We start from the raw sequence: 56,721 nt of genomic DNA, 5'->3' as shown, positions 1-56,721 counted from the left end.
AATCTTTTTTTACTGAATCCTGTATGTGCCGCTCATTCTGGCTGCCGGGGGCGCTCATTTCGCGTGTTTCCAGCGGGGAGACCTGCGGGGTCTCTTCCGGCGTCCGGCTGGCAATTTCCGCGCGCAGGAGATCAGCCATTGCGGACAATTCGGTTTCGCAGGGCTTGCGGCGCAAGAGCTTGCGGGCGGCCTCCAGCAGTGTCTCTGCCGTCTCGTCCGCGATTTCCAGCAGCTCCTGCCGCAGCACGGCAACGCGGTCGCGCAGAACTGCCAGGCGCTCGGCGTGTTCCTTGGCGTCAAATGCGGCGCCGAAGATCTGCGCGGCATGGCGGGCGAGGGGGGAGAGGTCGAAGCCGAAAGCCACACCGGTGTCCTCGCCAACCCGGCGGGCGTAGCGCTTGCGGTTGGGGCTGTTCTTGCGGCTGACAATGCCGAGCCGGGTGAGGGCGGCCAGGTGGCGGCGCAGGGTGCTTTCGGGCATCCCGTTCAAGCGCTCCATCAGTTTGCGGTTCGACGGGAAGACGATGGCGCTGTCCGGGTCCGCAGGCAGCGCGCGTTCCGGGTAGAACGTCAGCAGCGCCTTCAAGACGCCAAGGGTGCGGTGGCTCAGTTCAAACTCCGCGGCGGCGTGCGTCAGCGCAGCCAGAAGATCCCACTTGTCGTGGGCACCCGCCAGCCGGCCGCACAGATCCTGCCGCCCAAATGCGATTTGGGACGCCTGTTCCATGATTTTTTCACGAAAGACAAAAAATACCCGCCCCTGTGCGGCGCACAGAGTTGACACTGACGAGTCTGAGAGGCTATTCCAAAGGTGCTAAATCTGAGAACGGCCTTCTGGGATGTAATGTCCTGGGGGGCTTTTCTTTTGCCTGCTTACGTGCCTCCTGTCCTGTTTTCTCTGCTCTTCTTCAGTCTTCCGGCTGCTCGGGCTGGTCTTGCTGCCAGCGGCCGTGAAGCTCTGCCATGATCTCTTCCGCATGGGTGTCGAACCAGGCGTCAAAGCCGGGCGCGTCCTTGCCGGAGATCGTCAGGGTGATGCCCTTGGCGGTCGTCTTGATGCCCGCCACCGCGGCGCCGTTGCAGCCGGGCAGGGGTCGCGGTTTTGCCGGCGCCGGGGCAGGGGCCGGTTTGGCGGCCGTATGCGCATCCTGCGCCCGCTTCAGAACCGCCTCGAACCGGCCATCGGAGTCATGCGTGAGGAAATCGGGCGTATTGGAATAGGCAACCGCCCGGCCCCGCGCGCCGGGGTCCTCGAACAGCTTGACCAGCGTCATCCAGCGGTCGCGGCCGATACCGGGGGCGGAGCCGATCAGCCGCAGGAAGGGCAGCGTGAACGCCGTGCCCACCTTGAGCATCCGCGACACCATCGGCAGGTCGATCGACAGCGCAGCGGCAATTGTCGGCCGGTCATAGCCGTCTTCCTGCAGCTGCGCCGCAAAAGACGCCTTCTCGATGAAGCTGAGATCCAGGCGCGAGGTGTTTTCCTGCCCCTGCGCCATCACCAGCGCGTGGTCGTCGAGCTGCCGCACCATTGCCTTGACCGGCAGGCCCAACTCGCGCAGCGCCTTGAGGCGGCGGCGGCCATAGACGATCTCGAACCGTCCCGGCGCCTTGGGGTGCGGGCGCAGCAGAACCGGCACCTGCTGGCCGTAGGTCTGCAGGCTTTCGATCAGCTGGTTCTGGGCGGCGCCGTCGATGCCGAGCCGGTCCTCGTATCCCGCGTCGTCGATCAGCGCCGGATCGATCTCCTGCACCGCGCTTTCCTGCAGCTTGCTGAGCGAGGATTGCAGTGCCCCGACCGCACCGCGCGGCATCATCTTGGGTTTCGGCCCCGGAGCGGATGCTGCGGGGCTGCTGAGTGCCGTGCTGAGAATGCCTTTGCGTGCCATCAACGCCTCCATGCTTGTTGAAGGAGCGATTCTATTTCATCGTTAACTTGATTCAGTGAATCGACCGCACGGTCATAGGTTGACCTGTGAAACTGGGATCTTTCGACCTCGTAGACCGTCTGCTGGGTCAGCCCCGCATCGGAAATCGCGGTGGATTTCAGCATTGGGGCGACCATGACTTCCTCGCCGAACAGCTGCCGCAGGAATGCAACCACCTGTTGCTGCGGACCGTCGTTCGGCTCGTACCGGTTGATCAGGAACCGCAGGAAATCGAACTCCAGCGCGGCCCCGGCGTTGGAGACCACATCCAGCAGTTCGGCGGACATCTGCAGGAACTGCGACATCGAGGCGATGTCGAGCATGTTCGGCACCACGGTGATGATCACGCCGGTCGAGGCGCAGAGCGCCGACATGGTGAGATACCCCAGCTGCGGCGGGCAGTCGAAGATGATCACGTCGTAATCCTTCTCGACCTCCTCCAACGCCGCCGCCATGCGCGAGAAGAACGCGGGCTGCACGTTGTTGATCAGCGCCTGCGGGGTCTCATGCTCGAACTCCTGCAGGATCAGCCCGCCGGGGGCCAGGTCCAGATTGGCGAAATAGGTCTGCTGGATGATCTGGCGCAAGGGCAGGGGGTCGTCATAGCGGATTGCGTCATAAATCGTCCCTGTTTCGAGGAAATCGACCTCTGGCCGGTAGCCGAAAAGCGTCGTCAGCGACGCCTGCGGGTCGATATCCACCGCCAGCACCCGGTAGCCCTTGAGCGCCAGCCGCTGCGCGGTGTGGATCGACGAGGTGGTCTTGCCCGAGCCGCCCTTGAAGTTCAGGAACGACAGCACCTGCACCTTGTCGCCCTCGCGGCGGCCGCGCAGGTAGGTGCCCGGGGTCTTGGCCGCGGCATCCAGGATCTTCCGCATTTCCAGCAGATCGGCAGCGGAATAGTGGCGGCGGCCGCCGGGCGTGGTGTGGACCTCTGGGAATTTGCCGTCAAAATGCAGCTTGCGCAGGAAGCTGGGAGAGATCCCCAGCATTTCCGCCGCCTCGCCGGCGCTGAACAGGCGCAATTCTTTCCTTGCATCCGGTGCGAAACTGGCCAGCATGTGGCTGTTGAGAGCCGCACTGAGGTTCTCCGCGTTCTCGCGGATACGCTGATTGATGTGGAGTGCTACTGCCACCTGCTGCCCTCTCGATAGTAACGCTGTTTTGCGTCAGCGCCTTATTTATCGTTTCTATACGCAATGCGAGCAGCGTTTTGCAATAGATTCCTTCATTTACAGGTTGCAGAAGGGCCGTGTGGCGGTCTGCCGGATTGCAAGGAAAACTGCAACTTTTCCGTTAACATGCTGAAATATATTCGTTTTCGCCGGGTTGCACCGCACGGGGCAGGGGCGGGCGCAAAACCCGGTGCGGCTTTGCATGATGCGCAGCCCATGGCTGCCGGGTGAGTCGCGCCGGGCGCGGAAAATCCTGTGTTTGCAGCAAAATCAGGCTCTAAACAGGGTCTGCGCCGGGCCGAAGGGGCAGGGCGTCCGGGCGGGGCAGGCCGGTTCCGCGGGCTGGAGTGTCGGTTTTTGCAACCGGATTTCGCAATCCTGCAGGTGAAACCCGATTCATTTGGTGAAACTCACAGTCAAAGGAGACCCCTGCGATGACTGAGCAAGCCACTGCCACCCGCGCCCGCTCCGGCGGCCGCAACGCCCGCCGCGCCCTGCGCACCGCCCCCAAGTTCGACATGCTGCCGGGCCTCACCCGCAATATTCCCTGGTGCGAGGTGATGGACGGCGCCCAGGTCGAGATGATCGACAACGCCTCGATGGATATTTTGGAAAACGTGGGCGTCCAGTTCCGCGACCCGATTGCACTGGAGGACTGGAAGCGCGCCGGCGCCAAGGTCGTCGGCGAACTGGTCTATCTGGACCGCGGCCTGGTGCGGGAACTGATCAAGACCATTCCCAGCGATTTCACCTATCACGCGCGCGACCCGAAAAAAAACGTGCGCCTGGGCGGCAAGCATTCGATCTTTGTGCCGATGACCGGCGCGCCGTTCCTGCGCGACCTCGATGACGTGCGCCGCAATCCGCTGCTGGACGACCTGGCGATGTTCCACAAGCTGGCGCATATGATGCCGGGCCTGCACTCCTCGGCGCATCACATCGTCGAACCTTATGACCATCCGATCAGCCAGCGGCACCTGCGGATCACCTATTCGTCGATGAAATACTCCGACAAGACGTTCATGGGCATGACCACCAGTCCCAAGAACGCCGAGGACGTGATGGACATGTGCGCGATTCTGTTCGGCGAGGAGTTCCTGGAGGATCACCCGGTCACCACCGGCAACTGCAACGGCAACTCGCCGCTGGTCTGGGATGAAACCATGCTGGGCGCCATGCGCGCCTTCTGCAAGCGCAAGCAGCCGGTGCTGTGCTCGCCCTTTGTTCTGGGAGGCGCCAACACCCCGGCCTCGGTCCCCGCCACCGTGGCACAGTTGAATGCCGAGGCGCTGTCGGCGCTGGCTTACACTCAGGTGATCCGCAAGGGCGCGCCGGCGATCTACGGCCATTACCTGTCGACCGTCAGCATGAAATCCGGCGCGCCGATGGCCGGCACGCCGGAGATCAGCCTGATGAACTTCATGATCGGCCAGATGGCGCGCTACTACAACGTGCCGTGGCGCACCTCCAACACCCTGGGCGGGGCCAAGACGTTCGACGCGCAGGCGGGGTACGAATCCGCCACCACCTTGTCAGCGGTGATCCATGCGGGCGCCAACTACATTTGGCACTCGGCAGGCTGGAACGAGGCGGGCATGCACTGTTCGGTCGCCAAGTTCATCGTCGATGCGGAGCAATGCGCGATGGCTTACCGGATGGCGGAAGGCCCCAAGTGGCACGACTTCGACCAGGCCATTGCCGCGGTGCCGGATGTCGGCCCCGGCGGCCACTACCTGGGCCACCCGCATACGCAGGAGAACTTCCAGGAGGCGTTCTTCATGCCGGAGCTGTTCGACAACAACTCGATCGAGCAATGGCAGGCGGAGGGCAGCGTCGAGATCACCGAACGCGCCCTGACCCGCGCCAAGAAGCTGCTGGCGGAGTATCAGGAGCCGAAGCTGGACGAGGCCAAGAACGAAGAACTGCTGGATTACATAGCCCGGCGCGAGCGGGAAATCCCCGCCGCGGATGAGCTGAACCAGAGCTACTAGGCTTCCTCCCCGACTGGCCCGCCCTGAACGATAGAGGGCGGGCCTTTTTTCCATCAGGGCAAAACACATGAAAATCGCGGAAATCCATATCTATCAGCATGATCTGCCGGTGAAAAACGGCCCCTACACCATGGCCAATGCCGAGGTCTGGGCGCTGGACACGACGCTGGTGAAACTGGTGGCCGACAATGGGCAGACCGGCTGGGGCGAAACCTGCCCGGTCGGCCCCACCTACGCCGAGGCACACGCCGGCGGCGCCCGGGCGGCGCTGATTGCGATGGCCGAAGGGCTGATCGGTGCCGAGGTGGCGCCCGTGACCCTGCACCGGCAGATGGACGGGCTGTTGAACGGCCACAACTACGCCAAGGCCGCCATCGACATCGCTGCGCATGATCTGCTGGGCAAGCACTTGGGTGTCAGCGTCTCAACCCTCTTGGGCGGCGCGGCCACGGACCGGGTGCCGTCCTATTATGCCACCGGCGTCGGCGCCCCGGACGACATTGCGCGCCTCGCGGCAGAGAAACTGGAAGAGGGCTATCCCCGCCTTCAGATCAAGGTCGGCGGCCGCCCGGTGGAGTTGGATATCGAGACCATCTGCAAGGTGTGGGAGAAGATCGGCGGTTCGGGGATGCGGCTGGCGGTCGATGGCAACCGCGGCTGGACCACGCGGGACGCGCTGCGCGTCAGCCGCGAATGTCCCGATGTGCCTTTCATCATGGAACAGCCCTGCAACACGCTGGAAGACTTGCAGAAAATCCGCCCGCAGATCAGCCACGGCCTCTATATGGATGAAAACAGCACTAGCCTGAACACGGTGATCACCGCGGTCGGCACCGGGCTGGTGGACGGCTTCGGCATGAAGGTCACCCGCATCGGCGGGCTGCATCCGATGCGCGCCTTCCGCGACATCTGCGAGGCCCGCAACCTGCCGCATACCTGCGATGACAGCTGGGGCGGCGACATCATTGCTGCCGCCTGCACCCACATCGGCGCCACCGTGAAGCCGGGGCTGCTGGAGGGCGTCTGGCTCGCCGCCCCCTATATCGAGGGCAACTACGACGCGGAAAACGGCATCCGCATCGAGGGCGGCCATATCGCGGCGCCGCAGGGGCCGGGCCTGGGCATCACCCCGGACGAGAGCCTGTTCGGCGCGCCGGTGGCATCCTTCTGATTGGAGAGCATGAATGGATTTTCAGGGAAAATGCGCGCTGGTTACTGGTGCGGCGGGCGGCATCGGGGCTGCCATTGTCCAGCGCCTGCGCGCGGCAGGCGCCAGGGTTGCCGCTGCTGACCGCGACACCGCGGGGATCGAGGCCGAGGCGCATCTGCCCGGCGATCTGCTCGACGCCGAATACGCCGGCGCGCTGCCGCAGGCCGCCCATCTGGCGCTTGGGCGTTTGGACATCGTCGTCAACAATGCAGGCGTCATCACCCGCGGCCCGGTCACTGAAACCTCGGACGCCGACTGGGCGCTGTCGATGGGGGTGAATGTCGAGGCGCCGTTCCGCATCTGCCGTGCTGCGATCCCAATCCTGGCGCGCAATGGCGGCGGCGCCATCGTCAACACGTCCTCCTGCTGGGGTGGCAAAAACCCGGGTCCGGACCATGCGCTCTACTGCACGACCAAGGCGGCCATTGCGTCGCTGACGCAATGCATGGGGATGGATCACGCGCATCAGGGCATCCGCATCAACGCGGTCTGCCCGAATGAGGTGAACACGCCGATGCTGCGCACAGGGTTCGAAAAGCGCGGCTTTGACCCGGACACCGCGGTGGCGGAGCTGGGCAGGACGGTGCCGCTGGGCCGGATTGCCGAGCCGGAGGATATCGCCGATGTGGTGCTGTTCCTGGCATCAGACGCGGCGCGCTACATGTGCGGCGCGCTGGTGGAGGTGAACGGCGGGAAACCGGTGTCATGATGCGGTTTCAGGGCAAGGTGGCGCTGGTCACCGGCGGCCGCAGCGGCATCGGCCAGGCAATCGCCCGGAGGCTGGCAGGCGAGGGCGCGCGGGTGTTCACCGCGCAGCGTGGCGCGGATGCGGAATTCGAGGCCGTCGCGGCCGATTTCACCGACCCGGACAGCCCGGCGCAGGCGGTGGCAGAGGCCGTGGACAGGGCAGGGGGCCTTGATGTGCTGGTCAACAATGCCGGCATGATGCAGGAGGCGAGGGTGGAAGACATGAGCCTCGCCGACTGGCAGCGCAATCTGACCGTGAACCTGACCGCGCCCTTCCTGATGATCCAGGCGGCGCTGCCCCACTTGCGCAAGTCCCGCGGCAGCATCGTCAACACCGGCTCTATCGAGGGGTTGGGCAGCAATCCCGGCCACGCCGCCTATTGCGCCTCCAAGGCCGGGCTGCACGGCCTCACCCGCGCGGTTGCGGTGGATCATGGGCACGAGGGTATCCGCTGCAACGCGGTGGCGCCGGGCTGGATCGATACCGAGCTGAACCTGGACTTCATCGAAGCGATGCCGGACCCGGAGGCCTTCCGCCGCGATATCGCCGGCATTCACCCGGTGGCGCGCACTGGCAGGCCTGAGGAAGTGGCGGCGCTGGTGGCCTTTCTGGCCTCTGAAGATGCGGGGTTCATCACCGGTCAGGTCTATACCGTTGATGGCGGCCGGATGGCCAAGTTGAGCCTGCCCTGAGCAGAAAAACGGGTCTCCAAGGCCCGGATCCTTCTTTATCTGGCTGAAAATATCCCGGGGGAGGCCGCAGGCCGGGGGCAGCGCCCCCTCAACCTGCTATTCCTTGCCGGACCGCCATTCCTTCCACCGCAGATAGGTATTCGCGCCAAGCGAGGCGAAGGGTTCCGGCGGCAGCCTGGGCGGCATCGGCTGGGCCAGGAAATGGCTGGCGACCGGAGAGCCTCCCTGCAGCAGCAGTTCGGCAATGCCCATCCCCTGCAGGGTGCCGCGGGCGATGCCGAGGCCGTTCTGGCAGCATGCGGAATAGACGCCCTGGTCCAGCTCTCCGAAGGCGGCGGAGCCGTTGCGGCTGAGGCAGAGCATACCGGCCCAGCGGTGCTCCATCCGCACGTCCCCCAGCTGCGGAAACCGCTCATTGAACTTGCGGTCCTGCACCCGCCCGGCGCGGCGCAGGCGCATCTCGCTGGTTTCAATCGTTGGGTGAAAGCTGGAGCAGGTCCGGACCAGGATCCTGTCGCCGTAGGAGCCGGAAATCCGCCGCACAGAGGTGCCCATCGGATCCGCGGGCGTGACCGACCAGCGGGGCGTGCCGCCCAGCCGTTTGATCTGCTCCGGCGTCAGACGTTCGGTCATCGAGGCATAAAGGCAGATGTGCATCAGGCGGCGCTGGTAGAAACCGAAGCTTTCCAGGTGGCCGTTGTTGGCCAGGATCACGCTGCCGGTGCTGATGCGGCCCTTTGGGGTGCTGACGCTCCAGCCGTTGCCCTGTTTCCGGAACCCGGTGGCAGGGGAGTTTTCAAACACGCGGATCTGCCCTGCCAGATGCGCCGACAGGGCGCGGATATAGGCGGCGGGCTGGATCATCACCGTTCCGGGCGCATAGAGGCCGGAGCTGTAATGCGGGCTGCCTGTGCGCTCCTGTATTTCCTGCTGGCTGAGCAGCTGATGCGGCTCGCCCAGCCGCTCCAGATGGGCGGCGAAATCACGGTTGTGCTGATCGCCGGCGCGGGTGGCGGCGGCGTTAATCTTGCCCGCGGGGTCGAACATCTCCTGCGGCAGGGCGCAGTCCTCCGCCACGCCCTTGGCGAACCCGATGGCCTTGCGGTTGAAGGCAATCGCGGCCTTGTCGGCCTCCAGCCCCGATCCCGCGTAATTGTCGGAGGCCAGATCATGCGGCAGGTCGATCATAAAGCCGGAATTGCGCCCGGCGGAGCTTTCGGCAAAGCGGCCGGCCTCCAGCAGCGCCACCTTCAAGGAGGGGTCCAGCTGGTGCAGGCGGCGGGCGGCAGACAGGCCCGCAAATCCGCCGCCAATGATGGTCACATCGGCGGTCAGGTTGGTGTCAAGCACCGGCAGCGCGGCCTGGGGCGGCAGGATGGCATTCCATCCCGCCGCGCCGGTCTGCCGGGGCAAGCGTTTTGCGGTGTAGGCGGTCAATCCACGGCCTCGTCGGCATCATCGGCCAGGTCGATCCAGATGGTTTTCAGCTGGGTGTACTGGTCGTGGGCATGGACGGAGTTGTCGCGGCCGCCAAAACCGGACTGCTTGTAGCCGCCGAAGGGGGTGGAGATGTCACCCTCGCCAAAGCTGTTCACCGTCACCGTGCCTGCGCGGATGGCGCGGGCGCCGCGGATGGCGCGCTTGGCGTTGGCGGTGAAGATCGAGGCGCAAAGGCCGTACTGGGTGTCATTGGCGATGCGGATCGCCTCGTCAAAGCCGGTGACCTCGATCACCGACAGCACGGGGCCGAAGATTTCCTCGCGCGCCAGCACCGCGTCGTTGCCCGGCACCTCGACGACCGTGGCCTCGACAAAGGCGCCGTCATGCGCCTTGCCGCCCAGCACCACGTTTTCGGCCTGTTCCAGATAGCCGCAGACCTTGTCGAAATGCGCAGATGAAACCAGAGCGCCCATGCGGGTTTCCGGGTCCAGCGGGTCGCCGACGTTCCAGGCTTTGGCGTGGTGGGCGATGCGCTCCAGCAGCTCTGCCTTGACGTCCTTGTGCACAATCAGGCGCGACGAAGCCGAGCAGTTTTCGCCCATGTTCCAGAAGGCGCCGTTCACGATATGCTGGGCCACCCGGTCCAGGTTCTCGGCGTCGTCCATCACGATGGCGGGGTTCTTGCCGCCCATCTCCAGCACCACTTCCTTGGCGTTGCTTTCCGCCGAATACGTCAGGAAGCGCTTGCCGGTCACGGTGGAGCCGGTGAAGGAGACCATGTCGATATCCATGTGGCGGCCGATGGGCTCGCCAACCTCGGCGCCGCCGCCGGGCACCACGTTCAGCACACCGCGCGGCAGGCCGGCTTCCATTGCCAGCTCGGCCACCCGCAGCGCGGTCAGGGTGGTCTCGGCGGCGGGTTTCACCACCACGGAGCAGCCAGCGGCCAGCGCCGGGCCGATCTTCCACGCCAGCATCAGCAGCGGGAAGTTCCAGGGCAGCACCAGGCCGACCACGCCAATGGGTTCACGCACCACCATGGCGATGTGATCGTCCGACGCTGGCGAAACCTGGTCATAGATCTTGTCGATGACTTCGGCGTGCCATTTCAGGCAGTGGATGGTCTCCGGCACATCGACGGTTTCGCAGTCATAGATGGTCTTGCCGCTGTCGAGGCTTTCCATCACCGCCAGTTCATGGGCGTTGCGGGTCATCAGCTTGGCAAGCCGGATCAGCACGTCCTTGCGTTCGGAGGGGTGCAGGCGCGACCAGCGGCCGTCGTCGAAGGCTTCGCGCGCCTTCTCAACCGCGACATCAACGTCCGCGGCACCGCATGCTGCGATGTCCGCCAGCTTCTCGCCGGTTGCCGGGTTCACGGTCTCGAAGGTCTTGCCTGAAGCCGCCGGGCAAAACTTGCCGTCAATGAACGCACCTGTGGGCAGGTCCAGGTTGGCGGCAATGGATTTGTATTCGTCCTGGGTCAGCAGCGTCATGGATCAGCCCTCCGCCTCGATATCTGCGATTTTCTGTTTCAGCACCCGCACGACCTGTTCCAGCGCGCGTTTGTCGTCCTTGTTCAGCCCCTTCAGCGGTGCGCGCATGGCACCGGCTTCGATGCCGTTCATGGTGACGCCGTGCTTGATGGTCTGGATGAATTTGCCGCCCTGTTCGAGGACGCGCATCAAGGGCATCATCGCCGACATGATGCGGCGGCCCTTGGCAAAGTTGCCCTCGATCACGCAGGCATTGTACAGCGCGACGTGCTCCTTCGGCAGGAAGTTCGAGCCGCCGCAGACCCAGAAGGGCGCGCCCCAGGCAAAGAATTCCAGCGCCTGGTCGTCCATGCCGCAGCCCAGCTGGATATGCGGGTAGTCGCGGGCCAGCAGGTGCACCCGGTTGATATCGCCGGAGCTTTCCTTGATGCCGCAGAAATTGCGGGAGCGGCCGACGCGGTCGAGGAACTCCTCTCCCATCATGGTGCCGGTGCGGTGCGGGTAGTTGTAGAGCATCACCGGCAGGTCAGCGGCCTTGTCGATCGCCAGCGCGTTCAGCGCGTTTTCGCGGTCGGTCGGGACCGAGTAGGGCGGCGAGGCCAGCAGGATCGAATCCGCGCCGATTTCCTTGGCCCCCTGCGCCAGCGCGATGGAATCGCTGGTCAGCATGGCGCCGGTGCCCACCACCAGCGGCAGGCGGCCCGCCAGCCGTTCATGGGTGAAGCGGGCCAGCGCGATACGCTCCTCCACGGTCTGGGCATAGTTTTCGCCGGTGGAGCCGCCGGAGATCAGCCCGTGCACGCCGTTCTCAACCAGGTATTCGATCACCTCGGCCAGCGCGTCCCAATTGACGCTGCCGTCCTCGAAATGGGGCGTCACCACGGGGGTGTATATCCCCTCAAACCGGAATATTGGGGTCATTTCGTCCTCATGCAGGGGTTTTGCGCGCCACCGTCCCCAGCGGCACGTCAAGCCCGGCGGGCATGACGAACAGCTCGATCTGGTCGCGCGACAGGTTCCAATGGTCAATCGCCAGCTGGCCCGCCGCCGCCTCGTCGCCTGCCTCGATGGCAGCGATGATGGCGTCGTGCTGGGCGCTGGCCTCGCCCAGGTTTTCCGCCATCTGGCGGTCCTGGGGGCGGTAGAAGGTCATGCCGATGCGGGCATGATCGATCAGCAGCCGCTGGAAGGACGGGGCGAGATAGATGTTGTCGGCCATCTCGCCGGTGATCTCGTGAAAGCGGTTGTTGGCCATCGCCCGGTCAGCGCCGGAGCCCGTGCGCAGCGCCGCCTTGAAATCCTCCTGCGCCGCCTTCAGCGCGGCGATCTGCATCTCGGTGGCGTTCTTGGCCGCCAGCTGCAGCACCGCGCCGTAGATCATCGGCGCCGCCAGGAAGAAATCCCGCAGGGTCATGTGCGACATCTCGCTGACCCGCGCGCCGCGGTTTTCCCGCAGATCGACATAGCCCTCGCCGGCCAGCTGGCGCAGCACCTCGCGCAGCGGGGTGCGGGACAGCTGGAATTCCTCCGACAGCTTCGATTCGTCGAGATCGGCGCCCGGCCGCAGGGCAAGCGTCATGATGGCCGTTTTCAGATGGCCATAAAGCTCTGCTTTCCTGTTTTTGGACGCGTCCTTCATCTCAGTCTCCATCGTTGCATCTGAACCTGTGCGGGCAGGATGGCCCGGCGGCACAGGCCTGTGCAACCTGATTGCTCATTTTGTGTTATGAGAAAATACAATTTGTGTACAGAGAAAAAATATGCTGTATGCCAGGAAAGTTTTCTGGAGGAGGGGAACAGGTGACGACGCAAGCAGACGAAGCCGTGATCGACTGCCGCAATCTGTGGAAGATCTTTGGCCGCCGCGCGGACGAGGCGATGAAAGCCGTTCAGGAACAGGGGCTTGGCAAGCTGGAAGTGCGCGACCGCTTCGACTGCGTGGTGGGGGTGCAGGATGCGACCTTCAGCGTCGGGCGGGGGGAGATCTTTTGCATCATGGGGCTGTCCGGCTCTGGCAAGTCGACGTTGATTCGCCATGTGAACCGGCTGATCGAGCCGACCTCGGGCCAGCTGTTCATCGAAGGCCAGGATGTGAATCAGCTATCCGCCAGGGAGCTGCGCGAGGTGCGGGCCGAAAAGATCGGCATGGTGTTCCAGAACATGGCGCTGATGCCGCACCGCACCGTGCTGGAAAATGTCTCCTTCAGCCAGGAGGTGCGCGGCCATGATGCGCGCGAACGCCGCGAGAACGCGATGCGCGCGATTGATGCGGTGGACCTCAATGGCTGGGACCAGAAGTACCCGGACGAGCTGTCGGGCGGCATGCAGCAGCGGGTCGGCCTGGCGCGCGCGATTGCTGCCGACCCGTCGATCCTCTTGATGGATGAACCCTTTTCGGCGCTGGACCCGCTGATCCGCCGCCAGCTGCAGGACAAGTTCATGTCGCTGTCGGCAGAGATGAAGAAGACCACCCTGTTCATCACCCATGACCTGGACGAGGCGATCCGCATCGGCGACCGCATCGCCATCATGAAGGATGGCGCGCTGGTGCAGGTCGGCACGCCGGAGGACATCGTGACCAGCCCGGCGGACGACTATGTCGCCGACTTCGTCGCGGGCATTTCCAAGCTGGAGCTGATTTCCGCGGGCAAGATCATGGAGCCGGTCGCCTCTTTCGAGCAGCGGCAGGGGCCGATCGACCTGGGCAGCTGGCCGGAGGCGCATCCCGATCATTCGCTCGACGATCTGGTCAACCTGTCCATCGCCACCCAGCACCCGGTGGTGGTCAAGGCGGACGGCAGGGCCATCGGCATCGTCACCAAGAACGCCCTGCTGCGCGGCATCCAGGGCCATGCCGACGACGCCGGCAGCCTGAAGCACTGAGGAGGCAAGACCATGGCAGAGAACACCTACAGCATCCTCGACCCGTTTTCGGCGGTTGATCTGGGGCTGGCGGAATCGGCGGACGGGGTCAAGCAGTGGGCAATTGCCAACCGCGCGCTGATCCAGCCGGTGAAGAAGTTTTTCAACGAGATGATCGTCGGCATCGACACCGCGCTGAATGCGGTGCCGCCGCTGGTGATGCTGGTAATGCTGGTGCTGATCGCCTGGCAGGCCGCGGGCCGCCGGGTGGCGATCCTGGTCGGCGTTTCGATGCTGGCGCTTGGCTTTTTGTCGCCCAATGCCTGGGGGCTGGCGATGACCACCCTGGCGATTGTGGTCTCGGCGGTGATCCTGTGCTTCATCATCGGCCTGCCCTTGGGCGTGCTGGCGGGCAAGAACGACCGGTTCGAGGCGGCGATGCGGCCGGTGCTGGACACCATGCAGACGATCCCGGCCTTTGTGTACCTGGTGCCCGTCGTGATGCTGATCGGCATCGGCAATGTCTCCGGCGTGATCGTGACGATCATCTTTGCGCTGCCGCCGCTGATCCGCCTGACCAGCCTGGGCATCCGCGGCGTCAATGCCTCTGTGGTGGAGGCCGCGCGCGCCTTTGGCGCCAGCCCGCGCCAGATCCTGTTCAAGGTGGAGCTGCCGCTGGCCACGCCCACCATTCTGGCCGGGGTCAACCAGACCATCATGCTGTCGCTGTCGATGGTGGTGATCGCCTCGATGATCTCGGTCAAGGGGCTGGGCAACGAGGTGCTGCGCGCCATGGGCCGGCTGGATGCGGGCAAGGCGCTGGTCGGCGGCCTCGGCATCGTGATCCTCGCCATCGTGCTGGACCGCATCACCCAGGGCATGGGCCAGTCTGGCCGCGACCGCGGCCACCGCCACTGGTGGCAGGGCGGCCCCGTCGGCGCGGTGCTGCGCCTGGCCGGAAAGACCTGACTTTCACTTTCATCTGAACACCCAAGGGAGGACTTATTCATGTTCAGAAAGACCGCACTGGCTGCGCTGGCAGCCTCCACCATGCTGGCGGGCGCTGCCGCGGCCGGCGAAAAACCCGGCGAAGGCGTTACCGTGCGCCCGGTGATCCAGTCCTATCTGGAGGAGTTCTTCCAGCACCGGATCCTGTTCCGCGCGCTGGAGGATCTGGGTTATGAGGTGGCCGAGCCGCAGGAGGTCGAAGCGCAGACCGTGCATCTGGCGCTGGGAACCGGCGACGCCGATTTCACCGCGGTGCATTGGAACACCCTGCACAACACCTTTTTTGAGGAATCCGGCGGCGACGCGGTGCTGGAGAAGGTCGGCACCCTGATCGAAGGCGCGCTGCAGGGCTATCTGGTCAACAAATCCGCCTATGATGCGGGCGTCCAGAACCTCGGCGACCTGAGCGATCCGGAAAAGGCCAAGCTGTTCGACGCCGATGGCGACGGCAAGGCGGATCTGGCCGGCTGCGTGCCGGGCTGGGGCTGCGAACGGGTGATCGAGCATCAGCTGAGCGAATTCGGCCTGCGCGATACCGTGAACCACAACCAGGGCGCCTATAACGCCATCATCGCCGACACCATCGCCCGCAACGAAGCCGGCGAGAACGTGCTCTACTACACCTGGACGCCCTATTGGGTCTCTGGCGCGCTGGTGCCGGGCAAGGATGTGGAATTCCTGGCGGTGCCTTACTCGTCGCTGCCTGACGGCGCCACCGCCGACACCACATTCGACGGCAAGGACCTGGGCTTTGCGGTCGACAGCATCCGGGTTGTTGCCACTGACGAGTTTCTGGCGGCAAACCCGGCCGCGGCCAAGCTGTTCGAGCTGGCCAAGATCGACATCAACGACATCTCGGCCCAGAACAAGCTGATCGCCGATGGCGAGGACAGCTCGGACGACATCGACCGCCATGTGGACGCATGGATCGAGGCCAACCGCGAAACTTACGACAGCTGGCTGGACGCGGCCCGCGCGGCAGCGGAATAATAGCAGCCACACCCGTGCCACCGGGCTGCGCGGGGCAAACCCCTCGCGCAGTCCGTCTTTTCTGGGGCAAGCCATGACCAAGACACAGCATTTTGCCTTTCTCCTGGTGGAGGAGTTCTCGCATCTGGCGTTTTCCTGCGCGGTGGAGCCGCTGCGGATTGCCAACCTTGTCAGCGGCAAGGACCTGTACGACTGGTCGTTCGGATCGGAAAACGGCGAGACCGCGACCTGCTCCAACGGCTCGGTGACGCTGGTGCATTACGGGTTTGACGCGATCCCGAAATGCGACCGGCTGTTTGCCCTGTCGGGCATCCACATGCGAAACCATGTGACCCGGCCGCTGCTGGCGGCGCTGCGCCGGGAAAAGGCGCGCGGCATCTCGGTCGGCGCGCTGTGCTCCGGCGCTTGGGTGCTGGCAGAGGCCGGGTTCCTCAATGGCATGCAGGCAGCAATCCACTGGGAATACCACGACAGTTTCATGGAGGCGTTTCCGGAAGTGAACCTGGTGCGCAGCGTGTTCGTCGCGGATGAAAAGCACGTGACCGCCTCCGGCGGTACCGCCACGGCGGACCTGATGCTGCACCTGATCGAGCGCGAGCACGGCTATGACCTGGCGGTCGCGGTGGCCGACCAGATGGTCTATAACGCAGTGCGCAATGCCACCGCCGAGCAGCGGGTGTCACTGCAGTCGCGCAACGGCATGCGCAACGCCCACCTAGCCCGCGCAATCCAGATGATGCATGACCATATCAGCGATCCGGTGTCGCCCTCTGTAATCGCCGAGGAGATCGGCATTTCCACCCGCCAGCTGGAGCGGCTGTTCGGCAAGTATCTGAACACCTCGCCCAAGAAGTATTCGATGGAGATGCGGCTGGAGCGAGCCCGCAACCTGCTGATCCAGACCGAGGCCTCGGTGACGGATGTGGCGCTGTCCTGCGGGTTCGACAGCCCCGGGCATTTCTCAAGGGTCTACAAGGCCGCGTTCAACGTGACGCCGATGCTGCAGCGCGGCCGCATTGACTGAGGCCGCCGGAAACCGGCGCGGCTTTGCGTCTCGCAGAAAAACGGCAAGCGCCGGCTATATCTTTGCTGGCCAACAAAGGCGCATTTCCCATATTGAAATGAAACGCCTTCATCCGAGCCGCCTGCCAGGAGCCGCAGATGTCCCGCCGCCACTACAACCTGCCGCCGCTGACCACTCTGGCCGCGTTTGAGGCCGCAGCCCGGCATCTGAGCTTCAAGAACGCCGCGCAGGAACTGTCCGTCACCCCCGGCGCGGTCAGCCACCAGGTGAAGGCGCTGGAGGCGGAGCTGCAGGTGCCGCTGTTCCAGCGCAAGCACCGGGGCGTGGAGCTGACGGAGGAAGGCGAGGCGCTGTTTGAAACCCTGGCGTCGTCGTTTTCCAAGATCTCGCTCAGCCTCAAGACCATTCGCGACCGCCAGACCGGCGACACCGTCACCATCGGCTCCACCTCGGCGGTGGCCTCGCTGTGGCTGTCGCCCTCGGTGGTGCGGTTCTGGCGCAGGCACCCGGATGTGAACGTCAACCAGATCGTTCAGGACCGGCCGTTCCGCAGCATGCCGGACGTGGATTTTTACATCCGCTACGGGCGGGATAGGGACACAAGGCTGGAACAGACGGAGCTGTACCGCGACCACCTGGTGCCGGTCGGAAATGCCGAGCTCGCGGACAGGCTCACCGGCTGCCGGCTGGAGGAACTGGCGCAGCAGCGGCTGCTGCATCTGGACTCCGACGACCGGAGCTGGACCACCTGGGCCGACTGGTTCCAGCAGCTGGGTTATGGCGGCCCCATCGCGCCGGGGGTGCGGGTCAACAACTATGCGGTGGCGCTGCAGGCGGCGCAGGACGGGGTGGGTCTGGTGCTGGGCTGGCAGCGGCTGCTGAACCCCTTGCTGGCAACCGGCCAGCTGGTGCCGATCGGCCCGCATGTTCTGGCCGCGCCGCACGGCTTTCATCTGGTGGGCCGCCCGGACGCGGAATTGTCGGAATCCGCCCGTTTGCTTCGCAATTGGGTGATTGACGAGGTCCATCAGGGTTCAGGTGAGCTGAGCTAATCCCAGCGCGAAAATTCCTGCTATTGAGTGAATCCGCGCGCTCCCTTCAATGGCGCAAAATCCGTACATCTTTTTCCTGCCTTGGAGAGACCCAGATGAACAAGCATGACTCGCTTGCCCCGGTGATGGCTCCGGTCAACGTGGCCAACGGCCTGCCGAACGCCCATTACATCGATCCCGCTGTCTTTGCCGAAGAGAAGCGCTCGGTTCTGTTCAAGAACTGGTCCGGCATCGGCTTTGGCAAGGACGTGCCGGAGCCGGGCTATGCCAAGCCCGTGGATTTCCTGGGCATGCCGCTGTTGATTGTGCGCGACAAGGACGGCGAGATCGGCGTGTTCCAGAACACCTGCCGCCACCGCGGCATGATCCTGGTCGAGAAGGCGGGCAAGATCCGCGGCGCCATCCGCTGCGCCTATCACAGCTGGTGCTACGGCCTCGATGGCCGCCTGGTCTCCACCCCGCATGTCGGCGGCCCCGGCAACAACAAGCATGAAGACATCAAGCTGGACGAGCTGGGCCTGGTCCGCATCCGCTCCTATGTCTGGCGCGACGTGGTGTTCGTGAACGTCGACGGCTCCGCGCCGGAGTTCGAGGAGGCCCACGCCGACCTGCTGCAGCGCTGGAAGGAATTCGAGGCCCCGGTGCATCACGGCGGCGAAGGCTCCGGCTTCAAGCTGGAGGTGAAAACCAACTGGAAGCTGGCGGTCGAGAACTACTGCGAGAGCTACCACCTGCCGTGGGTGCATCCGGGCCTCAACAGCTACTCCCGGCTGGAAGACCACTACAACATCGAGGTGCCGGGCAAGTATTCTGGCCAGGGCACCCTGGTCTACCGCCAGCTGAAGGGCGAAAACGGCGAAGTGTTCCCGGATTTCGAGGGCCTCAGCAGCAAGTGGGACGAGGGCGGCGAATACACCGCGGTTTACCCCAACGTCCTGCTGGGTGTGCAGCGCGACCATGCGTTTGCGATCATCCTGGAGCCGGTCGACACCGAGAACACCGTTGAGCATATCGAGCTCTACTACTCCAAATCCCCGGAAGACACCCCGGAGCTGGACGGCCTGCGCACCGAGAACGCGAAGCTGTGGAAGACCGTGTTCGAGGAAGACGTCTTTGTCGTCGAAGGCATGCAGAAGGGCCGCCATGGCGAGCTGTTCGACGGCGGCCGGTTCTCGCCTGCGATGGACGGGCCGACCCACAATTTCCATGCCTGGGTGGCCGATCAGGTGACCAAGGGCCGCGAGGCATGAGTGCCTTCCTGAAAGACGGGCTGGCCAGGAACTTCCTGGCCGGTGCATGGGTTGAGGGCGACGGCGGTGCGCGCATCGCCGTCGAGGATCCCGGCAACGGCAGCCATGTGGCCGACTGCGCGCTGGCGGGTGAGGAAACCCTGGCGAAAGCGCTGGAAGCGGCGCGGGCGAGTTTCGAGCGCGGCGATCTGGCTGCAATGAAACCCGCCAAGCGCGGCCAGCTGATGCAGCGCATCGCGGCTGAGATCCGCGGCATCGCGGACGAGGGCGCGAAGCTGCTGTGCCGGGAAAGCGGCAAGAGCCTCAGCGCGGCGCATGATGAATTCGAGGAAGCCGCGCAGTATTTCGAATACTACGGCGGAATGGCCGACAAGATCGAAGGCAAGTCGATCCCGCTTGGCCCCGATTACGCTGATTATACGGTCTATGAGCCCTACGGTGTTTCCGCCCAGATCGTTCCGTGGAATTTCCCGGTGTCGATTGCGGCGCGGTCGCTGGCGCCTGCGATGGCTGCGGGGAACTCGGTGATCATCAAGTCACCGGAATTGGACCCGATGGCGCTAGCGATGCTGGGTGTCGCGCTGGAACGCGCTGAGGTTCCGGCCGGGGCGGTGTCGATCCTGAACGGCATCGGCGCTGAATTGGGCGCGCGGCTGGTCGAAAGCCCGGCGGTGGATCAGATCGTCTTTACCGGATCGGTGCCGACAGGCCAGGCCATCCTGCGCGCTGCTGCCAATCCGGTGACGCCCGCGCTGATGGAGCTGGGCGGCAAATCCGCCGCGGTAGCGTTTGAGGACGCCAATCTGCACACGCTGATGTCCTCCCTGCAAAGCGGCATCTTCTACAACGCCGGGCAGGTCTGTTCCGCCATGTCGCGGGTGCTGGTTCACCGTTCGATCTATGACGAGGCGGTGGAACGCGCCGCCGCGCTGGCAAATGGCCTGAGCGTCGGCCACGGGCTGGAAAACCCCGGCCTGACCCCGGTGATCTCTGCCCGCCAGCTGGATGGCATCGAAACCCTGACGGCCACCGCCCGCCAAAGCGGCGCCCGCGCGGCTTCGGGCGGTGCCCGGCTGGAGCGGGAAGGCTATTTCATGGCGCCGACTATTCTGGCGGATGTGGATCCCGCGTCCCGCGTGGCGCAGGAGGAGATTTTTGGCCCCGTCACCTGCTTCACTCCTTTTGAGACCGAGGCGGAAGCAATTGCCTTGGCAAACGGCACCGAATTCGGGCTGGTCGCCGGTGTCTTCACCCGCGATCTGGCGCGGGCGCATCGCGTCGCGAACCGTCTGCGGGCGGGGCAGGTGTTCGTGAACGAATGGTTCGCGGGCGGCATCTCCACCCCGTTCGGCGGGGTCGGCAAATCAGGCTTTGGCCGCGAAAAGGGACTGGAGGCGCTCTATAACTACGTGCGCACCAAGAACATCGCGATCTCGCTGAAGGGCTGAGGGATGGAGCGCGCAGACCTCGACCACGCGCTGCTGAAGGCGCATGAGGACAAGGACAGCGCAGAGCTGGTCCGGCTGTACACGCTGGCCGGGGATCAGGCAGAGGCCGCGGGCAATATAGATGCGGCCTGCTTCTACCTGACCCATGCCTTTGTCTTTGCGCTGGAGGCTGGGCTGCCGGAGGCGAAGGAGCTGAACCGCCGCCTGGCGGAACGGGGCCGCGCGCATCCGCTGGAGCTGTGACATAAGTTTCAGGCGGCTGTCCCTGTGGGGACAGCGGTCTGTTTGGCCGGCAGGGGAGGGCCGGCCAAAGAAGTTCAAACCAAGGGAGGTGAGGGCATGATCCCCAGCAAAATGGCGGCGGTCCTGCTGACCGGCCACGGCGGCATCGATAAACTGGAATACCGCACCGACGTGCCGGTGCCGCAGCCCGGCCCTGGCGAGGTGCTGATCCGCGTTGCCGCGGCAGGCATCAACAACACCGACATCAACACCCGCATCGGCTGGTATTCCAAGGCGGTGGATGCCGACACCAACGCGGGCGGCGCCAGCGGGTTTGACAGCGTTAACGACGATGACGCCAGCTGGTCCGGCAAGCCGCTGGAATTCCCGCGCATCCAGGGCGCGGATGCCTGCGGGCATATCGCCGCGGTCGGGGAGGGGGTCGATCCCGCCCGCATCGGCGAGCGGGTTCTAGTGCGCAACATGCTGCGGACTTACGTCGACTACCGCCCCTATGAATGCTGGACCTTCGGCAGCGAATGCGACGGCGGCTTTGCCCAGTTTGCAGTGGCGCCTGCGCGCGAAACCCATGCGGTGAACTGCGATTGGTCCGATGCCGAACTGGCCTCGATCCCCTGCGCCTACTCCACGGCAGAAAACATGCTGCACCGGGTCGGTCTAGGCGCGGAGACCGTTCTGATCTCCGGCGCCTCCGGCGGCGTCGGCTCTGCCGCCGTGCAGCTGGCCAAACGCCGCGGCGCCACGGTGATCGCGCTGTCCTCTGCCGCCAAGGCGGATGAAGTGCTGGCGCTTGGCGCTGACCGGGTGGTGGACCGTAACGCGGATCTGGTCAAGGAATTGGGCGAGGGCTCCATCGACGTTGTGGTCGATCTGGTTGCCGGCCCGCAGTGGCCGTCGTTCCTTGATGTGCTGCGCCGGGGCGGGCGATACACCACCGCCGGCGCCATTGCCGGGCCGATCAGCGAAATCGACGTGCGCACCCTGTACCTGAAGGATCTGACCCTGATGGGCTGCACCTTCCAGGAGGATGAGGTGTTCGCCAATCTGATCTCCTACATCGAGGCCGGGGAAATCCGCCCGCTGGTCGCCAAGACCTATCCGCTGAGCGACATCGCCGCCGCGCAGGAGGACTTCCTGAGCAAGAAGCATACTGGCAAGCTGGTGCTGATGATCCCGGAGGCCGAGGCGTGAAGATCAGGAAGATCGAGCTTTATCAGCTGGACCTGCCGTATTCCGGCGGCGTCTACATGCTGTCGGGCGGGCGGGAGTACCGCAGCTTTGATGCGTCCTTCGTGCGCATCACCACCGATGCGGGGCTGGAGGGCTGGGGCGAAAGCACGCCGTTCGGCTCCACCTATATCGCGTCGCACGCATTGGGCGCGCGGGCCGGGATCGCCGAGATCGCGCCGTATCTCTTGGGCCGCGACCCGCGGCAGATGGACCGCATCAACGAGGCTATGGATGAAGCCCTGCTGGGCCACAACCACGCCAAGTCGGCAATCGACCTGGCCTGCTGGGACCTGTTCGGCAAATCGGTGAATATGCCTGTCTGCGAGTTGCTGGGCGGCTCGACGGGCAAACGCCTGCCGGTGATCTCCTCGATCTATGCAGGCAGCCCGGAGGACATGCGCGCCCGCGTCGCGCAGCACCGCGAGATGGGCTATCTGGGCCACTCGGTGAAGATCGGCGCGCTTGATGCCGAAGGCGGCCCCGCGCTGGACGCCGAGCGCATCCGCGCGTCGCTGGCCGACCGGCAGCCGGGGGAGTTCTTTCTGGTCGATGCCAACGGCGGGCTGACGCCGGAAACCGCGCTGCGGATGTTGCGGATGCTGCCGGAGGGGCTGGATTTCGTGCTGGAGGCGCCCTGCAAGACTTGGCGCGAGACCATGTCGCTGCGCAAGCGCTGCACGGTGCCGATCATCCTGGATGAACTGGTGCAGCAGGATGAAGATGTCGCGCTGATGCTGGCGGAGGACGTGGCGGACGGCATCGGCCTCAAGATCTCCAAGGCCGGGGGGCTGACCCACGGACGCAGGCACCGGGATATGTGCCTGGCTGCGGGCGCGACCGTCAGCGTGCAGGATACCGTTGGGTCTGTGGTGGCGTTTTCTGCCATCGCGCATCTGGGCGCGACGGTGCCGGAGCGCAGTCTCCGCTGCATCCTGGACTGCCGCGATATGGTGACGCTGAAAACAGCGGAATTCGACGCGCCTGTGCAGGATGGCGGCGTGCTGGTGCCGGATGCGCCGGGGCTGGGCATTACCGTCGACCGCGGTCTGATGGGCGCGCCGCAGGCCGTTTGGGAAGCCTGAATACGCAGTATTTGGTAGAATCAGTTTCTACAGCCTGTTGAGACTGACGGGCACAAAGGACCGCCTTGCCGGTGCCTGCCGGAATGCTGTTGCCGTTTCCGCCCGCCTGCTTTGACGGTTTCCCAAGACCCGTGAGCGCCAACAGTCTGATAAAAGCGCGCAGTGCACAGGAAATTGGAGGACGGGCCGGGTGGCGGCCTTGCTATTCGGTGCCGAATTTGATTCGAGTGCGCCGGAAATCAGGACAGGCTGTGCGGATGTGCGGAAAACGGCATTTTGTGCGTTTTCTTTGCCGCCGCTGCCGGAACGGGGTAAGAACCGCCTCGGGATTCGGCGTTGGAGGGACGTAGCGCAAATATGAAGACATTCAACTTGAGAAAGGGGCTGGATCTGCCGGTGACAGGCGCACCGGAGCAGGTGATCCACGAAGGTCCCGCCATCACCTCGGTGGCCGTGCTGGGCCCCGACTTTGTGGGCCTCAAGCCCCGCATGCTGGTGCAGGAAGGCGAGGAGGTCCGCCGCGGAACTCCGCTGTTCTGCCACAAGGATGCCGAGGCCGCGATGATGGTTGCGCCGATGACCGGCAAGGTCGTGGCGATCAACCGCGGCGCCCGCCGGGTGCTGGAAAGCGTGGTGATCGAAGTTTCGGACGCTGCCGACACCGGCATTGATTTCTCTGCCACCGGCAATGCGGACACTGCCGAAGGGCTGGCCGAGAAACTGTGCGCCGCGGGTCTCTGGACCGCCTTCCGCACCCGTCCCTATTCCAAGATGCCGCAGCCGGGGTCCAAGCCCGCCGCGATCTTCGTGACCGCGATGGACAGCGAGCCGCTGGCCGGTGATGCCGCGGTGATCATCAATGATGCGGCTGAGGCGTTTGAGGCGGGCCTCAAGGCCGTTACGCTCCTGACCGATGGCACCACCTTCCTGTGCCAGAAGGCAGGCGACAGCATTCCGGGCACCGGCATTGCCGGGGTTGAGGCTGCCGCGTTCTCCGGCCCGCATCCCTCTGGCCTGGCAGGCACCCACATCCATTTCCTGCATCCCGTCCGCGCGGACGATCAGGTCTGGACGATTTCCTATCAGGACGTGATCGCCATCGGCCGCCTGCTGATGACCGGCCACCTGGATCCCTCCACCGTGGTTGCCATCGCCGGTCCCGCTGCGCGCGCACCCCGTCTGGTCCGCACCGTCATGGGCGCCTCCACCGATGAACTGACCCGCGGCGAGATTGCTGCCGATGCTCCGGTCCGGGTGATCTCCGGCTCGATCCTGTCGGGCCGCCAGGCTGCCGGTTCGCTGGCGTTCCTTGGCCGCTTCGCCCGCCAAGTTGCCATCATCGAGGAAGACCGCGAACAGATCCCGCTGGGCTGGATCCGCCCGATGCCCGGCAAATACGCCGTGCAGCCGGTGCTGGGCTCGGCACTCAGCCGCAAGCTGTTCAACCTCACCAGCAACCTCAACGGCGGCCGCCGGGCGATGGTGCCCACCGGCACCTTTGAGCGGCTGATGCCGCAGGACTACCTGCCGACGCAATTGCTGCGCGCGCTGCTGGTCATGGACACCGACACCGCACAGGCGCTGGGTGCGCTGGAGCTCGACGAAGAGGACATGGGCCTCGTCGGCTTTGCCTGCCCGGCCAAGTACGAATACGGGCTGGCGCTGCGCGACTGCCTGACCAAGATTGAAAAGGAGGGCTGAGCCGGATGGGATTGCGCAGCTTCTTTGACAGGATCGAGCCGCATTTCGAGAAGGGGGGCAAATACGAAAAGCTCTTCCCCGTCTACGAGATGGTGGAGTCCTTCCTTTACACCCCGAAAACCGTCACCACCGTGGCGCCGCATGCCCGTTCATATGTCGATATGAAACGGATCATGACCTATGTGGTGATCGCCACCATCCCCTGTATCCTGTGGGGCATGTGGAACACCGGCTATCAGGCGAACTCGGCGATTGCCGCGCTTGGCGCCGACGCGGCCACCGGCTGGCGGATTGCGCTGCTGCAGATGTTCGGGATTTCGCTGGATGCGGCGAGCCCGATGGCCAATATTGCGCACGGGTTCCTGTATTTCCTGCCGATCTACATCGTGACGCTGGTTGCGGGCGGCATCTTCGAGGTGATCTTTGCCACCGTCCGCGGCCATGAGGTGAACGAGGGCTTCCTTGTGACCTCGATGCTCTACACCCTGATCATGCCGGCCTCTGCGCCGCTGTGGCAGGTGGCGCTTGGCATCATCTTCGGCGTGGTGATCGGCAAGGAAGTCTTTGGCGGCACTGGCAAGAACTTCCTGAACCCGGCGCTGGTGGGCCGTGCGTTCCTGTATTTCGCCTATCCGGCGAACATGTCGGGCGACGCTGTCTGGACCCCGGTTGACGGCTTCTCCGGCGCGACCGCGCTGGGTGTGACCGCCGCCGACGGCGTGCAGGCGCTGGCCGCCAAGGGCATCGAATGGTCGGACGCGTTCTTTGGCACCATCCAGGGCAGCTTTGGCGAAACCTCGACGCTGGCCTGTGCCATCGGCCTGGGCTTCCTGCTGTTCACCAAAATTGCCAACTGGCGCCTGATCGTCGGCTGCCTTGTTGGCATGATTGCCTTCTCGATGCTCTTGAACCTGATCGGCTCCGAGACCAACCCGATGTTTGCGATGCCGTGGTACTGGCACCTGGTGCTGGGCGGCTATGCCTTCGGCCTGGTGTTCATGGTGACCGAGCCGGTTTCGGCGTCGCACACCAACGCGGGCCGCTACATCTACGGTGCCCTCATTGGCGTGATGGTGGTGCTGATCCGGGTGCTGAACCCGGCCTTCCCCGAAGGCATGATGCTGGCGATCCTGTTCGGCAACGTCTTTGCGCCGCTGATCGACTACTTCGTCGTGCAGGCCAACATCAAACGGAGGGCGCGCCGCCATGGCTGATACCCAAAGCAAGGGCCTGATCGGCCGCTTCCTCACCGCATCGCCGGACTCGGTCGGCAAAACCTTGTTCATCGCTGTTGCCGTCTGCCTGGTGGCTTCGATGATCGTGTCCACCGCCGCGGTGTCCCTGCGCCCGGTGCAGGAGATCAACAAGAAGCGCGACAAGCAGCTGAACGTTCTTCAGGTCGCGGGCCTTTACGAGCCGGGCCAGAACGTGGCCGAAGCCTTCGCCGCCTTTGAGCCGCAGGTGCTGGATCTGGAAACCGGCCAGTTCACCGACCAGTTCGACGCCGCGAGCTTTGACGATCTGGCCGCCGCGCAGGACCCGGAGCTGAGCCGCGCGCTGGACAATGACCCTGCGGGCATCGGCCGCCAGTCGCGTTACAAGACCGTGTACCTGCTGCGCGAGGAAAACGGCGATCTGGACAAGGTGATCCTGCCGATCCACGGCTATGGCCTGTGGTCGACCCTCTACGGCTTCATCGCGGTTGAGGAAAACGGCAATGACATCTTCGGCTTGCAGTTCTATCAGCACGGCGAAACCCCGGGCCTCGGCGCCGAGGTGGACAACCCGCGCTGGAAGTCCCTGTGGAGCGGCAAGAAGCTGCATGACGAAAGCGGCGCGCTGCAGATCAGCGTTGCCAAGGCGCAAGGCCCGGCCGGGCCGGAGCATCACATTGATGCGCTGGCCGGTGCGACGCTGACCTCTGTCGGCGTGGACAACCTGGTGAAATTCTGGATGGGCGAAGAGGGCTATGCACCCTTCCTGGCCGCCCTTAAAGCGGGAGAGCTCTAATGGCGCAGACCAAGAAAGACATGCTGGTCGACCCATTGGTCGACAACAACCCGATCACGCTGCAGGTTCTGGGCATCTGCTCGGCGCTGGCAGTAACCTCCTCTCTGCAGGTGGCCTTTGTGATGACCCTGGCGGTGACCTTCGTGACCGCGTTCTCGTCGATGTTCATCTCGATCCTGCGGAACCAGATCCCCAGCTCGATCCGGATCATCGTGCAGATGGTGATCATCGCCTCGCTGGTGATCCTGGTGGACCAGGTGCTCAAGGCCTATGCCTTTGAGATCTCCAAGACGCTGTCGGTCTTTGTTGGCCTGATTATCACCAACTGTATCGTGATGGGCCGCGCCGAGGCGTTCGCCATGAGCAATCCGCCGGTGGCCTCGTTCATCGACGGCCTCGGCAACGGCATGGGCTATGGCCTGATCCTGATGCTGGTGGGTATCATCCGCGAGCTGTTCGGCTCCGGCTCGCTGTTCGGCATCACCATCCTGGAAACCGTGAACAACGGCGGCTGGTATGTGCCGAACGGCATGCTGCTGCTGCCGCCCTCGGCGTTCTTCGTGATCGGCCTTCTGATCTGGGCGTTCCGCACCTGGAAGCCGAACCAGGTCGAAGAGCGTGAATATAAAATCCAGAATGTGGAGGCGCACTGATGGAAGGGCTGATTTCACTCGCCGTTAAGGCCATCTTTGTCGAGAACCTCGCGCTCTCCTTCTTCCTGGGCATGTGCACCTTCATCGCGGTGTCCAAGAAGATCTCCACCGCGCTGGGTCTGGGGATTTCGGTGATGCTGGTGCAGGCCATCACCGTGCCGACCAACAACCTGCTGCTGACCTACCTGCTGAAACCCGGCGCGCTGGCCTGGGCGGGTTTCCCGGATGTCGATCTGACCTTCCTCGGCCTGATCTCCTATATCGGGGTGATCGCGGCGATGGTGCAGATCCTGGAGATGATCCTCGATAAGTATTTCCCGCCGCTCTACAACGCGCTGGGGGTCTTCCTGCCGCTGATCACGGTGAACTGCGCCATCCTCGGCGGCTCGCTGTTCATGGTGGAACGCGACTACAACTTCGCGGAAGCCACCACTTACGGCCTCTCCTCCGGCTTTGGCTGGGCGCTGGCGATTACCGCGATGGCGGGCGTGCGCGAGAAGCTGAAGTATTCCGACGTGCCGGACGGCCTGCAGGGCCTGGGCATCACCTTTATCACCGCGGGTCTGATGGCGATGGCCTTCATGTCCTTCAGCGGCGTCAAACTGTAAGGAGCGTCTGAAGTTATGGAAACTTTCTCGCTCGGCGTTGTCCTGTTCACGTTGATCGTGCTGGCGCTGGTGGCCATCATTCTGGCCGCCCGCTCCCGCCTGGTCGCGTCCGGCAATGTCAACATCACCATCAACGGTGAAAAAACCATCTCGGTGCCTGCGGGCGGCAAGCTGCTGCAGACGCTGGCGGCAGAGAAACTGTTCGTCCCCTCTGCCTGCGGCGGCGGCGGCACCTGCGCCCAGTGCCGGGTGCGTGTGCATTCCGGCGGCGGCTCGATCCTGCCGACTGAGGAAAGCCACATCACCAAGCGCGAGGCCGCCTGCGGCGACCGCCTGTCCTGTCAGGTTGCGGTCAAGCAGGACATGGAAGTCGAAGTTCCCGAAGAGGTCTTCGGCGTCAAGAAATGGCGCTGCAAGGTGCGCTCCAACGACAACGTGGCGACCTTCATCAAGGCGCTGGTGCTGGAACTGCCCGAAGGCGAGGACGTGAACTTCCGCGCCGGCGGCTACATCCAGATCGAGGCCCCCGCCCACCAGCTGGCCTATACCGACTTCGACATCCAGGAGGAGTACCGCGAGGATTGGGACCGCTTCAATCTGTGGCAGTACAAATCCGTTGTGGATGAGCCGGTCGAGCGCGCCTATTCGATGGCGAACTACCCGGACGAGAAGGGCATCATCATGCTGAACGTCCGCGTTGCCTCGCCGCCGCCGGGCAGCACCGACATTCCGGCAGGCAAGATGTCGTCCTACATCTTCAACCTGAAACCGGGCGATGAAGTCACCATTTCGGGCCCGTTCGGCGAATTCTTTGCCCGCGAGACCGACAAGGAAATGGTCTTCATCGGCGGCGGTGCCGGCATGGCGCCGATGCGCAGCCACATCTTCGACCAGCTGAAGCGGCTGGAGAACCGCAACCGCAAGATCAGCTTCTGGTACGGCGCGCGCTCGAAGAAGGAGATGTTCTTTGTCGAGGACTTCGACCAGCTGGCCGAGGAGTTCGACAACTTCGAATGGCACGTCGCCCTGTCCGACGCGCAGCAGGAGGACAACTGGAAAGGCTACACCGGCTTTATCCATAACGTTCTGTACGAGGAATACCTCAAGAACCACCCGGCGCCGGAAGACTGCGAGTTCTACATGTGCGGCCCGCCGATCATGAACCAGTCGGTGATCAACATGCTCTTGGACCTGGGCGTGGACCGCGAGGACATCATGCTGGACGACTTCGGCGGCTGAGCCGGAGAGACCGCAAAATCAGAAAGCCCCGGGTGGAAACATCCGGGGCTTTTTGCTGTTCTCAGAACCGGGCCGGGGGTGCCATGCGTGCACCGCCTGTACACCCCCCGTGCACCGGTAAGGCGGGCGCTTACTGCGCTTTCATCTCGGTGACGATGCGGATGCTGATCGGGCCGGTTGAGAACCCGCCCACGCCAAAGGCCAGGTGATCGATGGTGGTGGTGGCCTCAAACGCGGCCCAGTCGCCCTTGTAGTAGTCAAAAACCCCAGCCAGCGGATGGTCCCCGAAATGGGTCATTGTTGTTTCCAGCACAACCGGCTGCGTTGTGCCGTGAATGGTCAGGTCGCCGGTGACGTTGGCCGTGTTTTCGCCGGTTCTTTCCACGCTGGTGCTGACAAAGGTGATTTCCGGGTAAGTCGCTGTTTCAAGGAAATTCGCACTGGAAAGGTCATCGTCCAGCGGTCCGAAACCAGTGGCAAGACTGTCCGTTTGGATTGTCACGTTCAGGGACGCCGCTTCCGGGTTTTCCGGGTCGAGTTCCAAGGTGCCGTCCACTTGGGTGAATTCACCGCTTTGAACCGATACCCCTGCATGGCTCCAGCTGAAGTGGACCTCGGTATGGCCCTGGTCGGTTTTGTAGGTTGCGGCCAAGGCGGCGGGGGCTGCCAGCAATGCGGCGGCTGCGAGGGGAGCAATCTTGATCATCATGACGGTATCCCTGTCTGATTTCAGTCTTGGTGCAATTGTGAACTTCGGGCGGACTGTATGCATTGAACCCGGTATAGATGCTATGGCATCTATTGGAGTGTATCCACAGGCAATTATGTTTCAGGCCTGCACACTCACTGACTCGTGAACGGACATGACACCAAACAAACGCGAAACCGCAATCTGGATTCTGCTGAACCGCGCGCACCGGCAAACCCACCGGGACATGGAGGCGAAGCTGCGGGAGGCGGGGCTGCCAAGCTTGCGCTGGTACGACGTGCTGTGGGGGATCGAAATGGCCGGGGAGGACGGCGTTCGGGCCTATGAGCTGACCCGCAACCTGCTGTTCGAGCAATCCAACCTGTCGCGCATTCTGGCCCAGATGGTGGCCAGGGGGCTGGTCCGCGAAACCGTGTTCGAACAGGACCGCCGCGGCAAGCTGCTGCATCTGACCGAAGCCGGCGCCGCCCTGCGCCTGCAGATGTGGGAGTTCTACGGCGCCGCGATCAAACAGGCGATGGCGCCGCTGGCGGCAGCGGAGGACCTGGAGGTCTTTCTGGAGCTGCTTAAGGACACCGGCGGCGGCCCGTTCCCGTAACAGGCCGCCGTGGTTGGAGACCCGGCCTAGCCGACGATCATCTGTTTCATGCGCAGGGCTTCGTATTCCAGCTCCTTGAGGCGGAAGTTGACCACGTCGCCCACGGTGATCATGCCGCAGAGATGGCCGTCTTTCTCCACCGGCAGGTGGCGGAAGCGGCCTTCGTTCATCACCTTGGCGACGTCGATCAGCAGATCCTCCGGCGCGCAGGTGGTGACCTCGCGGGTCATGATGTCCTCGACCAGCTGCGGCAGGGTGTGGCCCGGCGTTTCCGCCAGCCGCCGCACGATGTCGCGCTCCGACAGGATGCCCTGCAGCGCGCCGTTCTGGTCGGTCACCACCAGTGCGCCGATGCGCTTGTCGCGCAGCGCCTCCACCGCGTGGCCGATGGTGTCATTGGGACGGATCGAAAAAATCGCATCGCCCTTGGCGTCCAGCAGTTTGGCCACGGTTGATTGCTCATGCGACAAATTCGACTCGGGCGACTGGCTGTGGCTGGCTTGCCCGGCCTTGTCGCCCCGTGTCGGAGGCTGGTATGAGAACGGTGCCATGCGCGGGGTCTCCTCCTATCCTGCATCAGGTCATGACCCCATCTTAGCGGCGGATTGCGATCCGGGAAGGGGCGAAATGACGCGAGCGCTAACAAGGGCCGGAAAACAACATGTTCGAAAACCTCTACCTGACCCCCGTGACCGGCGCGCTGACCGTGTTCGTGGTGGTGGTCTGCGGCCATCTGTACCGGCAGAACTGGAAGTCCGAGGCGCCCAATGCGCGGCTCAGGGCCTGGCTCTACGGGGTGCCTGCCGCGATCGGCCTGCTGGCGCTGGCTTTTCTGCCGCTGAAGTTCTGACACCCCGCCTGACGCCCTGTTTGACTCCGCCGCGGGGCAGGGGCATAGCAGCACCAGTTTTGCTGCCGGAGGTTGCCCGATGCACAGAAGGTTCCTGCTTGCCCTGATCCTGCCCGCGGTGCTGCTGGCGTCCGGCTGCTGGTTTGGCAGCGGGCCGGAAGAGGTGCGCCTGTCGGGCCAGACCATGGGCACCACCTACAGCGTGGTCGCCATTGGCGAGGATCTGGACCCCGATGCCCTGGGGTCCGCGGTGGAAGGCATCCTGGCAGCGGTCAATGCCAAGATGTCGAACTGGGATCCGGCGTCGGAGGTCTCCACCTTTTCGGCTGCGCGCAGCACTGCGCCGGTGCGGGTGTCGCCGGAGTTTGCCCATGTGCTGGCGGCGGCCAACGACGTGCATGCCAAGACCGGCGGCAAGTTCGACGTGACCCTGGGACCGCTGATCGAGCTGTGGGGCTTCGGCCCGCGCAAGCCGGAGGACCCGGTGCCGTCGGATGAGGCCATTGCCAAGGCGCTGGAGGGCGTCGGCCAGGCGCGGCTGCTGACGCTGGATGCGGACGCCGGAACGCTGCGGAAGTCGGCACCGGAAACCGGCATCAACCTGTCCGCCATCGCCAAGGGCTATGGCGTTGATGCGGTGGCCGAAGCCCTGCAGGGGTTCGGTGTCGAGAACTACATGGTGGAGATCGGCGGCGATCTGGTGACCAAGGGCGAAAACGCCAAAGGCGAAGCCTGGCGCATCGGCATCGAGAAACCGGATGCGGCGGCGCAGACCGTGCAGCTGATCGTGCCGGTCAGCGACCTGGGGCTGGCGACCTCGGGCGACTACCGCAACTACTTCGAATATGAGGGCAGGCGCTATTCCCATATTCTGGACCCGGTGGCCGGGCGGCCGGTGACGCACAGCACCACCTCGGTCACGGTGATTGCGGAAAATGCCATGCTGGCCGATGCCTGGGCCACCGCAATGCTGGTTCTGGGCCGCGAAAACGGGCTGAAGCTTGCGGAAGAGCATAAACTTGCCGTGTTTTTCATTGATCGGGACGTGCAAGCCGGCGCGGATGCCTATATGACAGCGGCCAGCAGCGCCTTTGAGGCGCTGACCGCAAACTGACGCCGCGCCAAGCCATCCTGCGAGGGACCACCCATGAGCACCTTTCTTCTGGCCTTCATCCTGCTGCTGATCGTCACCCTGGGCATGTCGCTGGGGGTGATCCTGATGGGCAAGAAGATCAAGGGCAGCTGCGGCGGCCTGAATGCGATCTCGGGCGCCGACAAATGCGTGGTCTGCTCCAAGGACATCGACCCCGACAGCCCGCTGCGCGACAAGCTGCAGTGCAAGCGCGCGCGCAAGATGGTCGAGCAGATGGAGCGCGAGGCGCAGGCCTGAAGCCAGCCGCCCGCACCCCTGCGATGCAGGGTTCTTATTCCGCCTGGTCCGGTTTTTTCACCAGAACAACGGCGCTGTCCGGATCCTGCTGCGGCGCCCAGCCCTTGCCCAGTGAAATCTGCAGGCCGGCCCAGGCCAGCGCCAGGTCGCGGCGCGCGGTAATCAGGTTCAGCTCGTTGTCGCGCAGCGCCTCTTCGGTGTTCAGCAGGTCGAACAGGGTGATCTCGCTGGCGCGGAAGGTTTCGCGCGCCAGATCGGCAACCTTGACCCCGAGGCTGACGGCACGGGCCTCGGCAGCGGCCCGCTCGCGCGCGGCCCGCAGGCTGCTTTGCTGGGCCTGGACCTCCTCCACGGCGGCGCGCACTCCGGCGCGGTAGTCGAACTCGGTGGCCTTGGCCTCGGCGATGGCGCTTTGGTGGAAGGCGCGCAGCACCGGCCGGTTGAACAGCGGCAGGTTCAGCTCCGGGCCGATCGAGTAGAGATCGTTGACGCCGCGTACGGCCTGAACCGATCCGGTGATCTCCAGCGACGGGTACAGCTCTGCCTCGCTGACGCCGATATCGGCGGTGGCGCTGCGCAGCTGGGCCTCGGCCAGCAGCACGTCGGGGCGGTTGCGCAGCAGGGTGGCGGGCAGCCCCAGTTCCGGCTGGGTCGCCGGGTAGGGCTGGCCGGAGCTGCCCTGCATCATTGCAAACACCTCTGAGGCGTCGCGGTCCAGAAGGGTCGCCAGGGCAAAGACCGATGCTTCGTAGCTGGCAATGAAGGCGGGCAGATCCGCCTTGGCGCTGACCACTTGCAGCTTGGTGCGCTCCACATCCAGCGCCAGGGCCGCGCGGGCTTCCTGCAGCTCCATCACCGTTGCCAGGATCTGCTCGCGCAGCTGGATGGTCTTGCGGGTGACGGCGGCGCCGCGCTGGAAGAAGCGGGCCTGGATATAGGTGCGGGTGATGGCGTCGATGACCGCCAGGCGGGTGGTGGCCATCTGGTAGAACTGCGCATCGCGGTCGGCAACTGCGCGTTCGGAACGCCGCTGGAACTCACCAAACAGGTCAAAGACATAGGTCGCGCTGAGCTGGGCCGCGTCGGTGTTGCTGGAGCCATCATCGGATTCCCGGCGCGAGAAGGTTGAGCTGGCATCCAGGCCGCCGCTGGCCTGCTGCGGGCGGCCGGAGCCGCGGCGCAGGGCCTCTGCGGCTTTCAGCCGTTCCTTGGCCGCCATTAGGCCGAGGTTCTGCTGCAGCCCTGCCGCCACCAGCCGGTTCAGCGTGGCATCGTTCAGCTGCTGCCACCAGGTTTCGCTTGCGCCTTTGGCGGTGGCATAGGTGCGGGACTGGTAATAGGCAGCGGGCACCGCAAAATCAGGGCGGTGATAGTCCACGCCGACGATGGTGCAGCTGCACAAGACGCAACCGGCCAGCAGCACGGAACGGGCTGTCCAATGGGATCTGCTCATGTTCTGCCTCTGGGCGCCCTTATTAGCGGGCTTTGAGCCAGCATAGCCGGGGCAAGGCGCGCCGCGAAACGGTTCCTGCGGTGCGCAGCCTGTTTGCCGGCCACTGATGCGCACAGCCCACATGCAGGCCGCGCGGAAAAAGGCGATCTTCTGGCGGTTTTGGCCTATTCTGGGCGCCAAAAGGCGGGCAGGGTGCCAAGCCAGAACCGCTGGCCGGCGGGGCGGCTGTGCTTTGCCGGGTCCGGGCCGCAACTGAAACGTGAGAGGGAGAACCGCCAGATGGACCTGCAGAAATTCTACATCGGCGGCGCCTGGGTGTCGCCGCATTCGGCCCGCGAATTTCCGGTGCTGAACCCGGCCACGGAACAGCAGATCGGAACCATCATCCTGGGGGATGAGGAGGATGTGAACGCTGCGGTGGCAGCGGCCAAGGCGGCGTTCGCCAGCTTCTCGCAGACTTCGCGCGGCGAACGGATTGCGCTGCTGGAACGCCTGCTGGAAATCAGCCGGGACCGGCGCGAGGAACTGGCGCAGGCCATGTCCGCCGAGATGGGCGCGCCGATCACCATGGCGCGGGACGCGCAGGCCGATTCAGGGATCGGGCATCTGGAAGGCATCCTGGAGGCGCTGAAATCCCAGGAGCTGCGCGAGACGCTGCCGAACGGCGATATCCTGGTGCGCGAGCCGATTGGCGTCTGCGGCCTGATCACGCCCTGGAACTGGCCGGTGAACCAGATTGCGCTCAAGGTGCTGCCGGCGCTGGCGACGGGCTGCACCTGCGTGCTGAAACCGTCGGAGCATACGCCGATGTCGGCGGCCGTCTATGCGCAGATGATCCATGATGCGGGCTACCCGGCAGGCGTCTTCAACCTGATCCACGGCGACGGGCCGACGGTGGGCGCGGGCCTGTCGCGCCACCCGGACGTTGATATGATGTCGTTCACCGGCTCGACCCGGGCGGGCATCGCGGTCTCCAAGGACGCCGCCGACACCGTCAAGCGGGTGACGCTGGAACTGGGCGGCAAGTCCCCGAACCTGGTGTTTGCTGATGCGGACCTCGAAGAGAAAGTCACCGCCTCGGTGCTGGAATGCATGTACAACACCGGCCAAAGCTGCGACGCGCCGACCCGGATGCTGGTGGAGCGGGGCTGCTACGATCAGGTGCTGGAAATCGCCAAGGCCGCAGCCGAGGGCCAGCAGGTGGGCGATCCGGCACAGGAAGGCGACCACATCGGCCCGATGTTCGACCGCATCCAGTACGACCGGGTGCAGGCGATGATCCAGAAAGGCATCGACGAGGGCGCCACCTTGCTGGCGGGCGGGCTGGGACGGCCCGAAGGATTGGACACCGGCTGGTACGTGCGCCCCACCGTCTTTGCCGATGTGACCAACGACATGGCCATCGCCCAGCAGGAAATCTTCGGCCCGGTGCTGGTGATCATCCCCTTCGAGGATGAGGAAGACGCCATCCGCATCGCCAATGACACGCCCTACGGCCTCGCCGCCTATCTGCAGACCGGCGATCCGGAGCGGGCCGAGCGCGTCGCCGCGCGGCTGCGCGCAGGTGCGGTTCACATCAACGGCGGCGGTTTCAACTACGGCTCGCCGTTTGGCGGCTACAAGCAGTCCGGCAATGGCCGCGAAGGCGGCATGCTGGGGCTGGAGGATTACCAGGAGGTGAAAACCCTGCACTTCGGCTGAAGCACGCAGGGTTTCATCTTTCCCGAAATACTCCGGGGAGTGCGAGGGGCCGGCCCCTCGCACCCTTTCCTTCACGGCTCGCCGGAGCCGATCTGTTCCTTGCGCCTGGCGACATAGGTATCCAGTTCTTCGCGGACAGCGGGGTCCATTGCGGGTTCCTCATACTGCCGCAATGCCTGCTGCCAGAGGCCGGTGGCGCGGCTTAGCGCGTCCTTCGCGCCTGCCGCCTCCCAGTTCTCGTAATTCTGCCAGTCCGACAGCAGCGGGCGGTAGAAGGCGGTCTCGTAACGCGCCATCGTGTGTTCGGCGCCAAAGAAGTGGCCGCCGGTAGGCACTGACTGGATGGCGTCAAAGCCCAGCTCATCGGTGTCGAATTTCATCGGCTTCAGGAACTCGATCATGTTCTGGATGATCTCCACATCCAGGATGAACTTCTCGTAGGACGCGGTCAGCCCGCCCTCCAGCCAGCCGGCCGCGTGATAGACGATATTGGCGCCGCCCAGCACCGCGCCCCAGGTCGCCATCATGGTTTCATAAGCCGCCTGCAGGTCGACTGTGTTGGAGGCGTTGGCGTTGGAGGTCCGGTAGGGAATGCCGTAGCGCCGCGCCAGCTGGCCGCCGACGATGTTGGCCTTGGCGTTTTCCGGCGTGCCAAAGGCGGGCGCGCCGCTGCGCATGTCGACGTTGGAGGTAAAGGAGCCGTACATCACCGGGGTGCCGGGGGTGACCAGCTGGGTCAGCACCACGCCGAACAGCGCCTCGGCATTTTGCTGGGCGAGGGCGGCTGGCAGGGTGACGGGCGTCATCGCCCCCATCAGGGTAAAGGGCGTCACCGTCACCGGCTGGCCGTGCTCCGCCATGGCGATCAGCCCGTCGCCCATTGCATCGTCAAACAACCGCGGCGAGTTGACCGAGATGATGGTGATCACGCCCGGATCATCCTTCATTTCTTCCGGCGTCTGACCGCGGGAGATTGCCATCATGTTTATCCCGTCCAGCGCCCGGCCGCGGCCGATGGCTGAGCAATGGAACGAGAGATCTGCATAGGTGATATTGGCTAGATAGGTATCCAGATGCCTGTTGTTGGCGGGCAGCTCCAGCGGCGCGGTCACCTGGTTGCCGATCAGGTGGATGGCGTTGAAGTGATGCGCCAGCTTGATGAAGTTCTGGTAATCGGTGAGGTTTCCGGCCCGCCGCCCGCCCACGCAGTCATGCACGTTGGGCGGACCTGCCACCAGGCCAAAGGTCACATTGTTGCCGCCCAGCGTGATCCGTTTGTCTTGGTTGCGACCGGTCAGTGTGAACTCCGTCGGCACTGTCTTCAGTGCCTCGGTGATGATGCTTTCGTCGATGCGGATTGTCTTGGTCTCGCGGTCCACAATGGCGCCCGCGGCCTCGAAAATGCCCATCACGTTTTCGCCCATCACCCGGATGCCTGCCTCCGACAGGATCCGCATCGAGGTGGCGTGCAGCTGGTCCATCTGCTCCGGGTTCAAGAGCTCAAACGCCGGGTAGGTGTTTTTCACCTGTTGCCAGGGAAGCTGGTCGATACTGCCGCCGGAGCGGCCTGATTTGCCGCGGCGCCCGCCGCCGCGTCTGTCGCGTGCCATGTGTCTGTCTTTCTGGTCAGGTTCGAGGCTTAGTTTTCGGGCGCGTCATAGATGAGACGGCCAAGATCGGAGAATTTGCTGCCCTCAGCGGTGAAACCCAGTACCGCATCGCGGATGGCACCGGCGCGGGCCTCGCCCAGCGAAGGCGCGGCGAATTCCATGAACTTCCGCACGATGTCGTCCTGCGAAAACGGCGCTTCGGGGCCGCCGCGGGCGTGGACATCACCGGTCTCGAACACCCGCCCGTCGGTCAGCGTCACCACCACATCGGCGACCCGGCAGGCCGGGAAGCGGGCGGAGTGGCGCGCAGCCTCTGCCACGGTGATGCGGTCATGGATCGAGGCCACCAGCGGATCGGCAAGGGCGGGGCCGGAGATATGTTCCACCCCGATCCGCCCGTATGCGGCCTGGATGGCGACGGCAAAGCCCAGCGAATACTGCGCCTGGCTGGTGGTGGAGGGGAGGCCCGGATAGAGGCAGGCGCTTTCGTGGAAAGTGTTGATGTGGATCTTGGCGATCTGTTCGTGGCTCAGCCCGTGTTCCAGCATCACCTGCCGCACGGCGTCGATCGGCGCATGGGCCCAGCGGCAGATCGGGTAGGGCTTCACATACTGATGCTCCATCTGCCAGAAGCTGCCGAGGTCTTCCCAGTGCGGGGCCACCCGGTCTTCCTCGATGGTGATAGCGGGCGCGCCGGTGAAGCCCTTTTCCGCTAGCACAGCTGCCGACATGCCTGCCATCGCGCCCCAGCCGGAGCCGTCGTGCAGCATCGTGGGGTTGGCGATTTCGCGCATCATCTGGCTGCGCGGGCCGTGGAATTCGGCGATCCCCAGCGCCTGGCGCAGCTGATCCCGGCTGAGGCCGCGCATACGGGCGGCCATCGCCGCCACGCCGAGCGCGTTCCAGGCGCCGGAAGTGTGGTAGTCACTGACGGTTGCATGCAGCGATAGCGCCGCGCGGCCTGCCAGTTCATAGCCCAGGGTGGTGATCGCCAGCGCCTCCGGCCCGGAGAAATCCGGCACCGTTTCCGCCAAGGCCGCAATCGCCGGGATCACAACCACGCCGATGTGGCCCTTGGTCGGGTAGTAGCCGTCGTGGCCGTCCAGATTGTCGGTTGCGGTGGCGGCGGCATAGGCGGCGCCTGCAACACTGACCCGGCGGCCGTCGAACATCATCCGGGCGCCGAAGCCGTCCTCACCGCAGCCATAAAGCGCTGCGGCGGTGCCGCGGGCGATGCAGCCGGCCTCCATCGGGCCTGCGCCGATGGCAATGCCCAGCGTGTCCAGGAACATCAGCGCCGCGGCCTCGCGGGTGGTTTCAGGCAGATCACCGGGGGAAAGGCCGAAGGTGAAGTCCGCAACGCGGTTGAATGTATCGGTCATTTGGGCGGTCCACTTGTACAGGTTTGCCAAAGCCTAGGGGCAGGGGCGGCAGCTGACCCGCAAATAAACCGGGGTCATAGGGCCGCTTTATTTCGCGAAATGCGTGCTAGACGTCGCTTTTAGCCTCTCTCGGGGCGTGATCCCTTTGGAATTGCAGCCCAATCCATTGCATGGGAACATGGTCCCGAAACCGCCAGCGGACCTGTTGATGAAAAACCTCCCCCATCTGACTTTCCTGCGCTCTTTTGAGGCCGCGGCGCGCTATCTCAGCTTTACCTCGGCGGCGGATGAGCTGAACTGCACCCAGTCGGCGGTATCGAACCATGTCCGCAGCTTGGAGGAATTCATCGGCCGGCCGCTGTTCGTGCGCCATCCGCGGTCGCTGTCGCTGACCGATGTGGGCGAGGCCTATCTGCCCTCGGTCCGCCACGCGCTGCAGGAGATTGATTCAGCCACCCAGCTGCTGATTTCGCAAAGCCACAAGCGGGAGGTGGTGATCTCCTGCCCCGTCAGCCTGGCGGAACGCTGGCTCTTGAAGGTGATCGAGGGGTTTTCGGTAGCGCATCCGGATATCGACCTGACCATCCACAGCACGATCTGGGTGGATGTGGAGACCAATGTCTCGGACATTTCGATCACCATCAACCACGTGGATGACGTGATGGGGCCGGCGGTCAAGCTGTGGGACGAAAAGCTGGCGCTGGTCTGCGCGCCGGACTACAAGGCCGGGGGCGCGGCCCTGACCCGGCCGGAACAACTGGCGGAGGCCAGGCTGATCCACATCCTGGGGCGGCCGGTCTACTGGGAGAAGATTGCCAAGCATTTCGGGCTTTCCGGCATCGAACTGAAGGGCGGTTTGCAGACCAATTCCTCCAACATGGGGGTGGAGTTTGCGGCCAACGGGCTGGGCTGCGCAGTGCTGCCGAAAACACTGGTCCGTTCCCATGTGGAAGACGGGCGGCTGGTGGAGCCTTTCGACTTCGACCTTGATTGCCCCTGGACTTATTTCGCCACCTTCAAGGACAAGGCGGCGACGCCCTCGGTCAAGCATTTCAAGAGCTGGCTGTTGAAGGCCGCGGAAGAGATGCAGCCGTAGCCGGACCGTGCGGACTGCGGCTGCATTGAATTCTGACGGCGTCTCGCGTATATACGGGTATATATACATGAGGCCTGCCAATGATTGAGACCAAGATCAGAAAAGTTGGAAACTCCGCCGTTATCACCCTGACGACAGAGATGCTGACGATGCTGGATGCCAAGGAAGGCGATACGCTGTTTGTGGTGCGCGGCGATGACGGCAGCCTCAAGGTGATGGCGCATGACCCCTCGGTGGCCGAGGCGCTGGCCGCCGCCGAAGTCGTGATGGACGAAAACCGCGACCTGCTTCAGGCGCTGGCGTGAGCACATACATCTGGGTGCCGCTGGCGGCGGTGACCATCTTCCATGACCGGCAGATTTCGCGCCATGGCGGCGCCGCGGGGATGCGCGACAAGGCGCTCTTGGAGATGGGCTGCGCCCGTGCAATGAACCTGGCGGCGTATTCCGATGCAGGCGTGGCGGAGGTTGCCGCGGCTTATGCGTTCGGCATTGCCAAGGCGCACGCTTTCGTTGACGGCAACAAGCGCACGGCCTTTGTGACTGCCGTGACTTTTCTGCGGCTCAATGGCTACCAGTTCCGCCCGGATCCGGTGGAGGGCGTGCGGATGATGGAGGACCTGGCCACCGGCGATGTGGATGAGGCCGCATTTGCTGAATGGCTGAAGGCCGGGATGAAACCGCTCTGACCCTCAGCCGCTGCCGCCAAAGAAAAGCCGCCCCGAAGGGCGGCTTTGCTGTTTCCATCAGGCCCGCAGCCGCGCGCCGGAGGGGTCGAAGGCCGCCGCTTCCAGGATGCGCGCCTTGTGCGGCTTGCCGAGGATATAGACCTCGACCGCATCGCCCGGCTTGGCAACGGCCGGGTTGGCATATCCCAGCGCCAGCGACTTGCCGACCGAATAACCGTAGGCGCCCGAAGTCACCCGGCCCACCGGCTTGCCTTCGGGGGTGAAGATGGGCTCGCCGCCGGAGGCGTCGGCGTCGTTCACCGCCTCAATCTCGAAGGCCGACAGCACTTCGCGCGGGGCGTTGTCCTTGACCTTCAGATAGGCGTCCTTGTTGAGGAAGTCCTTGTCCAGCTTGATCAGACCGGCCAGGCCAACCTCCTGCGGCCAGTATTCCTGGCTGTACTCGCGCCCCCAGGAGCCGTAGCCCTTCTCGATCCGCAAGCTGCCCAATGCACGGCCGCCAGCCGGACCGCCGCCGAATTCTGCGGCGGCCGCGAGCAGGGCAGAGTACAGCTTGACCTGGTCCGTCTCAGAACAGTGCAGTTCCCAGCCCAGGTCGCCGGTGAAGGAGACGCGGATTGCCAGGCACTCGACGCCAGCGACGTCGATGGTGCGCGAGCGCATGAAGCGGAAAGCCTCGTTCGACAGGTCCGCATTGGTCAGCCGCTGCAGCATGTCGCGCGATTTCGGACCGGCGACGTTGAAGCCCGCGATGCGGTTGGTGGCGACCTCAAAGGTTGTGCCTTCCGGCAGCTCAATCATGTTGAAGAAGCGCTGGTGGTAGCGTTCCGCCATGCCGGAGCCGACCATCATGTATTCGTCATCCGCCACCTTGGTGATGGTGAAATCGCCGGCCACGCCGCCGCGGACCGAGATCAGCGGGGTGAGGCAGCTGCGGCCCACTTCGGTCGGCACCTTGTTGGCGACCAGCTTGTCCAGCCACTCAAACGCGCCCGGGCCTTTGATCACGTAGTTGGCGAAGTTCGAGATGTCGATCACGCCTACGTTCTCACGCAGCATCTTCACCTCGCGGCCCACAGGCTCCCACCAGTTCTGGCGGGTGAAGCTGTTGGTGTCGGTGGTGCCGGGGGTGCCGGAGAACCACAACGGGTGCTCCCAGCCGCAGTTCAGGCCGAATACGCAGCCCATTTCCTTTTGCATCTCATACGCGGGGCGCACGCGGGCCGGGCGGCCGGCGCTGCGTTCCTCATTCGGGAAATGGATCGCGAAGCGGTGGGCGTACTGGTCCTCGACGCGGGCCTTAGTGAATTTCTTGTCGGCCCAGTCGCCAAAGCGCGCCAGGTCCCAGGCGAACATGTCGTACTGCGGCTCGCCCTCGATCATCCATTGGGCTGCCAGCAGGCCGAGGCCGCCGGACTGGGAGAAGCCGGGGATGATGCCGGTGCAGCAGAAGTAGTTTTTCAGCTCCGGCACCGGGCCCCAGATGGCGTTGGAATCCGGCGACCAGATCATCGGGCCGTTGATCACCCGCTTGACGCCGGCGGTCTCGGCGCAGGGCACCCGCTCAGTCGCGCGGATCACGTTCTCCATGATCCGGTCCAGATCGTCGGGGAACAGCTCATGGGCAAAGTCCAGAGGGGTGCCGTCCTCGGCCCAGAAGCGCATGTCCTTTTCATAGGCGCCGATCAGGAAGCCGTTGCCTTCTTGCCGGAAGTAGTATTCGCCGTCGCGGTCGGCGATCGAGGGCAGGCGGCGGCCCAGCTTGGCGACCTCGTCGATGGATTCAGTGACGAAATACTGGTGTTCGGTCGGCTGCAGCGGCAGGGTGAGGCCTGCCATGGCAGCAACTTCGCGCCCCCACAAGCCGCCTGCGTTCACCACCCACTGGGTGTGGATGTCGCCCTTTTCGGTTTTCACGATCCAGCTGCCGTCGGGCTGCTGTTCGGTGCCGATCACCGGGCAGAAGCGTTCGATCTGGGCGCCCATGGCACGGGCGCCGGCGGCATAGGCCATGGTCACGCCCGAAGGGTCGACATTGCCGCCGTCGGGTTCGAACATGATGCAGCGGATGTCGTCGAACTGGGCCAGCGGGTGCAGTTCCTTGGCCTGCTCGCGGCTGACCTCATGGAAATTCAGGCCGTAGTATTTCGCCTTGGCCTCCTGCAGGCGCAGCTGGTGTTCGCGCTCCTCGGTCTTGGCCAGGTACAGGGACCCCGGCTGGAACACGCCGCAGCCCTGTCCGGTTTCCTTTTCCAGCTCCATGTACAGGTTCATCGTGTAGTGCTGGATACGGGTCACGTTGTTGTTGTCGTGCAGCCCGTGGATATTGGCCGCCGCGTGCCAGGTGGAGCCTGCGGTCAGCTCGTCGCGTTCCAGCAGCACCACGTCTTTCCAGCCGAGTTTCGCCAGGTGGTAGAGGATCGAGCAGCCGACCAGCCCGCCGCCGATGACAACTGCCTGTGCATGGGTTTTCATGCGTCCGTGTTCCTTTGCCTGCGCCTCTGGCACGGCGCGCCCTGCAGGCCGGGGCGGGCCGTCAAATCCTTCCGGCGACCCTAGCGGCGGGGGCGGGAGATGACCCGTGAAGAATTCAGACCCAATGGCCCCGGATTTGTTGGGTCATCGGAGGGCGGCAAGCAATCGGGCCGCTTGCATCTGACACCAGCCACGGCTGTATCACGGTGAGCGTTCGCCCGGGCGGGAGCGGAACGCGCCCGCCGTGGGGCGGGCGGACGCGTGCCTGCTGCTGGCGCGACGGGCGAGCCAAGTATGTGAGAACGGGATGCCGCTCTAACCGGTGATCTCTTTCATCACGCCCAGGAACTTCGCCACTTCGCCGATGCTGTTGTAGTGGCACATGGAGACGCGCACGCAGCTGTCCATGCCCAAGGGTGTCAGGATATTGCCGGAATAATGATCCGCCTTGCGCAGATGGGTGCGGATGCCCTGTTCGTTCAACCGTTTTACCACCTCCACCGATGGCACGCCTGCAACGGTCAGCGAGACCAGCCCCTCGCGCGCCGGGTTGTCCGGACCGCCCAGGATGGTGACGCCTTCCATCTCCGCCAGGCCCGGCAGATTGCCGGTGCCGCGGATCATCGCGTCGGTCAGCGCCTTCTCATGGGCATGAATCGCCTCGCCCGCCGCCACGAATTTTGCGCGCCGGTCGGTGGCATCGCTGACTTCGCCGCCGAGCCACTCCAGGTATCCTGCCACATCCGACAGCGTCGCATAGCTGCCGGTGTCGCGGGTACCCATTTCCCAGTTGTCTTCCGGGCCGTCGATCAGCGCATTGTGCGGCAGGGCAGTCAGCCGGTCCGAGATCCAGGCGAGGCCATAGCCATGGCGCGAGAACATCTTGTAAGGCGAGATCACATAGCCATCCACGCCGTATTCGGTGAGGTCAATGCGCCCGTGGGCCGCGTGCTGGATGCCGTCAACGATGATGAAGCATTCCGGCGCCACCGCGCGGATGGCGGCGGCGCAGGCGGCCACATCCACGCCCATGCCGGTGACCGGAGAGGTATGGACGATGGTCGCCACAACGGTGTCCGGCGTGACCGCCCGGGCATAGGCCTCAGCGGCGATGGTGCCGCTGGCGTCGTCATGCGGGATCAGAACGTGCTTTTGCCGCGCCACCCCGGCCCAGCGGGCGCTGGCGGAGCGGGTCGCCGGGTGCTCCAGCGTCGAGCCCAGAACGGTGCCGCCTTCCGCGGTGCCGAGGCAGGCATTCATGATCACCCGGAACAGCAGCTCGGTGCCGCTTTCGCCCGCGAAAAACTGGCCGCCGGGCGCGTTCATCATCTCGCCCATGTCCTCCTTGGCCTTGTTGATCACCCGCACCAGTTCCCGGCTGCCGGGGTTGTCGCGGCCCTGGTTGTCGGGAACCGCGGCATAGCGGGCCGAGGTCTCCACCACCGAATTCAGCGTGAGCGCGCCGCCGGCGTTTTCAAAGAAGATGCGGCTGCCCTGCTGCGGGCACTCCTCCACCTGGGCAAAACGGGCGCGGATCTGATCCAGCAGGGCGTCGGTGATCTGGGGCATGGCAAGTCCATCAGGGAAAGCAATTGATTTGCCGCCACAGTAGGGCGGTTCCGGGCCGGCGGCATACAAAAATTTCCGGGCCTGAGGGGCAGAAATCCCTGTGGCCGGCTGCCGTCCGATTTTTGCCTTCACATTTATCTACATTATTGTATACAGTTTGGAACACGAATCCCGGGCTTCTCCCGGGGCAGGTTTCACGCAGGCTTTGGAGGCCCCCATGAAGAACACGATGAACGGCGCCGAGGCGATGGTGCGCTCGCTGGAGGCGCACGGGGTCACCCATATCTTTGGCCTCTGCGGCGATACCACACTGCCCTTTTATGATGCGATGAACCGGCTGGAGCATGGCATCACCCATGTCCTCACCCGCGACGAGCGCAGTGCGGCCTATATGGCCGACGGGTTTTCCCGCGTCACCGGACGGGTAGGTGTCTGCGAAGGGCCCTCTGGCGGCGGTGCCACATATATCCTGCCGGGGCTGATCGAGGCCAACGAAAGCTCCTATGCGGTTTTGGCGATCACCACCGACATTTCCGTGGGGTCTTACGGGAAATATCCGCTGACCGAAGTCAACCAGGAGGTCCTGATGGGGCCGCTGACCAAGTTCAACACGGTGATCAAGCGCGCCGATCACATACCGCGCATGGTGCGCCAGGCGTTCCGGGCGATGACTACCGGCCGCTCCGGCTCGGCGCATCTGGGGCTGCCTTATGACATCCAGTATGACGATGTTCCGGCGGATGACATCTGGGGCGACCCCAAGCACCAGAGCTACCCCGCCTACCGCGCGGCGCCGGAACCGGGAGCTGCAGAGGCTGCGGTGGAGGCCATCCTTTCCGCAAAATCGCCGCTGATCGTCTGCGGCGGCGGCGTGGTGATCTCCGGCGCGATGGAGGAGCTGGGCAGGCTTGCCTCCCGCCTCGACATTGCCGTGGGCAGCTCGATCTCCGGCAAGGGCTCGCTGGCCGATACCCATCCGCAATCGCTGGGTGTGGTCGGCTCCAATGGCGGCACCGATGAGACTTGGGAGATGATGGAGGGCGCCGATCTGGTCGTCTTTATGGGCTGCCGCGCCGGGTCCACCACCACCTCGCGCTGGGAGGCGCCAAAGCCCGGCCAGCGCATCGTGCATTTCGACAATGACCCGATGACCATCGGCGCCAACTACCCGACCGAGGTCGGTGTGGTTGCGGACCTGAAACTCAGCTTGCAGGCGGTGAACGCCTATCTCGACAGCCGCGAGGGCGAATTGCCCTCATTTGGCGGTGCCGCAAAAATTGCCGACATCAAGCAGCGCAAATTCGCCAAGTTCGAGGAGCTGGCAAACAGCAAGACCGATCAGGTTCTGCCGGAGCAGATCATCCATGCGCTAAACCGGAACCTGCCGGAAGACGCCATCGTGGTTTCCGATCCCGGCACCAGCTGCCCGTATTACAACGCCTATTCGCAGCAAAAGCACCCGGGCCGCCAGTACATAACCAACCGTGCCCACGGCGCGTTGGGGTATTCGCTATCGGCGTCGCTGGGCGCCTGGTTCGGGCGGCCCGGAGCCAAGGTCGTGGGGATGATGGGCGACGGCTCCTTCAACTTCACCTGCGGCGAGCTGGAAACCGTGGTGCGCTGCAACGCACCGATCACCTATGTGGTGTTCTCCAATTCGAACTTCGGCTGGATCAAGGCGAGCCAGCGCGACGACTGCGGCAAGCGCTATTACAATGTGGACTTCAACCGCACCAACCATGCTGCAGTGGCTGAGGCGTTCGGGGTCAAGACCTGGCGGGTGGAACGGCCTGAGGATCTGGATAAGGCGATCAAGGAGGCCTTTGCCCATGATGGCCCGACCTTGATCGACGTGGTCTGCCAGGCGCTGGAAGAATCCGCCGCCCCGGTCCGGCGCTGGATGGGCTGAACCCCCAAAAGCCGGACATAGCTGATGGCCGGGAACATTGCGTTTCCGGCCTTGTCTCTTTTGCGGAGCGCCCGCTATGAATTTGCCGAACCCGCATTCAGGAAAGGCGCCCGCAAATGGACAAACCCACCGCTCCCAAATCCGGCGCCATGCTGCACTTGCGCGGCAACACGCTGTCCGAAGGCGATCCGGTGGCGCTGCCGCTGACGCAAAGCTCGATGTACCACCTGCCGGGCGACTGGACCGGCGGCCCCAGCTATGGCCGGGTGGACAATGCCACCTGGGAGCAACTGGAGCATGTGCTGGGGTACCTGGAGGACGCGCCTGCGCTGGCCTATCCGTCGGGCATGGCGGCGATCTCGGCGGCGCTGTTTGCCACCGTCAAAGCAGGGTCGAAACTGCTAATCCCGTCGGATGGCTACTACGTCACCCGGCGCCTGAGCGAACGCTTCTTGCAGAACCTCGGCGTTGAGGTGCACCAGCGGCCGACCACCGGTTTTGCCGACGGCGGGTTTGATGGCTTTGACGTTGTTTTTGCGGAAACACCTTCGAACCCCGGACTGGACCTCTGCGACCTGCGCGCGATTGCGGAGGCGGTGCACGCGGCAGGCGGGCTGCTGATCGTCGACAACACCACCATGACCCCGCTGGGCCAGCGGCCGCTGGAACTGGGCGCCGATGTGGTTGTTGCCTCCGATACCAAGGCACCGGGCGGCCATTCCGACGTGCTGATGGGGCACCTGGCGACCCGCAATGCGGACGTGCTGCAGGCCGCGCGCGAGTGGCGCCAGTTCGGCGGCGGCATCCCCGGCCCGCAGGAGGCCTGGCTGGCGCACCGCGGGCTGGAGACCCTGGAGGTGCGCTTTGACCGGATGTGCAGCACCGCTGAGGTGCTGGTCGAACGGCTGGCCGCGCATCCGCTGGTGCAAGCGATCCGCTTTCCAGGGCTGAAATCCGACCCCTCGCATGAACTGGCGAAACAGCAGATGGCGCGGTTCGGCTTTCTGATTTCCATCACTCTGGACAGCGCGGAACAAGCGGATGCCTTCATCAACGGATGCCCGCTGATCCGCTCCGCGACGTCGTTCGGCGGTGTGCATACCTCAGCTGAGCGCCGCGCCCGCTGGGGCGATGCCGTGGCACCGGGATTTATCCGCATCTCGGTGGGCACCGAACCGGCAGAGGAATTGTGGAGCGCTTTGGCCACTTCGCTGGACGCTCTGCAGGGATAGCGAAGCCGCCACTGCCGCAGCAGAAACGGGTGGGAAACCGCTTCAGACCAGCGCGTGATACAGCGCCATGAGCCAATTGCAGAAGGATTTGACCTCCTCTCGCTGGCCCGCCCTGTCGTTGATCACGATGTAATGCGAGCGCCGTTTCGGCAGCTTGTAGGCCGTCGGAACCACCACCAGCCCCTGCTCGATGTACTGCCGGGCAAAGCTTTCCAGCACCATCGTCACCCCGTGGCCTGCCGCCACGGTTTGCAGCGCCAGCAAGGACGAGTCCGCCTTGAGCCAGTCCGCGGGCGTTTGCAGGTTCAGCCCGTGCAGCTCTGACAGGCGGCCCCAGTCGGTTTCCGAGCCGAAAATCTGCACCACGTCGGATCCGGCCAGATCATGGATCGATGGGCTGCCGCCCAGATCGTGCAGGTAGCCGGGGCTGCAGACTGGCACAGCGTTTTCGTGGCCCAGATGCAGGACCTCGCTCTCCTGCCAGTCGCCGCCATAGCGGATGTCGATGTCCAGGCCTTCCTCGTCAAACCGGTTTGCCCAGACCGACGTGGTCAGCTCTACCAGGATATCCGGATGCGCCGCCTGAAAGCGGCCAAGCTGGGGCGCGATGACCAGGGCCGCGCAGGAGATCGAGGCCCGAACCCTGACCACCCGCTTCCGCTTCTTGCCGAACAGGCCGGCGGTGGCCTGCTGCATATCGATGAAGGACTTGCGGATCGGCTGGGCATAGGCCTGGCCGGTGTCAGTGAGCGCCACCCCGCGCGGCAGCCGTTTGAACAGCTGGGTGTTCAGATGCTTTTCCAGCAGCCGGATCTGCTGGCTGATGGCGGCAGGAGTCAGGCCCAGTTCCTCGGCGGCGGCAGAGAAACTGCTGAGCCGCGCTGCGGCCTCGAAGGCCTTGAGCCAGGTGACATGGGGCAGGTCGGTCATGAATTAGCTTTAAGCACAGTTAGGCCATAGGGGCAAAACACATTGTTTGATTTGTGCCTTTTGCGCTGCGCAATCTGGCGGGAACTCAACGGACCGGGCGTGCCATGGCGCAGACATTCGACTTTATCATCGTGGGCGCCGGTTCGGCGGGCTGTGTGCTGGCCGACCGGCTGACCGCCAATGGCCGTCACAAGGTGCTGCTGATAGAGGCCGGCGGCAGCGACCGGCGGTTCTGGATCAAGATCCCGGTCGGTTATGGCTTCACCTTCTCGGACCCCAAGGTGAACTGGCGCTACTCCGCCGCGGCGGATCCGGGGTTGAACGGGCGCCCCGCCTATTGGCCGCGGGGCAAGGTGCTGGGCGGCTCCAGCTCCATCAACGCGATGGCCTATGTGCGCGGTTTGCCGCATGATTTCGACGACTGGGAGACCGCAGGCGCCACCGGCTGGGGCTGGGACAATGTGCGCCGCGGCTACGAGGCGCTGGAAACAAACGACGAATGGCACCAAGGCCGCCGCCGCCTGCACGGGACGGGGCCGGTGCGTGTTACCGACCTCAGCGAGCGGATGCATCCCTTTGCCGAGAACTTTCTCGCCGCCGGGCAGGACATGGGCTGGCCGTTTCTGCCGGACATGAACGCCGCGGCGGAGGAGGGAGCCAACACGTTGCCCAGCGAGGGCATGGGCTATGTCCGCAGCACGGTGAAAGACGGGCGGCGCTGGTCCTCGGCGGATGCGTTCCTGCGGCCTGCGATGAAACGCGGTAACCTGACAGTGATCAGCGGCGCGCTGGTGGAGAAGGTGCTGACATCCGGCAAGCGGGCAACCGGCGTGGCCTACCGGGTGAAGGGCCAGCCGCATACCGCCATGGCGGCGCGCGAAGTGATCCTGAGCGCGGGTGCGGTGAACTCTCCGCAGCTCTTGCAGCTCTCCGGCATCGGACCCGCGGCGCTGCTGCAGCGGCACGGGATCGAGGTTGCCCATGACCTGCCGCAGGTGGGGCAGGGGCTGCAGGACCATCTGGCGGTCTCGCATTTCTTCTGGGCCAACACCGCGACGCTGAACGACCGGCTGGGCAGTTTGGCCGGGCAGATGAAGGCCGGACTGCACTATGTGCTGACCCGCAAGGGGCCGCTGAGCGTGCCGGTCAATCAGTGCAGCGGCTTTGTCCGCACGGCGGGCGCGGCGCTGCCGGATGTGCAGGTCTATTGCAACCCGGCGTCATACTCGACGCAGGCAAACGGCAAGCCTCAGATCGACAAGGACAACGGCTTTTTGCTGTGCGTGCAGCCGAGCCGCCCGGTCAGCCGCGGGCAGATCACTATCCAGTCCGCCGACCCAGGCCAGGCACCGCTGATCGAGCCGAATTCGCTGTCGGCGGAGGAGGACAAGGCGACCGCCATCCGCGCCAGCCATCTGCTGCAGGCGCTGGCCGCAACCCCCGCCATGAAACGGGTCACGCGGGAGCGGCGGGTGCCGGATATCGCCGGGATGGATGATGCTGCGCTGCTGGAGAACTTCCGTGAACGCGCAGGCAGCGTGTTTCATGCAAGCTGCACGTGCCGGATGGGGCATAATGCAACCGACTCGGTTCTGGATGCGCGGCTCAGGGTGCATGGGATGGCGGGATTGCGGGTGATCGATGCCTCGTCGTTTCCGAATGTGACCTCCGGCAATACCAATGCGCCGACCATGATGCTGGCGGCGCGCGGCGCGCAGATGGTGCTGGATGACACTGAAAACAGGCCCTTGGCGGCGGAATGACAGGGATACGCAGATGAAACTCGACACCATCGAAACCTTTGTGTTCGGCAATCCGCCGCCGCGTCACGGCGGGCGCTATTTTATCTTTGTGCGGCTGACCACCGCTTGCGGCATCACCGGGGTGGGCGAGATTTATAACGCCACCTTCGGCCCGGATCTGTGCTGCGCGATGGCGGAGGAGATGTTTGCCCGCCAGTTCGAAGGCTGCGATCCGCACCATATCGAGAAGCTGTGGCGCAAGTCCTATGGCGCGGGCTATACGATGCGGCCCGACGTGACGGTGATGGGGGTCTTGAGCGGTCTGGAAATGGCCTGCTGGGACATCATCGGCAAGGCCGCGGGCAAGCCGGTTTATGAGCTGATGGGCGGCAAGGTGCATGAGCGGCTGCGCAGCTATACCTACCTCTATCCGCCGGAGGGCGACGTCTACCCGGACCCGGACACGCCCAACGTCTACAACGACCCGGATATGGCGGCGGAGGTGGCGCTGCAGCGGGTGGAGCAGGGCTTTACCGCGGTGAAATTCGACCCCGCAGGCCCTTACACGATCTATGACGGTCATCAGCCGCGGTTGGAGGACCTGGAGCGCAGCGAGATGTTCGTGAAGCGCATCCGCGAGGCGGTCGGCACCCGTGCGGACCTGCTGTTCGGCACCCACGGGCAATTCACCGTCTCTGGCGCCAAGCGGATGGCGCGGCGGCTGGAATCCTATGAGCCATTGTGGTTCGAGGAGCCGGTGCCGCCGGAAAACCCCGCCGATATGGCAGAGGTTGCGCGCTTCACCTCGGTGCCGATTTCAACCGGCGAGCGGCTCTGCACCAAGCATGAGTTCGCCCGCGTGCTGGAGGCCGGGGCGGCCTCGATCCTGCAGATGGATCTGGGGCGGGTCGGCGGCCTCTTGGAGGCCAAGAAAATCGCATCCATGGCCGAAACCCGGCAGGCCCAGATCGCGCCGCATCTTTACTGCGGACCGGTGGTGGCGGCGGCGAACATCCAGATTTCCGCCTGCAGCCCGAACTTCCTGATCCTCGAGTCGATCGGCACCCTTGAAGGCCCCTATATGTCCTGTCTCAAGTCCGCGATCACCTGGGAGGACGGTTATGTGATCCCCTCCAAGGAGCCGGGCCTGGGGGTGGAGCTGGACGACGCAGCCATCGCCGCCAGCCCCTATACCGGCAGCAAGCTGCATCTGGAGCTGGCGCAGGAGCCGGTGGTTCAGTAAGCGCGGCCCCCGGCATCATCTGCCGGGGCGCATCGCCTCCGGCGGCAGTTTGACCGGGAACTTGGCGCGGACCTCGGCGTCGAGCTTGCTGCCGAGGTAATTCGGATAATGCTCGCCCAGGATCCTGTCCGACACCTCGCGGGCGCGGTCGAACATGGTCTGCTTACCCGCCTTTTCCCAGGTGTCGGTCAGTTCCCGGTCCATCAAGTCGGGGTAGACATATTCTGTTTCCATGTACTGCAGCGTCTGTGTGTTGCCGAGGAAATGGCCTGGTCCGGTGGCGCAGTCGTGGATCACATCGACCGAGAGGGTGTCGTCGCTGACCTCGATCCCGCGCAGGGTGCGGGAGATCATGCCGGCGGCCTCGTTGTCGATCACCATCGACTCGAAGGAACAGCCCATCAGCGAGCCAACCATGCCGCCGAACTCGCACAGGCGGTTGGCGCCGGCGTGGGCGGCAAGGCTGAAGGTCAGCGCCTTTTCCAGCCCGTACTGGGCGTCGGGGATCTTGGAATCGGTCATGCCGCAGCCGACCGAAGTGGGCAGGTTGTAGAAATTGCCCATCTGGATCGCGGCAGCGCCGATCAGCGCCTGCTCGCCCGATCCGCCGGTGAACGATCCGGTGCGTAGGTCGGTGATAAAGGGCCAGGCGGCAAAGACAACCGGTGTGCCGGGGTTGATCAGGTTGACGATTGCGACGCAGGAAAGGGTTTCGGCAACCGCCTGCGCCAGCGTGCCCGCCAGCGGGGCAGGGGAGGTTGCGCCGGCCTGCGGCGGCACCGCCAGATCGCAGGTCAGGCCCAGCTTGGCGGTATCGATCATGATCTCCAGGTTCTCGCGCCCCAGCCGCAGCGGCGACACGATCGGGCAGCCGCCGAAGATCACCGAAGGCTTCTGCAGGAACTTCCCCTCACCGCCCGAGGCGATGTCGAACATCTCAATCGCCGGCTTGATGTGGGAACGGTCGCGGAAGGTGAGGCAGGACGGCTTCTCGCTGCCCGCCAGGATGGAATAGAGCATCGACATGTCATGCTCGAAATCCTGCGGCACATCTGTGCCCAGCACGGTGTCGCCGGTCATGTGGATGTTGTCGAGCCGGTCCACCAGCCGGGTGAAGTCATAGACATCGCGGATGATGGAGGGGCGGTAGCTGCGGCTGGCGGCGTCAAAGGTTGTCACCGCAGTGCCGGAATTGGCGTAATAGACCTTGTCCTTGGTGCAGTGCATGTCGTCCTTGCCCGCACGGCTGCCGCGGGCGTGGACGTAGAATTCATTGGCCGCGCCGGCCAGCAGGTCCTCCATCAGCGCGCGGGGAAAGCAGAGGCGGCCGTGTTCGCTGAGGATGGCGCCCTTGGGCAGCACCAGGTCGAGCAGCTCCTCTGTCGGGTCGCCGATGCCGGTGCGCTCCAGGATGGTCAGCGCGGCGTTGTGGATCTTCTGCATGTCCGCATCCGACAGCGGCCGGTAGCGCCCGCCGGAAAGGCCGGGCCAGATCGCCTGGCTGGCGGAGGGTTGGGTGCGGGCCGCGGCGCGGGCATCGCGGCCGCCGCTGCGGCGGCGGGAACGGGTCTTGGTAACGTCAACCATATTGCGGTCTCCGGGGCAGGGTCAGGGCAGGCCCCATGCGGGCCTGCGGCAAAGTGTAGGGCAGATCCGGTCAGAGCATGCTGAAATAACTGCGGTAGAAGCCGGGCAGGCTCCATTCCATCTCGGACAGCGGGCCGGGTGCGAAACGATGCGAATTCACGCCTTCCTGGTTGTGGCGGATGATCCGCTCATCATCGAGCGAGGTGACATGCCAAAGCCAAGTGAGGGCTTCCTTGTCATAATCGCGCCCTTCTTCGGCATCGCCGCGCACGTACCAGGCAATCTGGATGTCGGTCTCCTGCAGGTCGCGGGGCACAAAGCGGTAGCCCACCAGATGGTCGGCATAGATCAAGAAGTAGTTCAGCGTGCCGATGGCCAGATCGGTGGCACCGCCGTCATGGCCGCTGAGAGCCCCCAGCGGCGGCGCCAGCGGCTCGCCGTCCCTGCTGCCGGTCTGGTAGCCGGGGAACAGCGGATAGCGGCGCCAGTAGACGTCCGAGCCCGGCGCCTGTGCATTGGGACCGGTCAGGTCCAGCTCTTCCACCGGCAGGCCGATGGAGGCGGAGCGTTCACGCAGGTCTGCGCCGTATTTCGCCACATCCGCCGGATCCTTGAGCGAGTGGCTGCGGGAATACTCCTGATGCGAGGGGGCGCAGTGGTAGCATTCCAGGTAGTTTTCCAGCGCCAGCTTCCAGTTGGCAGGCACCGGATAGGAGGCCTCATGCGCCAGTTTCAGGTTCTCCAGCTCCATAGGGGCTGACAGCGGCGCCAGGCGGTCCAGGCTTTTCGCCAGCGGCGGCGGATTTTCATCGGCGCAGATGAAGATCAGCCCCTGGAAAATCTGCACCTGCACAGGGAACAGCCCGTAATCCGAAGGGTCGAAATCCGGCCCCATGGCGCGGCCGCCGCGCAGCCGCCCGTCGAGGCCGAAGGTCCAGGCGTGGTAGGGGCAGGAGAACACCCGCGCGGTGCCCTGTTTTTCCAAACACACGCGGGAGCCGCGGTGGCGGCAGACATTCATATGGGCGCGCACCTCGCCTTCGCGGTCGCGCACGACGATCACCGACTCCGGCCCGTAGTCGAACAGGAAATAGTTGCCGGGTTCCGGGACTTGGCTGACGTGGCCCACCCAGATCCAGTTGCGGTTCCAGAACATCTTGATGTCGTGGTCATAGACCGCTTCAGAGGTATAAAAATGGCGGTCCAGCGCAAAACCCTCGCGGTGGCTCTCCATCAGCTCGCGCATCACTTGCAGGTCGTCTTTGGGCATCATGCGCCTCCCATGTCTTCGAGGGAAATCAGTTCGCGGCGGAACCAGTCGGCATCCGCCGCCGCCGGGTCGCGTTCGAAATTGCGGGCCGCCAGGTGGCCGGCAAAGACCGCATCGGCAATCAGGCCGGGGGAGGCCGCGTCGCCGATCAGCTCCAGCGTGGTGAAACTGTCCGCGTGGTTTTCTTTCAGCTCATCAAACAGCGCGGTGTCGCGCTGGCGGGAAGTGACCATCAGCAGGCTGGCGCAATCCACACGGCGGGTGCGGCTGGTGTAGACGCAGGATAGATCTGCTCCGGTGGCATCCGCTGATTGCAGGGGATGCAGCGGAATGATCTCTACACCCGCCTGCAGCAGTTCCGCCTGCACCCGGTGCTGTTCCAGCGTCAGATCGGTGAAGGCCGAGGCGATGGCGCCCGGCGTCACCAGCACCACCTTGCGGCCTGCGGCGGCCAGTTGGCTGGCCAGCACCCCGCCGATGTAGCCCTGATCGTCGTCATACAGCAGCACCGGGCCATTGTCCGGCGGCAGGGTGCCTTCCATCACGTCGTCAGGGGTGAACACGGGCATGTCCTTGATCTCCAAGGGCAGCGGAGAGGTGCGCCCGCGCCCGTCCCGGTGCCAGGTGCTGCCGGTGGCAAGGAAGACATTGGGGATGCCAAGTTCTGCAACATCAGCGGCGCCGAGTTTGCTGCCGGTGAACATCTGAACATTGCCGCGCTGCTGCAGGTCCCACAACCGGTTGTCGGCGACCCGCTTCCAGGCGGACAGGCCCTTGAGCTTGCTTTCCTTCAGCACCCGCCCGCCGAATTCCTCCGCGGCTTCTGCCAGCGTCACCTGATAGCCGCGCTTGGCCAGCTGCATGGCGCATTCCAGCCCGGCGGGGCCTGAGCCAACCACCAGCGCGGCCTCTTCCTGCTGCCTGGGGGCGATCTGCTCGGGATGCCATTTGCGCCGCCATTCCTCGCCCATCGTGGGGTTCTGGGTGCAGCGGATCGGGACGCCCAGGTTGTCGGCAGAGACACAGATATTGCAGCCGATGCATTCGCGGATTTCCTCGATCCGGCCTTCCTCGATTTTCTTGGGCAGGAAAGGGTCGGCGATCGAGGGCCGGGCAGCGCCAATGAGGTCCAGCACGCCCTTGGAGACCAGCGAGGCCATCAGGTCGGGCGAGGTGAAGCGGCCGACGCCGACCACCGGCTTGTTCGTCACCTGCTTCACGAAATCGGTGTAGGGGATCTGATAGCCGTCTTCCGGCTGGAACCGGGTGGTCATGCTGTCGTTGCTCCAGTCGGCAACATTCACGTCCCAGAGGTCGGGCAGATCTGCCAGCATTTCCACCACCGCGCGGCCTTCCTCGCTGGCCTGCATGCCGTCGGCGCCCATCATCTGGTCAACGGCAAAGCGGAAGGCGACGGCGCAGTGCCCGTCCAGCACTTCGCGGGTGTCTTCCAGCAGTTCGCGGGTCAGCCGGACGCGGTTTTCGAGGCTGCCGCCGTATTCATCGCTGCGCATGTTGTACTGGGGCAGCAGGAAATGATGCGGCAGCGTCATCTGGTGGCCTGCGTAGACATAGACGATGTCAAAGCCTGCCTCCTTTGCGCGCAGTGCCGCGTCGCGGTGCCAGCGGCGCAGGTCGCGGATGTCCTGCTTGTCCATGGCGCGGGCCTGTTTCGGGTAGGCCACGTCAATCGGCCGGTCCGTGACCCCCAGAGCCGGGGCGCGGGTCAGGTGGTTGGTGGCATGGTGGCCGTTATGGGCCAGCTGGATTGCCGCCAGCGCCCCCTTGGCGTGGACCTGTTCGGTCATCAGCCGCAGCGCCGGGATGTCGTGCTTGTCCCAAAGCCGGTGCTCTGCATAAGGGCCAAGATCGGAGGTCGGATGGATCTCTGTCTCCTGGGTCGAGACCACGGACCAGCCGCCCTCGGCCTTCATCGCGCGCACCGCCGCCTCCGCCTGCGGGCGCACGTGGCCCAGCCCGGTGCAATGCGGCACCTGGAAAAAGCGGTTGCGGGTCGTGACGGGGCCGATCTTCACCGGCTCGAACAGAATGGAATACCCATTTGCGCCTGGCATGCTGGCACATCCTTTTATGTTTTGGTTTTTGGTCTGGGCGGGGCGGCGGGCGTCAGGGCCCGCCGCTTGCGGGGATCAGAACCCGGCCTTGATGCGCTCGAATTCCTTCAGCATCCGGCCTTCCAGTTCCGGGTT

General features: G+C 64.5%; 50 protein-coding genes (1 of these 50 only partly in view). 32 read left to right on the top strand and 18 right to left on the bottom strand.

Annotation, left to right across the window (positions count from 1 at the left end; all coding sequences use genetic code 11):
- The 3 genes from repC to repA form a co-directional block, all read right to left on the bottom strand.
- A protein-coding gene (repC, locus tag LHL23_RS15450; RefSeq protein WP_226430549.1) for a plasmid replication protein RepC crosses the window boundary here: on the bottom strand, window positions 1–727 show its 5' portion. Its footprint begins 416 nt before the window's first position; the window shows 727 of its 1,143 coding nt (coding positions 1–727); the start codon lies at window positions 725–727; its stop codon lies off the left edge, out of view.
- A gap of 181 nt (window positions 728–908) precedes the next feature.
- Window positions 909–1,889: a plasmid partitioning protein RepB gene (repB, locus tag LHL23_RS15445; protein ID WP_226430548.1), complete on the bottom strand. Its 981-nt coding sequence runs from the start codon at window positions 1,887–1,889 to the stop codon at window positions 909–911.
- The gene (repA, locus tag LHL23_RS15440; protein ID WP_222482199.1) at window positions 1,889–3,064 is read right to left on the bottom strand and encodes a plasmid partitioning protein RepA; all 1,176 of its coding nucleotides are present in this window, start codon (window positions 3,062–3,064) and stop codon (window positions 1,889–1,891) included. Before repA ends, repB begins: the two co-directional genes overlap by 1 nt.
- Window positions 3,065–3,537: 473 nt before the next feature.
- On the opposite strand from repA, the gene LHL23_RS15435 reads away from it, so the two are divergent.
- From LHL23_RS15435 to LHL23_RS15420, 4 genes are all read left to right on the top strand, one after another.
- Entirely contained in the window at window positions 3,538–5,094 is a 1,557-nt protein-coding gene (locus LHL23_RS15435; protein WP_226430547.1) for a trimethylamine methyltransferase family protein, read from the top strand.
- Between the two features lie 67 nt (window positions 5,095–5,161).
- On the top strand, window positions 5,162–6,265 hold the full coding sequence (locus LHL23_RS15430; RefSeq protein ID WP_226430546.1) for a mandelate racemase/muconate lactonizing enzyme family protein: 1,104 nt from the start codon (window positions 5,162–5,164) through the stop codon (window positions 6,263–6,265).
- A gap of 13 nt (window positions 6,266–6,278) precedes the next feature.
- Window positions 6,279–7,013, top strand: coding sequence for an SDR family NAD(P)-dependent oxidoreductase (locus LHL23_RS15425; RefSeq protein WP_226430545.1), 735 nt, complete (start codon window positions 6,279–6,281; stop codon window positions 7,011–7,013).
- Complete coding sequence (locus tag LHL23_RS15420) at window positions 7,010–7,744, top strand: SDR family NAD(P)-dependent oxidoreductase (protein WP_226430544.1); 735 nt, start codon at window positions 7,010–7,012, stop codon at window positions 7,742–7,744. The genes LHL23_RS15425 and LHL23_RS15420 overlap by 4 nt, the downstream gene beginning before the upstream one ends.
- A 96-nt stretch (window positions 7,745–7,840) precedes the next feature.
- On the opposite strand, the gene LHL23_RS15415 is transcribed toward LHL23_RS15420, so the two are convergent.
- Genes LHL23_RS15415 through LHL23_RS15400 form a run of 4 tightly spaced genes read right to left on the bottom strand, consistent with a single transcriptional unit; the run spans window position 7,841 to window position 12,316 of the window.
- Entirely contained in the window at window positions 7,841–9,181 is a 1,341-nt protein-coding gene (locus tag LHL23_RS15415; RefSeq protein ID WP_226430543.1) for an NAD(P)/FAD-dependent oxidoreductase, read from the bottom strand.
- Window positions 9,178–10,677: an aldehyde dehydrogenase gene (locus tag LHL23_RS15410; RefSeq protein WP_226430542.1), complete on the bottom strand. Its 1,500-nt coding sequence runs from the start codon at window positions 10,675–10,677 to the stop codon at window positions 9,178–9,180. The genes LHL23_RS15415 and LHL23_RS15410 overlap by 4 nt, the downstream gene beginning before the upstream one ends.
- A 3-nt stretch (window positions 10,678–10,680) precedes the next feature.
- On the bottom strand, window positions 10,681–11,598 hold the full coding sequence (locus LHL23_RS15405) for a dihydrodipicolinate synthase family protein (RefSeq protein ID WP_226430541.1): 918 nt from the start codon (window positions 11,596–11,598) through the stop codon (window positions 10,681–10,683).
- A 7-nt stretch (window positions 11,599–11,605) separates the two neighbouring features.
- A complete protein-coding gene (locus LHL23_RS15400; RefSeq protein ID WP_222482207.1) occupies window positions 11,606–12,316 on the bottom strand; it encodes a GntR family transcriptional regulator in 711 nt (236 codons plus the stop codon).
- 161 nt (window positions 12,317–12,477) lie between these two features.
- On the opposite strand from LHL23_RS15400, the gene LHL23_RS15395 reads away from it, so the two are divergent.
- The 16 genes from LHL23_RS15395 (at window position 12,478) to nqrF (ending at window position 29,077) form a co-directional block, all read left to right on the top strand.
- Window positions 12,478–13,560, top strand: coding sequence for a quaternary amine ABC transporter ATP-binding protein (locus LHL23_RS15395; RefSeq protein WP_222482208.1), 1,083 nt, complete (start codon window positions 12,478–12,480; stop codon window positions 13,558–13,560).
- A 12-nt stretch (window positions 13,561–13,572) separates the two neighbouring features.
- Window positions 13,573–14,508 (top strand): ABC transporter permease, encoded by a 936-nt coding sequence (locus LHL23_RS15390; RefSeq protein ID WP_222482209.1) that lies wholly within the window; start codon window positions 13,573–13,575, stop codon window positions 14,506–14,508.
- 39 nt (window positions 14,509–14,547) lie between these two features.
- Window positions 14,548–15,537 (top strand): glycine betaine/L-proline ABC transporter substrate-binding protein ProX, encoded by a 990-nt coding sequence (gene proX / locus LHL23_RS15385; protein WP_222482210.1) that lies wholly within the window; start codon window positions 14,548–14,550, stop codon window positions 15,535–15,537.
- Window positions 15,538–15,610: 73 nt separating this feature from the next.
- Window positions 15,611–16,561, top strand: coding sequence for a GlxA family transcriptional regulator (locus LHL23_RS15380; RefSeq protein WP_226430540.1), 951 nt, complete (start codon window positions 15,611–15,613; stop codon window positions 16,559–16,561).
- Between the two features lie 137 nt (window positions 16,562–16,698).
- Window positions 16,699–17,613 carry a LysR substrate-binding domain-containing protein gene (locus tag LHL23_RS15375; protein WP_226430539.1) on the top strand — a complete coding sequence of 305 codons (915 nt, stop codon included), beginning with the start codon at window positions 16,699–16,701 and terminating at the stop codon, window positions 17,611–17,613.
- Window positions 17,614–17,708: 95 nt separating this feature from the next.
- On the top strand, window positions 17,709–18,863 hold the full coding sequence (locus tag LHL23_RS15370; protein ID WP_226430538.1) for an aromatic ring-hydroxylating oxygenase subunit alpha: 1,155 nt from the start codon (window positions 17,709–17,711) through the stop codon (window positions 18,861–18,863).
- Window positions 18,860–20,311, top strand: coding sequence for an aldehyde dehydrogenase family protein (locus LHL23_RS15365; RefSeq protein WP_226430537.1), 1,452 nt, complete (start codon window positions 18,860–18,862; stop codon window positions 20,309–20,311). Before LHL23_RS15370 ends, LHL23_RS15365 begins: the two co-directional genes overlap by 4 nt.
- A 3-nt stretch (window positions 20,312–20,314) precedes the next feature.
- Complete coding sequence (locus LHL23_RS15360; RefSeq protein WP_226430536.1) at window positions 20,315–20,554, top strand: hypothetical protein; 240 nt, start codon at window positions 20,315–20,317, stop codon at window positions 20,552–20,554.
- A gap of 96 nt (window positions 20,555–20,650) precedes the next feature.
- Window positions 20,651–21,745, top strand: coding sequence for an alcohol dehydrogenase family protein (locus tag LHL23_RS15355; RefSeq protein WP_226430535.1), 1,095 nt, complete (start codon window positions 20,651–20,653; stop codon window positions 21,743–21,745).
- Window positions 21,742–22,866: a mandelate racemase/muconate lactonizing enzyme family protein gene (locus LHL23_RS15350; RefSeq protein WP_226430534.1), complete on the top strand. Its 1,125-nt coding sequence runs from the start codon at window positions 21,742–21,744 to the stop codon at window positions 22,864–22,866. Before LHL23_RS15355 ends, LHL23_RS15350 begins: the two co-directional genes overlap by 4 nt.
- A 357-nt stretch (window positions 22,867–23,223) precedes the next feature.
- Window positions 23,224–24,567 (top strand): Na(+)-translocating NADH-quinone reductase subunit A, encoded by a 1,344-nt coding sequence (locus LHL23_RS15345; protein ID WP_226430533.1) that lies wholly within the window; start codon window positions 23,224–23,226, stop codon window positions 24,565–24,567.
- Window positions 24,568–24,572: 5 nt separating this feature from the next.
- The gene (locus LHL23_RS15340; RefSeq protein ID WP_222482219.1) at window positions 24,573–25,781 is read left to right on the top strand and encodes an NADH:ubiquinone reductase (Na(+)-transporting) subunit B; all 1,209 of its coding nucleotides are present in this window, start codon (window positions 24,573–24,575) and stop codon (window positions 25,779–25,781) included.
- Window positions 25,774–26,577, top strand: coding sequence for a Na(+)-translocating NADH-quinone reductase subunit C (locus LHL23_RS15335; protein WP_226430532.1), 804 nt, complete (start codon window positions 25,774–25,776; stop codon window positions 26,575–26,577). The genes LHL23_RS15340 and LHL23_RS15335 overlap by 8 nt, the downstream gene beginning before the upstream one ends.
- Window positions 26,577–27,230 (top strand): NADH:ubiquinone reductase (Na(+)-transporting) subunit D, encoded by a 654-nt coding sequence (locus LHL23_RS15330; RefSeq protein ID WP_039180203.1) that lies wholly within the window; start codon window positions 26,577–26,579, stop codon window positions 27,228–27,230. Before LHL23_RS15335 ends, LHL23_RS15330 begins: the two co-directional genes overlap by 1 nt.
- Window positions 27,230–27,838 (top strand): NADH:ubiquinone reductase (Na(+)-transporting) subunit E, encoded by a 609-nt coding sequence (gene nqrE / locus LHL23_RS15325; protein WP_019296950.1) that lies wholly within the window; start codon window positions 27,230–27,232, stop codon window positions 27,836–27,838. Before LHL23_RS15330 ends, nqrE begins: the two co-directional genes overlap by 1 nt.
- A gap of 15 nt (window positions 27,839–27,853) precedes the next feature.
- Window positions 27,854–29,077 carry an NADH:ubiquinone reductase (Na(+)-transporting) subunit F gene (gene nqrF / locus LHL23_RS15320; RefSeq protein WP_226430531.1) on the top strand — a complete coding sequence of 408 codons (1,224 nt, stop codon included), beginning with the start codon at window positions 27,854–27,856 and terminating at the stop codon, window positions 29,075–29,077.
- A gap of 130 nt (window positions 29,078–29,207) precedes the next feature.
- Here the strand turns inward: nqrF and LHL23_RS15315 are convergent, their stop codons facing one another.
- Window positions 29,208–29,786, bottom strand: coding sequence for a YceI family protein (locus tag LHL23_RS15315; protein ID WP_226430530.1), 579 nt, complete (start codon window positions 29,784–29,786; stop codon window positions 29,208–29,210).
- A 154-nt stretch (window positions 29,787–29,940) separates the two neighbouring features.
- On the opposite strand from LHL23_RS15315, the gene LHL23_RS15310 reads away from it, so the two are divergent.
- Window positions 29,941–30,384 carry a MarR family winged helix-turn-helix transcriptional regulator gene (locus LHL23_RS15310; protein WP_222482223.1) on the top strand — a complete coding sequence of 148 codons (444 nt, stop codon included), beginning with the start codon at window positions 29,941–29,943 and terminating at the stop codon, window positions 30,382–30,384.
- 26 nt (window positions 30,385–30,410) lie between these two features.
- On the opposite strand, the gene LHL23_RS15305 is transcribed toward LHL23_RS15310, so the two are convergent.
- On the bottom strand, window positions 30,411–30,935 hold the full coding sequence (locus LHL23_RS15305; protein WP_222482224.1) for a CBS domain-containing protein: 525 nt from the start codon (window positions 30,933–30,935) through the stop codon (window positions 30,411–30,413).
- Window positions 30,936–31,045: 110 nt separating this feature from the next.
- On the opposite strand from LHL23_RS15305, the gene LHL23_RS15300 reads away from it, so the two are divergent.
- The 3 genes from LHL23_RS15300 to nqrM all read left to right on the top strand — a co-directional run bounded on the left by LHL23_RS15300 (window position 31,046) and on the right by nqrM (window position 32,624).
- Window positions 31,046–31,234 (top strand): hypothetical protein, encoded by a 189-nt coding sequence (locus LHL23_RS15300; RefSeq protein WP_222482225.1) that lies wholly within the window; start codon window positions 31,046–31,048, stop codon window positions 31,232–31,234.
- Window positions 31,235–31,313: 79 nt separating this feature from the next.
- On the top strand, window positions 31,314–32,348 hold the full coding sequence (locus LHL23_RS15295) for an FAD:protein FMN transferase (RefSeq protein WP_226430529.1): 1,035 nt from the start codon (window positions 31,314–31,316) through the stop codon (window positions 32,346–32,348).
- Between the two features lie 33 nt (window positions 32,349–32,381).
- Window positions 32,382–32,624: a (Na+)-NQR maturation NqrM gene (gene nqrM / locus LHL23_RS15290; RefSeq protein WP_222482227.1), complete on the top strand. Its 243-nt coding sequence runs from the start codon at window positions 32,382–32,384 to the stop codon at window positions 32,622–32,624.
- 34 nt (window positions 32,625–32,658) lie between these two features.
- Here the strand turns inward: nqrM and LHL23_RS15285 are convergent, their stop codons facing one another.
- Entirely contained in the window at window positions 32,659–34,077 is a 1,419-nt protein-coding gene (locus LHL23_RS15285) for an efflux transporter outer membrane subunit (RefSeq protein ID WP_226430528.1), read from the bottom strand.
- Window positions 34,078–34,356: 279 nt separating this feature from the next.
- Between LHL23_RS15285 and LHL23_RS15280 the strand changes: the two genes are divergently transcribed.
- Entirely contained in the window at window positions 34,357–35,778 is a 1,422-nt protein-coding gene (locus tag LHL23_RS15280) for an aldehyde dehydrogenase family protein (protein ID WP_226430527.1), read from the top strand.
- A gap of 71 nt (window positions 35,779–35,849) precedes the next feature.
- Here the strand turns inward: LHL23_RS15280 and LHL23_RS15275 are convergent, their stop codons facing one another.
- On the bottom strand, window positions 35,850–37,388 hold the full coding sequence (locus LHL23_RS15275; RefSeq protein ID WP_226430526.1) for a trimethylamine methyltransferase family protein: 1,539 nt from the start codon (window positions 37,386–37,388) through the stop codon (window positions 35,850–35,852).
- 29 nt (window positions 37,389–37,417) lie between these two features.
- On the bottom strand, window positions 37,418–38,770 hold the full coding sequence (locus LHL23_RS15270; RefSeq protein ID WP_226430525.1) for an MmgE/PrpD family protein: 1,353 nt from the start codon (window positions 38,768–38,770) through the stop codon (window positions 37,418–37,420).
- Window positions 38,771–38,978: 208 nt separating this feature from the next.
- Between LHL23_RS15270 and LHL23_RS15265 the strand changes: the two genes are divergently transcribed.
- From LHL23_RS15265 to LHL23_RS15255, 3 genes are all read left to right on the top strand, one after another.
- On the top strand, window positions 38,979–39,866 hold the full coding sequence (locus LHL23_RS15265; protein WP_226430524.1) for a LysR substrate-binding domain-containing protein: 888 nt from the start codon (window positions 38,979–38,981) through the stop codon (window positions 39,864–39,866).
- 80 nt (window positions 39,867–39,946) lie between these two features.
- On the top strand, window positions 39,947–40,171 hold the full coding sequence (locus LHL23_RS15260; RefSeq protein ID WP_174148499.1) for an AbrB/MazE/SpoVT family DNA-binding domain-containing protein: 225 nt from the start codon (window positions 39,947–39,949) through the stop codon (window positions 40,169–40,171).
- Window positions 40,168–40,554, top strand: coding sequence for a type II toxin-antitoxin system death-on-curing family toxin (locus tag LHL23_RS15255; protein ID WP_222482233.1), 387 nt, complete (start codon window positions 40,168–40,170; stop codon window positions 40,552–40,554). The genes LHL23_RS15260 and LHL23_RS15255 overlap by 4 nt, the downstream gene beginning before the upstream one ends.
- A gap of 57 nt (window positions 40,555–40,611) precedes the next feature.
- Here LHL23_RS15255 and LHL23_RS15250 read toward each other — a convergent pair whose 3' ends face one another.
- Window positions 40,612–43,029, bottom strand: coding sequence for a GcvT family protein (locus LHL23_RS15250; RefSeq protein WP_226430523.1), 2,418 nt, complete (start codon window positions 43,027–43,029; stop codon window positions 40,612–40,614).
- 315 nt (window positions 43,030–43,344) lie between these two features.
- Complete coding sequence (locus tag LHL23_RS15245; protein ID WP_226430522.1) at window positions 43,345–44,598, bottom strand: aminotransferase class V-fold PLP-dependent enzyme; 1,254 nt, start codon at window positions 44,596–44,598, stop codon at window positions 43,345–43,347.
- Window positions 44,599–44,815: 217 nt separating this feature from the next.
- On the opposite strand from LHL23_RS15245, the gene LHL23_RS15240 reads away from it, so the two are divergent.
- On the top strand, window positions 44,816–46,507 hold the full coding sequence (locus LHL23_RS15240) for a thiamine pyrophosphate-binding protein (protein ID WP_226430521.1): 1,692 nt from the start codon (window positions 44,816–44,818) through the stop codon (window positions 46,505–46,507).
- Window positions 46,508–46,623: 116 nt separating this feature from the next.
- Complete coding sequence (locus LHL23_RS15235) at window positions 46,624–47,739, top strand: cystathionine gamma-lyase (RefSeq protein ID WP_226430520.1); 1,116 nt, start codon at window positions 46,624–46,626, stop codon at window positions 47,737–47,739.
- Between the two features lie 42 nt (window positions 47,740–47,781).
- Here the strand turns inward: LHL23_RS15235 and LHL23_RS15230 are convergent, their stop codons facing one another.
- The gene (locus tag LHL23_RS15230) at window positions 47,782–48,669 is read right to left on the bottom strand and encodes a LysR substrate-binding domain-containing protein (protein ID WP_226430519.1); all 888 of its coding nucleotides are present in this window, start codon (window positions 48,667–48,669) and stop codon (window positions 47,782–47,784) included.
- A gap of 104 nt (window positions 48,670–48,773) precedes the next feature.
- Here LHL23_RS15230 and LHL23_RS15225 point away from each other — a divergent pair, with 104 nt between their 5' ends.
- Complete coding sequence (locus LHL23_RS15225; protein WP_226430518.1) at window positions 48,774–50,432, top strand: GMC family oxidoreductase; 1,659 nt, start codon at window positions 48,774–48,776, stop codon at window positions 50,430–50,432.
- Window positions 50,433–50,445: 13 nt separating this feature from the next.
- Window positions 50,446–51,654, top strand: coding sequence for a mandelate racemase/muconate lactonizing enzyme family protein (locus LHL23_RS15220; RefSeq protein ID WP_226430517.1), 1,209 nt, complete (start codon window positions 50,446–50,448; stop codon window positions 51,652–51,654).
- Between the two features lie 15 nt (window positions 51,655–51,669).
- On the opposite strand, the gene LHL23_RS15215 is transcribed toward LHL23_RS15220, so the two are convergent.
- The 3 genes from LHL23_RS15215 to LHL23_RS15205 form a co-directional block, all read right to left on the bottom strand.
- Complete coding sequence (locus LHL23_RS15215) at window positions 51,670–53,241, bottom strand: trimethylamine methyltransferase family protein (protein ID WP_226430516.1); 1,572 nt, start codon at window positions 53,239–53,241, stop codon at window positions 51,670–51,672.
- Between the two features lie 70 nt (window positions 53,242–53,311).
- Window positions 53,312–54,511, bottom strand: a complete 1,200-nt coding sequence (locus LHL23_RS15210) for an aromatic ring-hydroxylating oxygenase subunit alpha (protein ID WP_226430515.1) — start codon at window positions 54,509–54,511, stop codon at window positions 53,312–53,314.
- Window positions 54,511–56,586: an oxidoreductase gene (locus tag LHL23_RS15205; RefSeq protein WP_226430514.1), complete on the bottom strand. Its 2,076-nt coding sequence runs from the start codon at window positions 56,584–56,586 to the stop codon at window positions 54,511–54,513. The genes LHL23_RS15210 and LHL23_RS15205 overlap by 1 nt, the downstream gene beginning before the upstream one ends.
- Window positions 56,587–56,721: the final 135 nt, after the last annotated feature.

Source organism: Leisingera sp. McT4-56 (genome assembly GCF_020514995.1).
In the GTDB taxonomy this organism is placed as follows: Bacteria; Pseudomonadota; Alphaproteobacteria; order Rhodobacterales; family Rhodobacteraceae; genus Leisingera; species Leisingera aquaemixtae_A.
Note: the sequence above shows the minus strand (reverse complement) of the source record. Positions and strands in the feature narration are given on the sequence as shown.

Bases quoted from the DNA above. Each gene is read 5' to 3' on its own strand.
- repB (WP_226430548.1), bottom strand. From the start codon at position 1,889: ATGGCACGCAAAGGCATTCTCAGCACGGCACTCAGCAGCCCCGCAGCA.
- LHL23_RS15435 (WP_226430547.1), top strand. From the start codon at position 3,538: ATGACTGAGCAAGCCACTGCCACCCGCGCCCGCTCCGGCGGCCGCAAC.
- LHL23_RS15430 (WP_226430546.1), top strand. From the start codon at position 5,162: ATGAAAATCGCGGAAATCCATATCTATCAGCATGATCTGCCGGTGAAA.
- LHL23_RS15425 (WP_226430545.1), top strand. From the start codon at position 6,279: ATGGATTTTCAGGGAAAATGCGCGCTGGTTACTGGTGCGGCGGGCGGC.
- LHL23_RS15420 (WP_226430544.1), top strand. From the start codon at position 7,010: ATGATGCGGTTTCAGGGCAAGGTGGCGCTGGTCACCGGCGGCCGCAGC.
- LHL23_RS15410 (WP_226430542.1), bottom strand. From the start codon at position 10,677: ATGACGCTGCTGACCCAGGACGAATACAAATCCATTGCCGCCAACCTG.
- LHL23_RS15405 (WP_226430541.1), bottom strand. From the start codon at position 11,598: ATGACCCCAATATTCCGGTTTGAGGGGATATACACCCCCGTGGTGACG.
- LHL23_RS15400 (WP_222482207.1), bottom strand. From the start codon at position 12,316: ATGAAGGACGCGTCCAAAAACAGGAAAGCAGAGCTTTATGGCCATCTG.
- LHL23_RS15390 (WP_222482209.1), top strand. From the start codon at position 13,573: ATGGCAGAGAACACCTACAGCATCCTCGACCCGTTTTCGGCGGTTGAT.
- proX (WP_222482210.1), top strand. From the start codon at position 14,548: ATGTTCAGAAAGACCGCACTGGCTGCGCTGGCAGCCTCCACCATGCTG.
- LHL23_RS15380 (WP_226430540.1), top strand. From the start codon at position 15,611: ATGACCAAGACACAGCATTTTGCCTTTCTCCTGGTGGAGGAGTTCTCG.
- LHL23_RS15375 (WP_226430539.1), top strand. From the start codon at position 16,699: ATGTCCCGCCGCCACTACAACCTGCCGCCGCTGACCACTCTGGCCGCG.
- LHL23_RS15370 (WP_226430538.1), top strand. From the start codon at position 17,709: ATGAACAAGCATGACTCGCTTGCCCCGGTGATGGCTCCGGTCAACGTG.
- LHL23_RS15365 (WP_226430537.1), top strand. From the start codon at position 18,860: ATGAGTGCCTTCCTGAAAGACGGGCTGGCCAGGAACTTCCTGGCCGGT.
- LHL23_RS15360 (WP_226430536.1), top strand. From the start codon at position 20,315: ATGGAGCGCGCAGACCTCGACCACGCGCTGCTGAAGGCGCATGAGGAC.
- LHL23_RS15355 (WP_226430535.1), top strand. From the start codon at position 20,651: ATGATCCCCAGCAAAATGGCGGCGGTCCTGCTGACCGGCCACGGCGGC.
- LHL23_RS15345 (WP_226430533.1), top strand. From the start codon at position 23,224: ATGAAGACATTCAACTTGAGAAAGGGGCTGGATCTGCCGGTGACAGGC.
- LHL23_RS15340 (WP_222482219.1), top strand. From the start codon at position 24,573: ATGGGATTGCGCAGCTTCTTTGACAGGATCGAGCCGCATTTCGAGAAG.
- LHL23_RS15335 (WP_226430532.1), top strand. From the start codon at position 25,774: ATGGCTGATACCCAAAGCAAGGGCCTGATCGGCCGCTTCCTCACCGCA.
- LHL23_RS15330 (WP_039180203.1), top strand. From the start codon at position 26,577: ATGGCGCAGACCAAGAAAGACATGCTGGTCGACCCATTGGTCGACAAC.
- nqrE (WP_019296950.1), top strand. From the start codon at position 27,230: ATGGAAGGGCTGATTTCACTCGCCGTTAAGGCCATCTTTGTCGAGAAC.
- nqrF (WP_226430531.1), top strand. From the start codon at position 27,854: ATGGAAACTTTCTCGCTCGGCGTTGTCCTGTTCACGTTGATCGTGCTG.
- LHL23_RS15315 (WP_226430530.1), bottom strand. From the start codon at position 29,786: ATGATGATCAAGATTGCTCCCCTCGCAGCCGCCGCATTGCTGGCAGCC.
- LHL23_RS15310 (WP_222482223.1), top strand. From the start codon at position 29,941: ATGACACCAAACAAACGCGAAACCGCAATCTGGATTCTGCTGAACCGC.
- LHL23_RS15305 (WP_222482224.1), bottom strand. From the start codon at position 30,935: ATGGCACCGTTCTCATACCAGCCTCCGACACGGGGCGACAAGGCCGGG.
- LHL23_RS15300 (WP_222482225.1), top strand. From the start codon at position 31,046: ATGTTCGAAAACCTCTACCTGACCCCCGTGACCGGCGCGCTGACCGTG.
- LHL23_RS15295 (WP_226430529.1), top strand. From the start codon at position 31,314: ATGCACAGAAGGTTCCTGCTTGCCCTGATCCTGCCCGCGGTGCTGCTG.
- nqrM (WP_222482227.1), top strand. From the start codon at position 32,382: ATGAGCACCTTTCTTCTGGCCTTCATCCTGCTGCTGATCGTCACCCTG.
- LHL23_RS15285 (WP_226430528.1), bottom strand. From the start codon at position 34,077: ATGAGCAGATCCCATTGGACAGCCCGTTCCGTGCTGCTGGCCGGTTGC.
- LHL23_RS15280 (WP_226430527.1), top strand. From the start codon at position 34,357: ATGGACCTGCAGAAATTCTACATCGGCGGCGCCTGGGTGTCGCCGCAT.
- LHL23_RS15275 (WP_226430526.1), bottom strand. From the start codon at position 37,388: ATGGCACGCGACAGACGCGGCGGCGGGCGCCGCGGCAAATCAGGCCGC.
- LHL23_RS15270 (WP_226430525.1), bottom strand. From the start codon at position 38,770: ATGACCGATACATTCAACCGCGTTGCGGACTTCACCTTCGGCCTTTCC.
- LHL23_RS15265 (WP_226430524.1), top strand. From the start codon at position 38,979: ATGAAAAACCTCCCCCATCTGACTTTCCTGCGCTCTTTTGAGGCCGCG.
- LHL23_RS15260 (WP_174148499.1), top strand. From the start codon at position 39,947: ATGATTGAGACCAAGATCAGAAAAGTTGGAAACTCCGCCGTTATCACC.
- LHL23_RS15250 (WP_226430523.1), bottom strand. From the start codon at position 43,029: ATGAAAACCCATGCACAGGCAGTTGTCATCGGCGGCGGGCTGGTCGGC.
- LHL23_RS15245 (WP_226430522.1), bottom strand. From the start codon at position 44,598: ATGCCCCAGATCACCGACGCCCTGCTGGATCAGATCCGCGCCCGTTTT.
- LHL23_RS15240 (WP_226430521.1), top strand. From the start codon at position 44,816: ATGAAGAACACGATGAACGGCGCCGAGGCGATGGTGCGCTCGCTGGAG.
- LHL23_RS15235 (WP_226430520.1), top strand. From the start codon at position 46,624: ATGGACAAACCCACCGCTCCCAAATCCGGCGCCATGCTGCACTTGCGC.
- LHL23_RS15230 (WP_226430519.1), bottom strand. From the start codon at position 48,669: ATGACCGACCTGCCCCATGTCACCTGGCTCAAGGCCTTCGAGGCCGCA.
- LHL23_RS15225 (WP_226430518.1), top strand. From the start codon at position 48,774: ATGGCGCAGACATTCGACTTTATCATCGTGGGCGCCGGTTCGGCGGGC.
- LHL23_RS15220 (WP_226430517.1), top strand. From the start codon at position 50,446: ATGAAACTCGACACCATCGAAACCTTTGTGTTCGGCAATCCGCCGCCG.
- LHL23_RS15215 (WP_226430516.1), bottom strand. From the start codon at position 53,241: ATGGTTGACGTTACCAAGACCCGTTCCCGCCGCCGCAGCGGCGGCCGC.
- LHL23_RS15210 (WP_226430515.1), bottom strand. From the start codon at position 54,511: ATGCCCAAAGACGACCTGCAAGTGATGCGCGAGCTGATGGAGAGCCAC.
- LHL23_RS15205 (WP_226430514.1), bottom strand. From the start codon at position 56,586: ATGCCAGGCGCAAATGGGTATTCCATTCTGTTCGAGCCGGTGAAGATC.